47 protein-coding genes and 4 pseudogenes (1 of these 51 cut by a window edge) are annotated in these 51,670 nt (G+C 42.0%); 18 read left to right on the top strand and 33 right to left on the bottom strand.

The window, feature by feature from the left end:
- Positions 1-209 precede the first annotated feature (209 nt).
- The 3 genes from BTA30_RS13075 to BTA30_RS13065 all read right to left on the bottom strand — a co-directional run bounded on the left by BTA30_RS13075 (position 210) and on the right by BTA30_RS13065 (position 2,150).
- Positions 210-326: a phosphatase gene (locus tag BTA30_RS13075; protein ID WP_076761745.1), complete on the bottom strand. Its 117-nt coding sequence runs from the start codon at positions 324-326 to the stop codon at positions 210-212.
- Positions 323-1,426 (bottom strand): response regulator aspartate phosphatase, encoded by a 1,104-nt coding sequence (locus tag BTA30_RS13070; protein ID WP_076761758.1) that lies wholly within the window; start codon positions 1,424-1,426, stop codon positions 323-325. The genes BTA30_RS13075 and BTA30_RS13070 overlap by 4 nt, the downstream gene beginning before the upstream one ends.
- A gap of 223 nt (positions 1,427-1,649) precedes the next feature.
- Positions 1,650-2,150, bottom strand: a complete 501-nt coding sequence (locus BTA30_RS13065) for a DUF2690 domain-containing protein (protein ID WP_076761757.1) — start codon at positions 2,148-2,150, stop codon at positions 1,650-1,652.
- Between the two features lie 583 nt (positions 2,151-2,733).
- Between BTA30_RS13065 and BTA30_RS23875 the strand changes: the two are divergent.
- A pseudogene (locus tag BTA30_RS23875) lies at positions 2,734-3,009 on the top strand (DNA cytosine methyltransferase); the annotation flags it as partial.
- A 347-nt stretch (positions 3,010-3,356) separates the two neighbouring features.
- Here BTA30_RS23875 and BTA30_RS13050 read toward each other — a convergent pair.
- The 11 genes and pseudogenes from BTA30_RS13050 to allB form a co-directional block, all read right to left on the bottom strand.
- Positions 3,357-4,609 (bottom strand): annotated as a pseudogene (locus BTA30_RS13050) (MFS transporter).
- A gap of 232 nt (positions 4,610-4,841) precedes the next feature.
- A complete protein-coding gene (arcC, locus tag BTA30_RS13045) occupies positions 4,842-5,774 on the bottom strand; it encodes a carbamate kinase (RefSeq protein ID WP_076761743.1) in 933 nt (310 codons plus the stop codon).
- A gap of 5 nt (positions 5,775-5,779) precedes the next feature.
- Positions 5,780-6,550 (bottom strand): oxamate carbamoyltransferase subunit AllH family protein, encoded by a 771-nt coding sequence (locus BTA30_RS13040; protein WP_076761742.1) that lies wholly within the window; start codon positions 6,548-6,550, stop codon positions 5,780-5,782.
- On the bottom strand, positions 6,547-7,812 hold the full coding sequence (locus tag BTA30_RS13035; RefSeq protein WP_076761741.1) for a YlbE family protein: 1,266 nt from the start codon (positions 7,810-7,812) through the stop codon (positions 6,547-6,549). The genes BTA30_RS13040 and BTA30_RS13035 overlap by 4 nt, the downstream gene beginning before the upstream one ends.
- The gene (locus BTA30_RS13030; RefSeq protein WP_076761740.1) at positions 7,812-9,569 is read right to left on the bottom strand and encodes an acyl-CoA synthetase FdrA; all 1,758 of its coding nucleotides are present in this window, start codon (positions 9,567-9,569) and stop codon (positions 7,812-7,814) included. Before BTA30_RS13030 ends, BTA30_RS13035 begins: the two co-directional genes overlap by 1 nt.
- 17 nt (positions 9,570-9,586) lie before the next feature.
- Complete coding sequence (gene allD / locus BTA30_RS13025; RefSeq protein ID WP_076761739.1) at positions 9,587-10,636, bottom strand: ureidoglycolate dehydrogenase; 1,050 nt, start codon at positions 10,634-10,636, stop codon at positions 9,587-9,589.
- A 25-nt stretch (positions 10,637-10,661) separates the two neighbouring features.
- Entirely contained in the window at positions 10,662-11,690 is a 1,029-nt protein-coding gene (gene allD, locus BTA30_RS13020; RefSeq protein WP_076761738.1) for an ureidoglycolate dehydrogenase, read from the bottom strand.
- A gap of 15 nt (positions 11,691-11,705) precedes the next feature.
- Positions 11,706-12,494 carry a (S)-ureidoglycine aminohydrolase gene (allE, locus tag BTA30_RS13015; protein WP_076761737.1) on the bottom strand — a complete coding sequence of 263 codons (789 nt, stop codon included), beginning with the start codon at positions 12,492-12,494 and terminating at the stop codon, positions 11,706-11,708.
- 17 nt (positions 12,495-12,511) lie between these two features.
- Complete coding sequence (gene allC, locus BTA30_RS13010) at positions 12,512-13,741, bottom strand: allantoate deiminase (protein WP_076761736.1); 1,230 nt, start codon at positions 13,739-13,741, stop codon at positions 12,512-12,514.
- A gap of 440 nt (positions 13,742-14,181) precedes the next feature.
- A pseudogene (locus BTA30_RS13005) lies at positions 14,182-14,394 on the bottom strand (L-lactate permease); the annotation flags it as partial.
- A gap of 312 nt (positions 14,395-14,706) precedes the next feature.
- A complete protein-coding gene (gene allB, locus BTA30_RS13000; protein WP_076761734.1) occupies positions 14,707-16,071 on the bottom strand; it encodes an allantoinase AllB in 1,365 nt (454 codons plus the stop codon).
- A 636-nt stretch (positions 16,072-16,707) separates the two neighbouring features.
- Here allB and BTA30_RS12990 point away from each other — a divergent pair.
- Positions 16,708-18,321, top strand: a complete 1,614-nt coding sequence (locus tag BTA30_RS12990; RefSeq protein WP_076761732.1) for a PucR family transcriptional regulator — start codon at positions 16,708-16,710, stop codon at positions 18,319-18,321.
- Positions 18,322-18,361: 40 nt separating this feature from the next.
- Here BTA30_RS12990 and BTA30_RS12985 read toward each other — a convergent pair whose 3' ends face one another.
- The 3 genes from BTA30_RS12985 to BTA30_RS12975 all read right to left on the bottom strand — a co-directional run bounded on the left by BTA30_RS12985 (position 18,362) and on the right by BTA30_RS12975 (position 21,460).
- The gene (locus BTA30_RS12985; RefSeq protein ID WP_076761731.1) at positions 18,362-19,603 is read right to left on the bottom strand and encodes an MFS transporter; all 1,242 of its coding nucleotides are present in this window, start codon (positions 19,601-19,603) and stop codon (positions 18,362-18,364) included.
- Between the two features lie 400 nt (positions 19,604-20,003).
- On the bottom strand, positions 20,004-20,387 hold the full coding sequence (locus tag BTA30_RS12980; RefSeq protein WP_076761730.1) for a cupin domain-containing protein: 384 nt from the start codon (positions 20,385-20,387) through the stop codon (positions 20,004-20,006).
- Positions 20,388-20,500: 113 nt separating this feature from the next.
- Positions 20,501-21,460 (bottom strand): 2-hydroxyacid dehydrogenase, encoded by a 960-nt coding sequence (locus BTA30_RS12975; RefSeq protein ID WP_076761729.1) that lies wholly within the window; start codon positions 21,458-21,460, stop codon positions 20,501-20,503.
- Positions 21,461-22,032: 572 nt separating this feature from the next.
- Between BTA30_RS12975 and BTA30_RS12970 the strand changes: the two genes are divergently transcribed.
- Positions 22,033-23,811 (top strand): S8 family peptidase, encoded by a 1,779-nt coding sequence (locus BTA30_RS12970; RefSeq protein ID WP_076761728.1) that lies wholly within the window; start codon positions 22,033-22,035, stop codon positions 23,809-23,811.
- A 468-nt stretch (positions 23,812-24,279) separates the two neighbouring features.
- Here BTA30_RS12970 and lepB read toward each other — a convergent pair whose 3' ends face one another.
- Both lepB and BTA30_RS12960 read right to left on the bottom strand, forming a co-directional pair.
- Positions 24,280-24,795, bottom strand: coding sequence for a signal peptidase I (gene lepB, locus BTA30_RS12965; RefSeq protein ID WP_076761727.1), 516 nt, complete (start codon positions 24,793-24,795; stop codon positions 24,280-24,282).
- Between the two features lie 12 nt (positions 24,796-24,807).
- Entirely contained in the window at positions 24,808-25,419 is a 612-nt protein-coding gene (locus BTA30_RS12960) for a TVP38/TMEM64 family protein (protein ID WP_076761726.1), read from the bottom strand.
- Between the two features lie 208 nt (positions 25,420-25,627).
- Between BTA30_RS12960 and BTA30_RS12955 the strand changes: the two genes are divergently transcribed.
- Positions 25,628-25,987 carry a YhjD family protein gene (locus BTA30_RS12955; protein WP_076761725.1) on the top strand — a complete coding sequence of 120 codons (360 nt, stop codon included), beginning with the start codon at positions 25,628-25,630 and terminating at the stop codon, positions 25,985-25,987.
- Here BTA30_RS12955 and BTA30_RS12950 read toward each other — a convergent pair whose 3' ends face one another.
- Positions 25,988-26,566, bottom strand: coding sequence for a competence protein ComK (locus BTA30_RS12950; RefSeq protein ID WP_076761724.1), 579 nt, complete (start codon positions 26,564-26,566; stop codon positions 25,988-25,990).
- Between the two features lie 276 nt (positions 26,567-26,842).
- Between BTA30_RS12950 and BTA30_RS12945 the strand changes: the two genes are divergently transcribed.
- Positions 26,843-27,076, top strand: coding sequence for an IDEAL domain-containing protein (locus BTA30_RS12945; RefSeq protein ID WP_076761723.1), 234 nt, complete (start codon positions 26,843-26,845; stop codon positions 27,074-27,076).
- Between the two features lie 69 nt (positions 27,077-27,145).
- On the opposite strand, the gene BTA30_RS12940 is transcribed toward BTA30_RS12945, so the two are convergent.
- The gene (locus BTA30_RS12940; RefSeq protein ID WP_076761722.1) at positions 27,146-28,003 is read right to left on the bottom strand and encodes an SDR family oxidoreductase; all 858 of its coding nucleotides are present in this window, start codon (positions 28,001-28,003) and stop codon (positions 27,146-27,148) included.
- Between the two features lie 132 nt (positions 28,004-28,135).
- Here BTA30_RS12940 and BTA30_RS12935 point away from each other — a divergent pair, with 132 nt between their 5' ends.
- The 7 genes and pseudogenes from BTA30_RS12935 (at position 28,136) to BTA30_RS12910 (ending at position 34,979) form a co-directional block, all read left to right on the top strand.
- The gene (locus BTA30_RS12935; protein ID WP_076761756.1) at positions 28,136-29,665 is read left to right on the top strand and encodes an FAD-dependent oxidoreductase; all 1,530 of its coding nucleotides are present in this window, start codon (positions 28,136-28,138) and stop codon (positions 29,663-29,665) included.
- A 103-nt stretch (positions 29,666-29,768) separates the two neighbouring features.
- Positions 29,769-30,302 (top strand): annotated as a pseudogene (locus BTA30_RS24430) (protoglobin family protein); the annotation flags it as partial.
- A gap of 216 nt (positions 30,303-30,518) precedes the next feature.
- Entirely contained in the window at positions 30,519-31,061 is a 543-nt protein-coding gene (locus BTA30_RS24425; protein ID WP_412677790.1) for a methyl-accepting chemotaxis protein, read from the top strand.
- Between the two features lie 148 nt (positions 31,062-31,209).
- Positions 31,210-31,755: a biotin transporter BioY gene (locus tag BTA30_RS12925; RefSeq protein WP_076761720.1), complete on the top strand. Its 546-nt coding sequence runs from the start codon at positions 31,210-31,212 to the stop codon at positions 31,753-31,755.
- Positions 31,756-31,772: 17 nt separating this feature from the next.
- Positions 31,773-33,209 (top strand): AMP-binding protein, encoded by a 1,437-nt coding sequence (locus tag BTA30_RS12920; protein WP_076761719.1) that lies wholly within the window; start codon positions 31,773-31,775, stop codon positions 33,207-33,209.
- Positions 33,206-34,297, top strand: a complete 1,092-nt coding sequence (locus BTA30_RS12915) for an acetyl-CoA C-acyltransferase (RefSeq protein ID WP_076761718.1) — start codon at positions 33,206-33,208, stop codon at positions 34,295-34,297. Before BTA30_RS12920 ends, BTA30_RS12915 begins: the two co-directional genes overlap by 4 nt.
- A 109-nt stretch (positions 34,298-34,406) precedes the next feature.
- On the top strand, positions 34,407-34,979 hold the full coding sequence (locus BTA30_RS12910) for a histidine phosphatase family protein (protein WP_076761717.1): 573 nt from the start codon (positions 34,407-34,409) through the stop codon (positions 34,977-34,979).
- Positions 34,980-35,011: 32 nt separating this feature from the next.
- Here the strand turns inward: BTA30_RS12910 and BTA30_RS12905 are convergent, their stop codons facing one another.
- The 3 genes from BTA30_RS12905 to BTA30_RS12895 form a co-directional block, all read right to left on the bottom strand.
- On the bottom strand, positions 35,012-36,037 hold the full coding sequence (locus BTA30_RS12905) for a FecCD family ABC transporter permease (RefSeq protein WP_076761716.1): 1,026 nt from the start codon (positions 36,035-36,037) through the stop codon (positions 35,012-35,014).
- Entirely contained in the window at positions 36,034-37,032 is a 999-nt protein-coding gene (locus BTA30_RS12900) for a FecCD family ABC transporter permease (protein WP_076761715.1), read from the bottom strand. Before BTA30_RS12900 ends, BTA30_RS12905 begins: the two co-directional genes overlap by 4 nt.
- 104 nt (positions 37,033-37,136) lie before the next feature.
- On the bottom strand, positions 37,137-38,114 hold the full coding sequence (locus BTA30_RS12895) for an ABC transporter substrate-binding protein (protein ID WP_076761714.1): 978 nt from the start codon (positions 38,112-38,114) through the stop codon (positions 37,137-37,139).
- A 458-nt stretch (positions 38,115-38,572) separates the two neighbouring features.
- Here BTA30_RS12895 and BTA30_RS12890 point away from each other — a divergent pair, with 458 nt between their 5' ends.
- Complete coding sequence (locus BTA30_RS12890) at positions 38,573-39,712, top strand: S8 family peptidase (protein ID WP_076761713.1); 1,140 nt, start codon at positions 38,573-38,575, stop codon at positions 39,710-39,712.
- 58 nt (positions 39,713-39,770) lie between these two features.
- Here the strand turns inward: BTA30_RS12890 and BTA30_RS12885 are convergent, their stop codons facing one another.
- From BTA30_RS12885 to BTA30_RS12870, 4 genes are all read right to left on the bottom strand, one after another.
- A complete protein-coding gene (locus tag BTA30_RS12885; protein WP_076761712.1) occupies positions 39,771-41,027 on the bottom strand; it encodes a M48 family metallopeptidase in 1,257 nt (418 codons plus the stop codon).
- Between the two features lie 72 nt (positions 41,028-41,099).
- A complete protein-coding gene (locus tag BTA30_RS12880; RefSeq protein WP_076761711.1) occupies positions 41,100-41,411 on the bottom strand; it encodes an AzlD domain-containing protein in 312 nt (103 codons plus the stop codon).
- Positions 41,404-42,120, bottom strand: a complete 717-nt coding sequence (locus tag BTA30_RS12875) for an AzlC family ABC transporter permease (protein ID WP_076761710.1) — start codon at positions 42,118-42,120, stop codon at positions 41,404-41,406. Before BTA30_RS12875 ends, BTA30_RS12880 begins: the two co-directional genes overlap by 8 nt.
- Positions 42,121-42,131: 11 nt before the next feature.
- On the bottom strand, positions 42,132-42,683 hold the full coding sequence (locus tag BTA30_RS12870) for a helix-turn-helix domain-containing protein (protein WP_076761709.1): 552 nt from the start codon (positions 42,681-42,683) through the stop codon (positions 42,132-42,134).
- A gap of 127 nt (positions 42,684-42,810) precedes the next feature.
- On the opposite strand from BTA30_RS12870, the gene BTA30_RS12865 reads away from it, so the two are divergent.
- On the top strand, positions 42,811-43,206 hold the full coding sequence (locus BTA30_RS12865; protein WP_076761708.1) for a YhfM domain-containing protein: 396 nt from the start codon (positions 42,811-42,813) through the stop codon (positions 43,204-43,206).
- A gap of 19 nt (positions 43,207-43,225) precedes the next feature.
- On the opposite strand, the gene BTA30_RS12860 is transcribed toward BTA30_RS12865, so the two are convergent.
- The 3 genes from BTA30_RS12860 to BTA30_RS12850 all read right to left on the bottom strand — a co-directional run bounded on the left by BTA30_RS12860 (position 43,226) and on the right by BTA30_RS12850 (position 46,699).
- On the bottom strand, positions 43,226-44,767 hold the full coding sequence (locus BTA30_RS12860) for a fatty acid--CoA ligase family protein (RefSeq protein ID WP_076761707.1): 1,542 nt from the start codon (positions 44,765-44,767) through the stop codon (positions 43,226-43,228).
- A gap of 192 nt (positions 44,768-44,959) precedes the next feature.
- Positions 44,960-45,949: a lipoate--protein ligase gene (lplA, locus tag BTA30_RS12855; RefSeq protein ID WP_076761706.1), complete on the bottom strand. Its 990-nt coding sequence runs from the start codon at positions 45,947-45,949 to the stop codon at positions 44,960-44,962.
- Between the two features lie 15 nt (positions 45,950-45,964).
- Positions 45,965-46,699, bottom strand: a complete 735-nt coding sequence (locus tag BTA30_RS12850) for an MBL fold metallo-hydrolase (RefSeq protein WP_076761705.1) — start codon at positions 46,697-46,699, stop codon at positions 45,965-45,967.
- A 157-nt stretch (positions 46,700-46,856) separates the two neighbouring features.
- Between BTA30_RS12850 and yhfH the strand changes: the two genes are divergently transcribed.
- From yhfH to BTA30_RS23410, 3 genes are all read left to right on the top strand, one after another.
- The gene (gene yhfH, locus BTA30_RS12845) at positions 46,857-46,991 is read left to right on the top strand and encodes a protein YhfH (protein WP_076761704.1); all 135 of its coding nucleotides are present in this window, start codon (positions 46,857-46,859) and stop codon (positions 46,989-46,991) included.
- A gap of 312 nt (positions 46,992-47,303) precedes the next feature.
- Positions 47,304-48,590 (top strand): glutamate/proton symporter GltT, encoded by a 1,287-nt coding sequence (gene gltT, locus BTA30_RS12840; RefSeq protein ID WP_076761703.1) that lies wholly within the window; start codon positions 47,304-47,306, stop codon positions 48,588-48,590.
- Positions 48,591-48,741: 151 nt separating this feature from the next.
- Positions 48,742-48,918, top strand: coding sequence for a hypothetical protein (locus tag BTA30_RS23410; protein WP_164470245.1), 177 nt, complete (start codon positions 48,742-48,744; stop codon positions 48,916-48,918).
- 110 nt (positions 48,919-49,028) lie between these two features.
- Here the strand turns inward: BTA30_RS23410 and BTA30_RS12835 are convergent, their stop codons facing one another.
- On the bottom strand, positions 49,029-50,069 hold the full coding sequence (locus tag BTA30_RS12835) for a M42 family metallopeptidase (protein ID WP_076761702.1): 1,041 nt from the start codon (positions 50,067-50,069) through the stop codon (positions 49,029-49,031).
- A gap of 105 nt (positions 50,070-50,174) precedes the next feature.
- On the opposite strand from BTA30_RS12835, the gene BTA30_RS12830 reads away from it, so the two are divergent.
- On the top strand, positions 50,175-51,170 hold the full coding sequence (locus BTA30_RS12830) for a ketoacyl-ACP synthase III (RefSeq protein ID WP_076761701.1): 996 nt from the start codon (positions 50,175-50,177) through the stop codon (positions 51,168-51,170).
- A 465-nt stretch (positions 51,171-51,635) separates the two neighbouring features.
- Here the strand turns inward: BTA30_RS12830 and BTA30_RS24135 are convergent, their stop codons facing one another.
- Positions 51,636-51,670, bottom strand: partial view of a hypothetical protein gene (locus BTA30_RS24135; protein ID WP_275667125.1) — the 3' end only. Its footprint extends 100 nt past the window's final position; only the last 35 of its 135 coding nucleotides appear in the window; its start codon lies off the right edge, out of view; the stop codon is at positions 51,636-51,638.

Below are 51,670 nucleotides of genomic sequence, written 5' to 3'. Positions count from 1 at the left end.
AAGTTTTAGGATGTTGTCATTCTTTGCAGTCTAGAAAAGCCAAGCATCGGACTTTCACAGGACATGATGACGACGGTGTTCGGGCAGGATTAACCGCCGTTCCTTCCTTGTACATGAGCACCGGCTCAGCAGGCCTGACAACGAATCCGAGGGTTGTCGATACGCTAAAAATCCGCCTTGCTTCCAGCAAGACGGATTCAAACCATTTTTTATCCGACCATCTTTTCAGCAACATGCATTTCAGTAGAGACAGAGTGGTTTTCAGCCATCAGCCATCCTGAACATACAACGGCAGCAATCGCAGTGACAATTAAAAGTTTTTTCATGACATTCCCTCCACTTTTTTCATCTTTTCTTCTGCTTTAATCGCTTCCAAGAAGAAATAGGCAGCCTCTTTATAAAGAGATTTTCCCCTGTAAACATTGGCCGTTAAGAGTGAAAGCTCCCGCACGCTGTCATACTGCTTTGTTTTAAATAAGATCTCCAGATTATCTTTGCAATCGCTGAATGCCTTTTCACCACCCTCTTCATACGTTGCATATAAAATATTGATTTTCGCCTCAAATATATCATTCTCCATGCCTTTTGATCTTTCCTTCCCCTCTTTGTAAAGAGCGGCAGCCCGGTCATGCTCCCCTATTTTAAACAGCTCTTTGATCATTAAAAAAACAGCGTTGAAATAATAGTCTGAAGCGGCATATGCCTGATCGGCCAAAACGGTTTCCAAAAAACAAATGCTCTCTTCCGGTTTGTCCATCGCCGAATAAAGAAGGCCGAAATTATGCAGGAGCTGCATTTCTTTGAAATGATCGCCGGCATCTCTCGCTGTACCGATGGCCTGGGTCAAATATTCTTCCGCTTCTTTATATTTCCCGATCTCAGTGTAATTGCCCGCCATCGTGATATATGTAGAGACAAGATTGATATTATGTTCTGCATAGCTTTTAAATATTTCCATCGCTTGGCGCGTATGATTTAACGAAACAAGATTTTGCCCCAAGTAATAATATAATTTCCCGACTTTATCATGGAATTGCGCAGCTTCAATCTCGTCATGGACATTGGCGAGTTTTTTTTCGGCAATTTTATAAAAGCTGACCGCTTGTTCATAATTCTTTTTATAAACTTCGTACGCTCCTGAAAACAGGTAGTAATAATAAGATGTCATATCTGATGCAGCGCTGCCGCCGTTCGTTAACTCCTCTTGCTGTTCTATCTTTTTTCCCCGCGTATCATACAGCATGATTTTATGCCGCAGCTCCAGCAAAGAATAGTAGATTAATACCTCTTGATCTTCCTCCATCTCTGCCAGCATCGGTTTGACTTGTTCAAATAGTCGGATCGACTGTTCTGCATCATTTCTTCTGATGGCGCGGTACCATGAGTTAAGGGTGTTGGCGACTTCTTCCGCGGCGATTTTGTTCATATGGAGCTCCTTTCTTCCAATATTCAATTTTTTTATTTTTTCTTTGTACATATCATACTATATTTTTCCCTTTGTATAAATTAATAGTAATAGTTCATTTTTCTCACTTTACCGGATTTATCGCTTATTTTTTACATATTCAGGCCAAATGGCTCTTCAAGAGATGAGATAACGGGTCTGATGAATCAACCAAAAAGCACCCTTGGCGAAGGGTGCTTCAATATTAATAGGAACTTGTATAAGCATAGGTTAAGGCGCCGGTTGATGGATTATAGTATTTCCCCATTGCATAGGATGACCGCGGATCAAGATCATAGACCATCGGCGTATAGCAGGATGTTTGGCCGGGGAGCACTTTTCCGTTTCCTCCGGATGAGCTGCAATTCAGCTCTTTTCCATCAGTGTTCCTCTTCACGTACGCATTTGCCTCCCAGCCTGAAGGCACGGCTTTGTCCAGCGTAATTTTAGCCCATGCTGTTTTGCAGACGCTGCTGAATTTTAATTCCACGATTCCGAATTGTTTATTATTTGCATCTATCAGTCTGGCTGCCGCCTTTGTTGTGCCGCTTGAAGCGCAATTATTGTAGTAAGGGCTTTTGCCGTCGTACGAATGATCTTCAGCATGAGCCGACAATCCATTCGTCATGAAACATAAAAGAGTAATCAAACACATACTTGAAACCATAGCCAGACTTTTTTTCACAGAGTCCCATCTCCTCTTCATGTCATATGCGCAGCAAACCGCCAGCGCATAATTGATCATATTGCCGTTTTTCAAATTTATACCCTTTTATTTTTAAGACCTGCATTTCGCATCAGTAATTTTGAATAGGTTGAAAAGCCCTTTAATATCAATGGTTTAGCGGTTTGTAAAGCAGAGAATATTTTATTCTATTTCAATGAATTTTATCCGTCTCGTACCTAAATTCGCACCCAAAAATACAAGTGAATCAGAACAGTGGAAAAATGTTTGAAGAAAAACATCATATAGGATTAAAAATCGGAAGTCTCTTTGATTGTATAGGGGTATTTCCTTTAGCGGCTTCACATTATGGAATTGCACATATATGGGCAGTGAGGTAGAGAAAGTACCTATCTCCATTACCAAGCGGCACTTCCCACATATGCTTCATCTCGGAGATATTGCAAAAATAGATGGCTATAAAATGCCGCCTGTTCATGTCATTACATTTGGTTCCCCTTCGAATACCTTTTAAAGAAACAAGGAGGGAAATACCCGTCATCCATCCCTTTCGAGAAAGAAGTATGCGAAGTGCAGCCAAGGAGAAAGACAAAACAAGGTCCTTGGAAGCTTCGGACGGACAGGTGACCCTTTTCCAACTTTGCTCGCAGGAACAGTAGATTATTTTTCATTCTGGTATGAAGGAGAAGAAAAAGAAGGGTTTATCCGTCAGCTTATCCCATTGGAATATGAACGTTTGATGGGATTGCCTGAAGGCTGGACAGCTTATGGCAATAAGGAAAAAGCAATTACTGACCATGCCAGATATAAATCACTTGGAAATTCGATTGCCGTACCATGTGCCGAATATATTATGGCCAGTATTGCAGAAACACTATGAAAACAAGCAGAAAGGATGAAATGGAAATGAGCCAATTTTATTTCCGTTCCCCTTCTTTTTGACTTTATGACTCATGAGTAAAAAAAAGAGGTAATAAGAGTCCACTTACTTATTATCCTCTTTATTAACGTGTTCGATTTAAAACCTTGGAAACTGCTTTTTAAAAGATTTTACTATCTTTGTGGTTTTACTTAATGTATACTTTCTACTTTACGATACAAATGAAGAACCATTATTTTTATTATTATCATTTGATTTCAAGGAAAACGATAATGATTTATCAGTAAATTGGTCTCTTCATACTTAATCTGACTGAGCATTTCCTAGAAGTCATAAGCTTTTACTAACTAATGATGTTTAGCTGCTTTACCAACAGATGGAAAATTACTTTCATCTATTAAATATGTTGCAATCAATGCGATTACTAACAGAGCTGCTGCAAAATAAAATCCTATATTCATACTTCCTGTAGTGTCTGTTAGCCAGCCAGTAATATACGGAGCTAAAATGGAACCTAACATTCCAACAAAGTTGTAGAATCCAAATGCTGTACCTAATGATTGCTTTGGTGCATTATTTGCTACAACAGCAATTAAAACCGGGTTAACGCTAATTTTCCCTACAATTCCATACACAATTAGTGTCATATACAGAATTGGTAAGCTATCAAAGTAAACAATTGCAGCTGTTGATAAAATACCAAACGGTAACATCATGAGCAATACTGGTTTACGCCGGCCTAACTTATCTGACAGCCAGCTAAAAAATAATGAACCTGGAATCGCTGCCCATGGAACAAGTGATGCAACAAAGGCAATATTTCCTCCGGTTAAACGGCGTGCTGTTTCTAAATAGTATGGTAACCAAGTATAATCATAAAGAATCCGTAAATAGAGCAGAAAATAATAATATATGCCAAAATTAAGTTTCTATTAAATAAAGATGAAAACTTAAACGGTTCAGCGGTACTTTTAACCTCTTTATCAGTTTTTGGCTTGTCTTTAATTACAATTGCCATTGCGATGCCGATAAGTACAACCGGTACTGCGATAACAAAAAATGGGACTCTCCATCCGAATCCCCATTCTCCCACAACATAACTGGAGATATAATAGCCAATTGAAGTACCAAAAGCCATCCCTGCATTAATCACAGCACTGCCTAATGTTAAATGGTTCTTCGGGATAATTTCGGATGATATTCCATATTGCGGCCCATAATATACCCCCTGAGCCATACCAACCATAAGCCATGCAGAGATAAATAGAAAGAATGTAGGCATCATCCCTGTAACTGCTGCGAGCGATCCAAATAGAATAACACCAGGAACCAACACTCGTTTTTTTCCAATTTTATCTCCTAATATTCCAGCAGGAACGTTCATACCCGCATAACCGATGAAAAATATACTCATAATTAAGCCAAGTTGTGCCTTGCTTAATGAAAACGCTGATTCAATATCCCCCATAATCGGGTTTAATATTGTTCGCGTTGCATAAAGAGCTACCCAACCGAAGAAAAATACTATGACAACTTTTACCCAATAGGGAACCAGCGGTTGCTTTCCTTTACCTTCAACTGATCCCGCCTCTTTTGTCATCAAACTTCCTCCTTCAACTTTTAAATGATCCATTATTTTCTACTCATCATTTGAATTTCGATTTAGACTTCATAGGTTGTTTCTTTTCGAAATCTACCTGCTCTGCATAAAGAATCCCATTATAAAGATTGTTCAGAAATTTTCAATGGAAATGACACATCAAATGTGGTCATATCTGAAAAAAGGAGGAATTTTGGCTTTTTATCCTCCTTATGAACATACACGGATTGTCTTATTTTGTTATGCGTGTACCCGCTTTTCCATCTAGTGCAGCTACCGCTTGATCCAATGAACAAATAATTGCCTCTTTACCTAACTTTGCAAATTCTATAGCCGCTTGCATCTTTGGCAGCATACTCCCAGCAGGAAATTGCCCCTCTGCCACATATTGTTCTGCTTCTTCTACTGTAATTCGGCTTAGTTTTTGCTCATTTTCTTTGCCAAAATTGATAAATACATTTGGTACGTCTGTCAACATCATGAAAACATCAGCATTTACCTGTTGTGCAAGCTTTAATCCTGAACGATCTTTGTCTATTACTGCTTCAAGACCGTGTAATAGACCGCTGTCGTCACGATATACAGGTATACCGCCGCCGCCAGAGGAGATAACAATAGTTTCATCAATTAAACGTCGAATCTCTTCTATCCCATGGATCACTTTCGGTTCTGGGGAAGGCACAACTCGTCTATAGCCACGCCCTGCATCTTCTGACATAGTAAACCCTTTTTCTTCTAATTGCTTCGCTTCTTCCTCTGAATAAAATACTCCTATTGGTTTCGTTGGTTTTTCAAATGCTTTATCATACTTGTCCACTTCAACCATTGTTAGAAATGTAGCTACATTCGCAGTAATGCCCCGTTCTTTAATATGGTTTTTCAAAGCTTTTTCCAGCATATAACCAATGAATCCCTGTGATTCTGCGTTACAAGCATAGATTGGCAGCGGTTCAACGACATTTTTAGCAGCTTCGTTTTGAGCAATAATATTCCCCACTTGTGGACCATTGCCATGTGTAATCACAATTTTATGTCCTGCTTCTTTAATTTCAATCATATGACGTGTTGCAGAGATTACATTTTTGAATTGATTAGCATAAGTTGCTTCTTGTTTTGGCTGTAAAATTGCATTACCTCCTAGTGCCATTACTACACTTTTCCCCACTTCTTTCACTCCTTTGTTAAAGCCATATAAATTCCATATAAAGTATCCATCCCAGAAGAAGAACCTACTTTTATAAGGCTTTTCATACTTTTTAAAGATGAATCATGTTGTAATCTTGTAATTTTCGAACTAAATAAACCCTCTATAGCACAAGTTAAAAAGCGCGTGCTAACAATGGTTGTTAAGGGTTTTCTGATTAGATTTCCCAATGTTCCAAGGTGTTTTTGTGCGATAAAAGAGTCGATGAAATGTCCATATAATATACCGACCAATATATCGTCACCCGTTGGTGTTAAACCTTGGCCCCGTCCGATAAAGTAACGAAACTCCTCTTCCAAATTTTCAGTTGGATCGTGTAATTTATTTATCAAGTCCGACACATGAGCTGATTCAAAATCAGTAGATTCATACGATTTAAATGAAATTTGTTTCACGTTTTCTTTTAATTTATTTATATTTGCATGTTTAAAATCCGTATATAACGGAAGTATTTTCGCATTAAAATTGAGTTCAAAACGGTTGTGGGAAAGATGGTTATTGCGAACGTGAAATGTATCTCCCACCTCAAGACCGGCTTTTAATGTTTGCTTCGTTTGTGAGTCAAGCAAGATTCCAAATGGAAAGGTCCCATTTTCATTTGTGCCGATAAATATCAATTCATCATTCCGATCAACAATATTCAAACCTTTTTCAAAAATGCTGTGCACAGTAAACGTTTTTCCCTCAATTAATAGCTGAAGTGCGATTGAACCAATCGCACTTGCCTGTAAAATCATCCTTGAAAACCTAGTTTTTCAGCATATGCTGTGATTGCTTTCTCAAAACATTCGATTGGAGGATGAACTGTACCAGCACCAATTTGCCCATATCCAGCAATTTTATGTGCAATACCTGTGTTGATTACCGGCGTGATACCTGTTTCAACAACTTTACGGGCATCAATACCTAAACACGCACCTTTGAAGTCCCACGTCGGAATAACAAAGTTCGGATTTTCTCCAACACAGATTTCAGCCATTTGATTGCTTGTTTCAAGCGCATCATTAAATCCACCTGTTCCGACAAAACGTGTTACTGCAGGGGCAGCAATCATTGCTACGCCGCCAACACCGATTGTTTCTGTAATCGCTGAATCACCGATATCTGTGTTTGCATCTTCCGCTGAGTAGCCAGTAAAATATAACCCTTGTGGTGTATTAACAGGTGCTGTAAACCACTCATCTCCCATACCTGCAATACGGATGCCAAAGTTTTCACCATTTCGGCACATTGCAGTAACCACCGTACCATGTTTGATTGTACGCGCTGCATCCATCATTGCTTTTCCAGTCGCCATGGCAATGTTTAAGAAAAATTGGTCTGTATCAGCTAAAAATTGGATAACTTCTGTACTTTGTTCGTTTTCAACATCATCTAATGCCGAAATTACTGGAGCAACTTCTTTTAAAAACGCCAATGATGCTGCAATATTGCGCTGGTGAAATTCATCCCCCATTGCAATAGCTTTAGCAATCAATACATTAACGTTTAACCCTCCATCAATTTTTCTTAATGCCTTACTTAACACCGGACCCAACACATCTTTCATCCAGTGCAGGCGATTGATTACCTGCTCATTATAAGCACCGAAGCGTAATACTGCACCGATGCCTTCGTTCATTTGACAGTACGCCTCGTTGCCGCTCTCTTTGTTAATAACAACAAGAACTGGCATATTAGGTGATGTAATGCCTCCCATTGGACCAACCGCATTCACATGATGACATGGAATAAATGTAATCTTCTTGTTTTCAAGCAGTTCACGCGCTCCCTCTTCATCTTCTGCCCATCCTTCAAAAAGAATCGCTCCAACACAAGAACCTTGCATAGGATCTGTCATATTTTCATATTTAATTGGAGGCCCAGCATGTAATAACACATAATCTTCTAATTCAGGAATCACAGACTTGGCAGGTACAACATCAGTTAAGAATGGTGCAGCTGCTATTATCTTCTGGATAACAGCTTCGTTCGCTTCATTTATTGTTTTGTACCCCATTAGATTGTCTCTCCTTCATAGTAGTTTAGAAATTGAAGTACTTTCATTAACTTTTCATCGCCGCCAGCAATTGGACGCCAGTTAAATTGAACACACTCTGATCCGCTGTTCTGAACAGCTGCTGTAAAACTTTTTAGCCCAATATTGATGACACTTGGTTTCGTATTGATTAAGGACACAATTTTTTCGTCTACTGTCAAGTCTTCTTGGGTATGTTCAAATTTTTGTATATCAAGGACTGGCTGTTCCACTTTTCCTCCTACCAGTTTAATCGCTGTACGAACCATTTGGTCGTTTGTCTCACAAATCATTGCACCATTTTGTTTTAAGGTGTCAATTTGCTTTTCGTAATCTTGAGGATCTTGCGCTGTACCTACGACTGTTGCAAGTACTGCAAGTTCACGACCACCCTGATGTGCATTGGCTAAAATACGTTTAATGGCTGGTGCTAATTCATTTGCCATATCATCATGACTGCCATAGCCAATAACGTTATCAATCATGATTACTGCTGTTTCAGGATCGTTTCCAGATGTTTCAAGCACTTCGATACGTTTTTCAGGATCAATCATCGGGTGCGGCTTCCCTTGGGTATAAATATCATCGCCTAAGTCAATAATTTCATGATGTTTTGTTTTTAGGATATAGGCATCTTTCTTCTCTTCAGGTACTTCCTCTTTGAATGCCTCTTTCACTAACACAGCTGCTTCAGATGCCAAGGTACCACCTGAGTAATAACCTTTAATACCAACTTGTGAATCTTTTAACGACACGTTTACATTTTCAGCCACTGTCGGTTCAAAATTCGGTTTGTCACCATTGGATAATTGAACAGATACAACCGCTGCTTCTTCAAGTGTATACGCATGATAAATATTTTCTTCCTGATAAGTTGGTTTATCTCCTAAAAATAACGTAACAACCGGTTTTTCAATATTTCTTAATACATTTAATACTTTTTGCTGCACTTCCTCTGCAGGCGGTTTAGAAATTACTGTAATCACTTTTACTTTCGGATCTTGATTCAATGCTTTGATACTATCTAAAACCGTGGTAGCACCAACCTCTGTTGATAAATCCCGACCGCCTGTACCAATTGCGTTTGTTACACCTTTACCATAACGGTCAATGATGCTTGTCACTTCCTGAATCCCTGTACCTGATGCACCCACAACGCCAATATCTCCTTCATTCACGATATTTGTAAATGCAAGTGGCACGCCATGAATAATTCCGGTACCGCAGTCTGGTCCCATTACTAATAATCCTTTTTCATGCGCCTTTTGTTTCAACTTAACCTCATCTTCTTTAGATACATTGTCACTGAATACAAATACATGTAACCCTTCATTCAATGCATTTTCCGCTTCCATTGCTGCATACTGACCAGGAATAGAAATCAATGCCAGGTTCGGGTTGTTCGCAAGCTCCATTGCACGCTTCCAGTTATGTGCTTCCTGGTCTTTAGATGTATTTTGTGAAGCAGAATCACCTTTTAAAGCTGCTTCTACTTCTTCTTTCACTTCCGATACTTTTTCTTCCTGATTTGTATCTATAACGATGACAATATCATTTGGGTTTGCTTTTTCCAATTCATCTGTGCCCAAACCCGAAGATTTAAAAATGTCTTTGTTAGCTGGTGTTCCCATCATGATCGATACTTTGTTTACACCATCTATTGCAGATAACTTGTTTGATAAAAGCATTAACACGATAGAATCTTGATAGGTGTTTTCTTTTATAATTGTGTATAACATAATGATCCTCCATTTTGTTATTCTGCAAATCTATTCTTTCCATGATAACGATTAAAATGAACATCGCCTGAAACGAGGTAGTTATAAATATCGTCTACAATTTCAATTCCTTCTTTATCATATTTTGCACTTCTTAATTTACCGCGCTCACCCGGATAATAAATTTCTCCATAGCCTTCTGCTGCCGGGTGTGCTTTTAATTCATCGAGCATCGTCGAAATCTGTTGTTTAAAAGCAGTTAAATCTGTGAAGTATGCAGGGTTAATAACAATATGAATTTGCCCTAAATCGCGACCTTTTGTCAGGTCTTGATACATGGAAGATACATGTACGCCATGAGGTACTCCAAGAAGGCTGCCTGATAAAATATCCACCATCATCATCAATCCATAACCTTTTGGACCAGCAATTGGCACAAGTGCATGGACATCTCTTGCATTCGTTGTTGGTGCACCGGCTGCATCTACTGCCCATGTTTCCGGGATCGATTCATTTTTACTTCTTGCATCCAATACTTTTCCCCATGCCTGAACAGTTGTCGCCATATCAAATGTGATAATGCGTTCATCAGCCGATGGTGCACTAAAAGCAATTGGATTGGTGCCAAAGTATGGTTCTGTTCCTCCAAACGGTACGACCATTGGATCTGATTGGCACATGCTTAAAGCAACCATGTCTTGTTCTGCTGCCATTTCAACAAAGTAACCCAATGCACCGCTATGCGAGATATTCTTCATTCCTACAACAGCAACACCTGAATTTTTTGCCATTTCGATTGCTTTTTCCATCGCTTGTTTTGCTGCTTGGTGACCTGGACCATTATCTCCGCTAAAGACAGCGGATGCAGGTCCTGTTTGTTCAAATGTGTAGTTTGGGTTTGCTGTAATACCGCCTTTTGCGATTCGTTCGGCATAGTATTCCACACGTACTGCACCATGGGAATGGATCCCTCTATGATCGGCGAATGTCAATACATCTGAAACATCGTGTGCGGCTCCTTCATTTAATCCAGCTTTGATTAGCTTCTGTTTGATTAAATGAAACAGCTCTTGCTTAGATACACGCATCTGATTCCCCCCTCCCATTACATAATTAGTAAATTTTGTCTGACTCTAAATAATCTAAAATTTCCTTTGTAACTGGGATACCTGTTTTTTTATACTGTTTCATCACATCTATTTGAATTTCACCGGGATAATACACTTTGTCAAATCCTTCAGCAGGTGGGTTGTCATGTAATTCTTCAACCATTTGAGATATTTTTTCCAAGAATTGCTCCTTCCCACCAAAGTATTCAGGATTGATTACGAGATGAAGCTGTCCTAAGCGACGGTACTCTGATAAATCTTTATACATGGAAGTGACATGCCTGCCAAATGGCAAGCCGAGTAAACTCCCCGATAAAATATCAACCATCATCATTAACCCGTATCCTTTAGGCCCAGCCATTGGTAATAATGCATTTACCTTAAACGGGTCTGTTGTTGGTGCTCCATTTTTATCCACTGCCCATGAGTCTGGGATAGATTTGTTTTTACTTCTTGCATCTAAGATTTTCCCCCAGGCTTGTACCGTTGTTGCCATATCAAAAAGTATTGGACTACCATCTTTTCTAGGCGCACTAAAAGCAATTGGGTTGGTACCAAAGTACGGTTCGGTACCACCAAATGGCACGACCATGGGATCAGATTGACATACTGTTAATGCCACCATACCTTCTAATGCTGCTTGACGTGCATAATAACCAATAGCACCACTGTGTCCCATTTCTTTTACACCGACAACACCGATACCTGATGTTTTTGCTAATTCGATTGCCTTTTTCATTGCTTGATAACTCACATAATGCCCTAACGCATTATCTCCGTGATAAATCCCTGATGCTGGACCCGTTTTTTCGAAACTTAAGTTTGGTTTCAGGTTATATCCACCTTTTAATGTACGTTCGGAATAGTATTGCATTCTCACAGCACCATGTGAGTGAACACCTCGTTCGTCTGCAAAAATGAGTAAGTCAGCTGTTTTATCCGCTTGTTCTTCAGGTAAGCCTGCTTTCACTAATTTATCTTTCATTAGCTGCCGGAGACGATTACTTTCTACATACACTAATGGTTCACTCATTAAAATTGCCCCTCTTTATAGATTAATATCTCTATTCGCATCCTTTGAATAAATATACGAGAATGGTTCACCCAAACCAATTGCATAGGTTGCTTGGGGCGTATAAGCTCCCATAAAAATATAGTCACCTTTATCAACTGGCATCCACTCGTTGTCTAAGTTGTAAACACCCCGTCCACTTAATATATAAGCACCATGTTCTTGAACGTGCGTTTCAATGTAACCGTGCGAAGCACCTGGCTCAAATGAAAGAATATGAATGTTCATGTCATATGCGATTTCTTTTGGCAGCAAATCTTGAATTAATACTTCTTTCATACCTTCATAGGCTTCTTGTTTGATGTTATTCACATTACCTGTAACAATTTCTGGTGTATGTCCTTTAAGCGGCTGATAACGCTTTTTGTATAAAAACAAACGGCTATCCTCACCATTATTATTATTATCAAACGTCAATTGTAAGTGTGGAGGTACATATAAGAAGCCGCCTTTTGTTAATTCGTATTTTTTACCATCCGCAAAAGCGTTGATTTTACCATATTCAACGTACACAAATGATTGGATACCATCACCAGCAAAACCAGTTTTGTTTCCGCCCTGGTTTTTAACTGTTACCAAATAATCTACAAACCTTGCACCTAAACGCGGAGATCCTAAAATGGTGACATCACAATCTTCAAAGCCAGGTACAACATTATTAACCAAGCCATCAGGTGTGATTACCGCATAATTATCTTTTTTTATTACTGAACGTGTTTCTAATAAACCTTCTCTGTATCCTTGATTATGATTTAAGTAACTCATGAGTATCTGGCTCCTTTTCATTCTTTATAAGCTAGTTCATACAATACATCTTTCAATACTTCAATCCCCTTCACAAGGTCTTCTATCTTCGTTTCTTCATTGGTATTGTGGCTAATTCCGCCAATAGAAGGTACAAACAACATTGCTGTAGGAACAAAATCCGCAAAAATTTGTGCATCATGACCTGCACCGGATGGCATCAATTTATAGCTGTCCCCCACATTATTCTTAGCTGCTTGTTCAACTATTTGAATGATTTCTTTATCCATCAATGACGGTGCTTCATCCATCCATAAATTAATGTCATAAGTCATGCTGTTTGCTTCTGCTACCGCTTTAATTTTATCTTCAATTTCTCTCGCAAAATCATTTAATAGTTGTTGATCAATATGACGACAGTCTATCGAAAAAGTAATTTCTCCAGGGACGACATTTACGGTGTTTGGAACAGGAGTGACATGTCCAAACGTTAATACAAGAGGCTCCCCAATTTCTCTAGCTCGTTTCGTTAAGTCTGTTACAATTTCACTATATGCAACAACTGTATCTCTTCGTAATGACATCGGTGTTGTGCCAGCGTGATTTGCTTCACCTTTCAAGTTAATTGTGTAACGTTTTTGACCAACAATCCCAGTCACAACACCAATCGCTTTATTTTCCGCCTCTAATACTTTCCCTTGTTCAATATGTACTTCAACAAATGCTTTAATATCGTCACGAACATCATCTGTTTTACGGTAATCAAAACCGGATGCATGCATAGCATCTTCGAATTTAATTCCTTCAGCATCTTCTATTGTGCCAACATCCGTTTTTTTGGCTAAGTTAAAGAAGTTTTTACTTCCCCAAAATGTATATGGGAAGCGACTTCCTTCTTCTTCTGCGAGTGATAATACTTCTATTGTTCGTAATGGTTGACCATATTTTTCTTTTAAATATTTCACAGCAACCAGTGCAGATAAGATACCGAATTGTCCATCTAGATGACCACCTTCAACAACTGTGTCGATATGTGATCCTGTTAAAATAGTTTCTTCAGAATATTTACTTCCAACAAGACGACCAGATAAGTTCCCAACATCATCAAAGCTTACTTCTAAACCTTCTTCCTTAAATGTTGCTTCCAGTTCGCGAACTGCAGCAATCCATTCAGGAGAGTATAACAGACGCGTAATACCCCCTTGTTCTAAACCGCCAAAACTTGTGAATTTCTTATCCAACGTTTCAAAGGTTGATTGAATATCCATTCTTTTTCTCCTCCTTTCCCTTATTTACTTTCATCATAGAACCCTGTTTACAACCATTCATTGACATAACCAACAATAATGGAAGAGCATTTTATGCACTTTCAACAAATACACCTTTTAATCAAAATATGGTATCTAGATAATGGACTAATGCCAGAGGAAAAAAAGAAACTGTTGGCTTTCGATTGCATAAAAACTTGAAAAAATACGCTTTATAACAAATTAAATTTACATCGAGTTTCTCCTAAAAAAAATCGCAGAGCGCCCGCTTAAAAATATATAGATTGGAGCGAAGCAAAATCTCCTGTTTTTTGACGACTGACTATCTCTCTTACCCAACAAATAAATAAGGTGCAAATTTTATACTTCCTTATTCAAGAAAAAAACTACCCTATAAATCAATAAAAAACATTGATTTATAGGGTAGTTTATCTGTTTCATTACATCATAAATGATATGCCAAGAGTCAGGATACATACGAGCAGCAGCAATTCTAGGGTGTACCTTAATGTATATTGAAAAATTTTTGACTCATTTCCAATTTGATTAACAGCAGCTGCTGCAATAGCGATACATTGTGGTGAAGTCAGCTTTGCCATGCTCCCTCCAGCTGTATTAGCCGCCATAAGCAATGCTGCTGACATACTGATTTGCAAGTGTAACACATTCTCAGGACGCCTTCATACAAACATTTTCACAGGAAGTGGCGCGCATGTATTCCATATTTTCTGCAGGAAAACAACTTCATTTACTTTTTATTCATTTGTTTTCATCCCAGATATTACTCCCCAACCAACATGTGAATTAATTCGCTTTTATTTTTGAAATATTTTACAATTATTGTCAAATAAAAAATTCTCTTTAGCTCTCACGAAATGGCAGATGAATAAATAATCTTCAGAGGAACAATCTGCCTTCACATCTTCCTTTGCCTCAAATTCCTGACGGGACAGCTGTCCCGTCACTTAAGGAATAAATCTTCCTACTTTTTCATTTGAAATCCCGTTTTCTTTATCATAGATTTCGACACCACGAACGATTGTTTTCACTACCTGCGCACCAATTTTGCGACCAATATATGGACTAATTTTGTGTCGATATGCTAAGTCCTCAGCTTTTAATTCATAAGGTGCATCTTTCTTAATAAATACGAAATCCGCATCTTTCCCTACTGCAATACTGCCTTTTGATGCTAGATTAAAACGTTTCGCAGGGTTTGTAGCAATTATGGCTGCAAATTTGGATAATGACATATTACGTTTTTGCACACCCTCATCAAATAATACGTCGACAATATTTTGTACACCTGCGATACCTCCCCAAGCTTCAAATGCATTATCCGTAGCTTTTAAGTCTGGGGTACATGGTGAATGGTCTGATGTTACGAATGAAATATCTCCGTTTAATACCCGATTCCACATGCCTTCTAAGCGTGATTGCTCACGGATTGGCGGAGAGCATTTTACAACTGGTCCGATATTATCTAGTTCTTCTTTATAGAAATATAAATAGTGTGTACATGTTTCGCATGTAATATCGACCCCTTCCTGTTGCGCTTTGACAATTTCATCTACGCCCTCTTCACAAGCTACATGAACGATGTGTACACGACATCCCGTTTCTTTCGCAAATAGAATTATTTTTCTAATCGGTTCTACTTCAGTAAATACGGGGCGAGAATCTACATAAGCGCGTAATGAAGTTTCACCATTTTTAGATGCTATTTCCCCTAACTTATCCGTAATTGCAGCATTTTCAGCGTGTATAGATAATATTTTGCCTGTCTTCGCAATTTGTTTCATACCTTCGTAGAGGGAATAGTCATCCACGTTCATGAAATCTCCTTCTATAGAACGGTCACCACATGTTGCTACAAAACATTTATATGCAACAACACCATTGTTATCTAACTCTTGAATACCCCCATCTAAGTTAAATGGTACTAAACCGCCGTAACTCGCAACGTCTACAGATAATTTTCCTTTTCCAGCTTTAAATTTTTCTTGAATAGATTTCTCATCTACCGTTGCTGGCACTTGATTTAACGGCATTTCAATAATCGTCGTTACACCGCCTTTTGCAGAGGCACGTGTTCCTGTGTCATAGCCTTCCCATTCATCACGATAGCCGCCGCCCGGCTCTGTGATATGCACATGTGCATCAATCATACCTGGAGATACAATAGATCCTTTTGCATCGATAATTTTTGCACTTGTACCCAAATCCTTACCGATTGCTGCGATTTTGCCATCTTTAATCCCTACTTCGACTTCTTGTTCACCATTTTCTAGAATGACTAATCCATTTTTGATAATTGAATCAAAATTCATCAAAATCATCCTCCTCTTTTAATGGTTGGATAAAATGGTAGCCCCACCCCACTATCATGAAAACGGGAAAATCTTATTCATTAGGATCAATAAAGCTTGTGAACCAGCAAATGTTTGAAATCAAAACCAGGAAATCCAAGCCACAACACCACAGAATACACCTGGAGTCAGCACCTATATCACCATAGGCATGTCTTAAATGCATAAAAATGGGACGCCATATTTTGAACCTGTGTATCCGTTTACAACAAGTCATAAGGCTATCTAAGAAGGAACTTATAACAAGGGATACTATTACTTGAAACGGTGATAATCCCAGTTGTAAAAAATCTAACAGCTATATAATTCGGAATATGATGCACTGTTCCCATCCACAACGTAAAAAAATTAAATGAGGATGAATTTCTTTGTTCAAGTGATCTTCGACATGATATCTTTGTTATAACCACGCTTTTCAAAAAACGAAGAATCATGTTGAAGCATAATGATTCTCCTTTAATATTTTTAACTAAAGGATTATACGTATAATAACCTTCAAAAACAGTGTATTATCAGAGTGTGAAGTTATCCTTGTAACATCTGACATATTTCATTTTTATTTTATCTTTTTCTAACAAAGATAAGGAGGTAGCCTTGATGACAACATTAAAAGAAATATTATCTGTACTGCAATTTTCAGATTTAACTTTGCTGAATGAGCAGGGCGATTTGGAACGAGTGGTAGAAATGGTTGATATTACAGAAACGCCTGATATTAAAAATTTTACAACACCATACTCACTTATCGTAACAACAGGAATGAATTATCAGTATGATCAATCTGGACTAATCAGTCTTATTAGTGAGTTAAATGATATACAAGTTGCTGGTCTAGGTATCAAGCTATCCCGATTTTTAAAAAAATTAGATGATGAGGTTATTGCATTTGCAAACAAATTAAAATTCCCAATTATTGAAATTCCAGAAAGTTGGAATTTGGGATCCATTACTCATCATATATCGTCATTTATCTTGGATGAAGAAACAGAAAAATTACACTTCGCATTAGATATCCAACAAGAGTTAAATGCTATGCTTATGCAAGGGTTAAGCCTGAACATGATGATTGAACGTTTAAGTAGACTTATAAAGGTTCCTGTAATGCTGCTAAATTCTTTTCATCAAGTTGAGTCATCGAGTCATCACTTTCATCAACACTCAGAACATGTTCAAAAGAACCTTAATTATTTCAGAAGATATTTAAATTCAGAGCAAATCGAACCAAATCATAATGGTGTTTTCCAGGAAGAATATGCTATATTTAAGGTTCCTGCATTTAAATATTTTCCGTATTACCTTATGATTTCAAATGTTAATTTGCTCAACTATCCGATTAGTTTATTAACAATAGAACAAGCAGTCAACACACTTAGTCTCGCAATTTATAAAAATAGTAAAATCAAAGAAGCAGAGCAGCAGGACGTGAACCATTTTTTCACATCACTTATGTCCGAACATCCTGATAACCTTGTTTCACTAACACAACACACCGACCTTTTAAAAAAATATCACATTCAACCTTCCAAATTCTATCAAGTGATTATTTGTGGGATTGACAAAGAAAAGAATGTTGAAAATAGCGTCTACTTAAATGAGCGATATCAGATGACTTTTGAGTGGCTAACGCATAAGTTTACTGCGATTGACCCTTCCATTAGTATATATATGTCTCAGGGTGAACGCAGATTTACGATACTTTTACAAAGAAGACATCATTATTATTCGGAATACTGCAGATATATCCAAAAAGAGTATCAGCTATTTTTTAATAGCTCCCTTTCATTTGGCATTGGTAATGAGGTCTCCGAGCTTTCACAATTACCACTGTCTTTTTTCGAAGCGAATGAGGCTTATGATAATAAATATGAACAAGGCGAAATGGAATTTATAGAGCCCTACAAATCCAAAAGCGTAGAAGAATTATTACAACTCATTCCAACGAATAAATTAAAGCCATTTATCATTTATACACTCGGTCCTTTAGCCTATCCCCAAACAATGAAGGAAAAAGAACTAAGATTTACATTAAATGTCTATATGGCAAACCAATGTGATCTTACAAAGACCTCAGAAGATATTTTTATTCATCGTAATACTGTGAAATATCGTATTAAAAAATGCGAAGAAATATTAGGTCAATCTGTAGAATCTCCTGATACATCACTGAGCATTCGATTGGCATTATTTGCTTCAGAGAAAATATCGTTGTAAATAAAAAGGAGAACCACTGGAAGTTCTCTTTTTTATTTATTTAGTTAGCTACTGTTTTATTCTGTCTTAACATAACCACAAGGAAAAATAGCAACGCTGCTGCTGCAAGAAGGATGGTTGCAATATAGAATGCTAATACTTGCGAGCCAGTTACATCACCAATATAACCAGTAAGTGTTGGTGCAATAACAGATGAACTCATTCCAAAGAAGTTAAATAGAGTTAATGCTCTAGCAACTCTATCTCCTGATACGGAATCAGATACATAGGTTATTAAAACTGGATCAATCGCAAGTTTACCTAATAAGCCATATAAAATTAACGCAATATACAGTACTGCAGGATTTGGTGCAAATACTGTCAAACTAATTGTTACTGCTGCAGCAATTAATAGAAATAAAATTAAACGCAGACGCAAATGTGCATTTTTGTCTATGTATTTAGTAAATATCAAAGCACCTGGCACTGCAGTGACCGCAACTAGTGCAGCTACATATCCTACTGAACCTTGAGCAAATCCTTTTTCTGCTACAAGGAAGGATGGCAACCAAGTTACTATCATATAATAGCCATAGCATGTTGCAAAATATACAAAATATACAACTAATTGTCTTGGAGAAAATAAGCTTTCATTTTGAATATCTGTGCTTTGTACGGCGGCTTTCTTCTCTTCAGCCACTTCCTTATCTGATGTTTTATCTTGTTTAATAAACAACACAAACACAAATGTTACAGCTACGATAACGATAGCTGTTATAAAAAGCATATAATTCCATTGAATTTCAAAACCGCCTACTAAAACCGATGATCCGATTAGTCCAATTACCATCCCTAATGCTGAACCGCTATTTATAATCGCATTGGAAAAGCTTTTTTTATCTTTTGGCGTATGTTTAGCTGATAAGGAAAAGGCTGCACCGTAATATGAACCAGTCGAAATACCAGCCAATAACGATCCAATGTATACTTGCATGATAGTTGAACTTGTGCCAATTACAAATGCAGCTAGCGCAAAAACGATAAATGCAGGAATTAACACCTTTTTTTGTCCAAATTTATCGACAAGTGCTCCAGACGGAATTTGCATACCCGTATATGCAAAGAAATAAATAGAAGCAACCAACCCCATTTGTGTGTCACTAATATTTCCTAATGATTCTTGAATCTGTGGATATATTGGCGTAAGTATTGTACGATAAATCCAAATAGCTACCCACCCTAAACACAATGCAATAATGATCTTTTTGTAATAATTGGGGTCATGTTTAATTGTTTTTTCCACGGTATGACACGCTCCCTTTTTATTATTTAATTATATTTTTTATTTAATTAAATTGTAGGTTATAAGCCAGTCAATAACATTGTTCACTTTCGACAAAAACAAAAGTAACATTATACATTTTAGACAAAAGGCGTCTGCTTAAAAATATCGATGGAATGATTCATCGATAGAAGCTAATCTTATTTTTCCCCAGCTCTCTCATTTCCATAAAGGTAATAATAGTAACGCCTTTTCCCCTCTCTCATTATTACTTCCATGAGCAAACACTATTTTGTAAAAAAATCTTCAGACAAACAAGAAATAAGCCCTAATAACTCTAGAGTTATCGGGCCTATTCTATCTATAACAAGGTTTGCGCGTGTCCTTACAGACTAAGAACCTAACGTCTGATGTATTTAGGTTAATCATGCTTATGCGGAATGAAACCAATGGGTGTCGGACCCGCTATTCCAATCATAACGAAATTTTTATCGGAATTATTTGTCATTCCATGCTTTTCCCCTGCACGTGCAACAACGACATCACCAGCTTGAATCGGAACCGTTTCGCCACATTCAGGATAAAAATCTGCTGTTCCTTCGATGACAATCCATATATCGTCAGCATTCTCATGCGAATGGATTGGCAAAGTTTGTCCCGGGCGCATACACCATACAGCTCCTACAGTATTAGGTGTTTCATAGAAAATATGTTTTGTTGCTTCTTCTTCTCTAAACTCCTGAATGTCTGGCCAATGGAAAATACGATTTTTTAAATCTTCTCTTGTTACTTCTTTCAGTGTCATTGTATTTTCTCCTCGCTTCATTTTCCAAAATGCCGCATCGCTATTGTTCAATTATTCACATATTATTTTACAAGCAAAACACTTATCTGATCTGTAAGAAAAGCTCCTCTATATTATCTTTGAATAATATTCTGAGGTCTACCTTCCAGGAATGCAATGGTATTATTGAATGCAATTTCAGCACGCAATTCCATTGCCTCATCCGTAAAGAAACCTACATGTGGTGTTAAAATAACATTTTTGGCATGTAATAGTTTATAGTCTCTTGGAATAGGAGGCTCCATATCAAACACGTCAATACCAGCTCCAGCAATTCTTCCCTCATTTAACGCATCAGCCAATGCGTCATTATCAATAATTGGACCTCGTGCACAGTTGATTAAAATGGCTGATTCTTTCATTAGCTCTAATTTTTCTTTGGAAATCAAACCTTGTGTACTTGGTAGTAATGGTACATGTAATGACACAATATCGGATTGTATTAATAATTCATCTAATTCCATGTACTCGATGCCCAAATCTGTAGCTTCTGGATTTTTTCGAGATTGGTCTGAAGCTACCAATTTTGCACCAAATGCTTTAAACAAGTGAGCAGTCATCATACCAATTTTACCTGTACCAATCAAACCAACTGTTTTTCCCTTAATTTCACTACCTTGGAATGCCCCAGGATAATTATCAGCACGAATTTCTTTATCCCCACGAGCGATGCGGCGATATAAATCTAATACTAAACCAATTGTTAATTCTGCAACTGCTTGGTTCGCATATCCAGCTGCATTACATATCATAATATCCTGGTTCTTAGCCTGAGCAAACCCTATATGATCGACACCTGTAAAAGCAACATTGATTAATTTTAAGTTATCATTTTGATCAATTGCTTCTGAAGGATAAGGATTATTCGCAATCATAATAACATCTGCACCTTCACTACGTTTTGCCAATTCTGCCGAATCCGTTGTTTTCTCATTGTAGTAAACAAATTCATGGCCTTGCTGTTTGATGGGTTCTGCTAATTTCTCAATGAGCGAATCTGAAACATTTAATGGTTCTAATAATTTAACTAACATTTAATCCATTCCTCCCCGTGATTTTTTAATCATTTACCACCTGTAGCTTTTATGTTAGTTTGTGAAACTCTTCACAAATTTATTTTTACAATAGCCCATTTCATATATTCTGTCAATCCATTCAAAAAATTAAAATAAATTTAATGAACAATAGCTTATGAAGGTGGGGCTTCAATAGAAGAAATCTCACGTGCCTTAACGCATTCTGATACAAAAACAACGCTGGCCTATGTAAATACACCAAATGTAGTTGATTTATCCGCTTATCAGAAATTTGAACATCGCTTAAAAGCTGTTCAAAATGAATAATTAAATGACAGGTAAAAAAGATGATTCTTTTTTAAAACAAATATTTTTACAGAAATTAGGATCACCCATTTTCGTACCCAATTTATTAAAAAAGCACTTCCTAAATAAATGGGAAGGGCACAAACGTTGGTATAACAGTGTTCTTAACGTTTTGAGAACTGAGGTGCACGACGAGCGCCCTTAAGACCGGCTTTATTTCTCTTTGAAAAACAAAAAATTCTCCGATATATATAGCAAACGCCGCGCAAAAAGGAGGAAAGCCGATGAAAAAATTTGGACTGGCCGCCGTTTCCGCCATGTCATTTTTTAGTTTTTCCACCGTTTCACCTCTACAAGCAGAGAGCAATGAGCAAGAAAAAGAGGTTATTGTCGTCTATAAAAATCAAAGCGGAAAAAAAGCGGTCATGGAACAAGCGGAATCCGTTGAACACATTTATCAGCAGCTTCACGCAGCCGCCGTCACCGCGGATGAAAAAAAGGTGCGCAATTTAGAACATGACCCTGATGTGCTGTATGTCGAAAACAATGCTGCGGTCAAGGCTGCCGGAATTGCCCCATTAAAAGCAGTTTCAAGCGGAACAGAGCAAAGCACTGGCTCAGTTACACAGTGGAATGTAAAGTTGATTCAAGCCGCTCTTGCCTGGAATAAAGGTTTGACCGGAAAACGTGTAAAAATCGCGGTCATAGACAGCGGAATTGCGCCGCATGAGGAACTGTCGATTGCCGGTGGAGCCTCAATGGTGAGCTATACCTCGTCATACCACGATGACAACGGCCATGGAACACATGTTGCCGGAATTATCGGTGCAAAGCATAACGGCTATGGGATCGACGGAATTGCGCCCGATTCGCAGTTGTATGCGGTGAAAGTGCTTGACCAGAACGGCTCAGGCGATCTGAAAAGCATTTTAAAAGGAATCGATTGGTCGATCCGGCACGGGATCGACATCATCAATATGAGCCTTGTCGTATCCGGCGACAGCCAAATACTGCACGATGCTGCAGATAAAGCGTACAAAAAAGGGCTAATTCTCGTAGCTGCAAGCGGAAATGACGGAAACGGAAAGCCCGTTCATTATCCGGCCGCCTACAGCAGCGTGATTGCCGTTTCAGCAACAAATGAAAAAAATCGGCTCGCTTCGTTTTCCAACACAGGCGGCGCCATCGAGTTCGCCGCTCCAGGCACTTCAATCATCAGCACATCTTTGCACCGCGGATATGCGATCGGCAGCGGGACTTCCCAGGCTGTTCCGCACGTAACCGGCATGTTCGCTTTATTAAAACAGCTGGATCCCGCCAGTACAAATGCCGAGCTGCGCAGAAAAATGCAGTTTTATGCCCGCGATTTGGGCGCGTCCGGGCGCGATTCGCTGTTCGGCTACGGTCTGGTCCGCTTTAAAGATACAGCGGCGCAAGCGGCATTTGAAAAAGCGCAAAAAGCCGTCGGGAAGGCTGAAAAAAGCAAGAAAAAAGCCGACATTGATGCGGCGCAAAAAGCAATCGATCCGCTCCCTGCAGACACCGATAAAACCGCTTTGAAAAAAAGGCTCGCCCGTGTGAAAGAACAGCTCAAAAAAACGGCCGAAAGCAAAGTAAAGCTCGCTGAAAAACAGAAAAAGAAAGCCAATGCGGACGCCGCCCAAAAAGCGGTCAATGAGCTCTACAAAGGTTCTTTTAAAACAAAACTGCAAAAACGGATCCATTCAGTCCGCTCAAGCCTTCTCAAAAGCGCACAGCAGGCCGTCTCAAAAGCTGAAAAAACAGCGAGTGACGCAAATATCGGCAAAGCGCAAAAAGCAATCAATGAACTCCTTGCAGGGAAAGATCAAATGAAACTGCAAAAAAGACTGAACACCGTAAAAAAGAAAGCTGCCCTGGCTTATCAACAAAAGGTGGAGACAGCAAAAGCAAAAGTGAAAACAGCCGAAAAAAGAAAAACGAAAAAGACGAAATCGGCCGCGCAATCGGCGGTGGACAAGCTGAAAGCATCGGCCGCAAAAAAGAAGCTGCAAAAAAGGCTGAATGCCATTAAATTGAAGTAAGACAAACGAAAGCAAGCCTTGAAGTTATGTTGTTTAAAAGTTTTATTCATATTTTCGGCTTCTCTATTTGCCTGATTTGGGCGGGGTGGGTTTGCCATGCTGAATGATGTATCAACGTTTTATACAATAAGGCTCTATTTCACCTTTTTATCTAAAAATAGCAATTCCATTTTGATTAATTTTTCAATGTGGAGTTTATTCCTTTGAGGGAGCTTTTAAATCAATCTTTATTCGAAGAGCTATGCCTGATCGAAATATCATCGCCACTATTTGATTTATGGCCTTTTTCTTTTTTGCATCAACCAGCCGCTTTTTCTGCCTACAGCCATTTGCTTTCAATTTTATTTCCAGCTTCCTGCCTTTTGTTCAGTCGTCTTATTGGGGTGTTTGCCCCAAGGCAGTCCCTTGGAAATGATGGACGGTTGTAAAAAAGGGGTGGACATTTCCTCCCCTTTTTGAGCCGCCTGCTCACTTCTTATCGATTCTTTCCGTCACAATTCCGACAATGTCCTGATCCGACACAAAGCCGAAATGGCGGCTGTCAAAGCTGTGGATTCTGTTATCTCCAAGGACAAAATAGTGATTTTCGGGAACTTTCTCCTCCCCCGTCACTTCTTTCAATGTAAAATCCCCGGTCAGATCTCCCCCTGCTGTCACGGATTTTAAATCATCCAAATAAGGCTCTTTGACTTTTTTTTCATCAATATAAAGCTGATCATCTTCATATCTGAGGGTTTCACCCGGAAGCCCGATGACCCGTTTAATGAATATATCCTTTTCAGGCCCTTTAAACAGCACGATATCAAATCTGCCGATCGTCTTAAAATGATGGGCGAACCGATTGATCAAAAGCTCATTGCCCTCCTGAAAGGTTGGATTCATGCTGACTCCTTCCACTTTATATTCAATAAAAACGGCGTTTTTCACCTGAATTCCAATGATGATTAAAAGTACTCCGGCTATGACCCAAAAACGCTTTTTCACTTCTATGTCCCCCTAGTCATTCTCTCTCTGGCTGAATTTCACGTTCAGACGGTGTTCAACCCGTTTTCCGGCGTACCATAAAATCAAAATGACGATAGTGACCCCGGCTGTTCTTAAAGGCTGTGTGAAGAGCGCCATCAGGTCATGTCCGATAAAGCTTACTATAAAAATCATGACGAACTTTCCGCAAAGCACCGCAAGTGTAAAAGGCAGCAGGCTGATTCTTGAAAGGCCTGCCACAACATTCACTGCCGCAGAAGGTGTGAATGGAAAACAAAGCAGCAGAAACAAAGGACCAAAGCCTCGTTTTTCGACCCAGATCATCAGCTTTTTCACAGATTGATGCCTCCGTATAAACCCCAGAGCTTTTTGCTGGCCAAAATGGCGGATAAAAAGGAAGACGGCTATCGAGCCCGCAGATGCTCCGATCCAAGTGAAAATGAATCCCTGCCACAAACCGAACGAATTCACATTGGCGATCACAAACACGATCAGCGGCAAAAACGGGAGCAGTGCTTCAATGAACGGCAGCAGTATGGCTGCAAAAGGACCAAAAGCCCGATAGCTCTGAAAAAAGTCTGTTAAATTCTCTTCTGTAAAATAACTGAATAATTGCTCCAACATAATTCTCCTCAGGCGGTTGTCTACTTCTATTCTACACGTTCAAGCAAAAACTTTAAATCATCCGTCTCCGGATGTTTCTGTATTAGTCTGAATCAACTTGATCTTTTTAGTCATTTTTTCCCGGTTCTTGATAAAAGAGCGGCCTATCGTGTAAAATACAAATAGAACAAATGTTCCTTACCACTGAAAAGAAAAGAGGAGAAAAGCCATGACAAGAATTCCCTCAGATGTCAGGGACACGATTGAAAAGGCTATTTACCTTCCGATGACCATCAGCATTTTAAATAAAGATCTCGGCAACATCCAGCAAGGTCCGTTTAAGCTGAAAGACCCTTATCTCCGCCTGATTGAGCAGGCGTTGAAGCTTGCCCAGCGCGATTTATACAACATAAAAAACGATTTACGGAGACGAAAAGTCAAAGTTCATGAAGTGTCCCGGGACGAAGCGTTTACGATGTATTCCTTTATATATGAAGGATACGAAGAAGAGCACAATTACTTTAATCCCCGCATCCGCAACCAGGTCGCCGCCCTTTTAGAGCACTATTTATTCGCGGCGAAAGCCTGATCAGTAGCGTTTTTTCAGCTCTCTGAGGATGAATTCATATATCAGCTGGTTCCGGTCTTCTTTCGGATACAGCATAAATTCCTGTTTCTTTTGCATGGCGCTGCCTTCGATCCGATCAAGAAATTTGGTTCTCAGCCACGCCGTGCGGTAAACCTGATTTTCGAAAGATGTGATGGATACAGGCAGCTCTAATGTTTCCCCATTTACAAAAGTGACGAATGTATTGTCATATTTTGCCGCGCAAAATTCGTGAACATGTGCATGGGAAAGCCACCCGCACTGAGGCCTCGTTGAGGAGAATGTGGGAAAAAGAAAAATATTGGTTGAATGATCGACCATAATCGGCGGTTTATGGGAAACTTTAATCACTTCATATGTGCCCGCTTTTCTTCCGGCATAGCTTGAACCGAAATAGCGGCAGCTTCTTTCTATGATTTGAAAAGGCCTCATATTGACCCGGAATGTCCTTTCGGTTTCAAAAATTTTTGAAGCGGGCTTTTCACCCTCTCCCAGAGGCAGAACGGCCATTGTCGAACTGTTTACTTCATAAGAATCCTTTGTCATATCCTCTGTACTCATCTTCATGATCCTCCTAGCCATTTAGTAAATTTATACTATTAATCTAACATTATCCTTTACAAAACGACAGGATTTTTTCCAATTAATTTGAAAATATGTTTTTAAAATTCCATTTTTATTTTTTATCCGGGCAAACTTGCGTTTTTTTGTCCAAATATACAAACTTTTACTCTCATAAACAAGCTTCTTTGAATAATTGTCTAAAAATTATAAATACTTATTGATTTTTTGGTGCGTAATCCATATACTATAAAAAAGGCATCAGGGGGAATCTTTATGAAAGAGAAAAAGTCGTACGCTGAGCTCATGAAGTCCCGCAACACCCAAAAGGTAAAAGAACTTGATGTAACCATCATGGATATCTACATTCAAATGGTCCTTGATGAATCGTTGTTTAAACGGCGTTTGAACATGCTGAGTGACAAGATCAATGAAGCATTAGACAAAGGAGATAAACAATCTTTCCTTGAGCTATCAACAGAATATACTGCGATGAAATTGCACGCATAACGGCCAATCCCGACAGGATTGGCTTTTTTATGTGCGGTAAAAGGTCAAGTGCATAGAGCCCTGGCCTTTTTAACCATTAATGATCGTCCCGCCATTGACATGAAGCACTTGGCCGGTCATGTAAGATGAATCTTCACTGGCCAGAAACAGGTAGCTCGGCGCTACTTCAACCGGCTGCCCCGGACGCCCCATCGGCGTCGTTGAACCGAATACCTCGACTTCTCTCTCCGTAAATGTCGAAGGGATAAGAGGCGTCCAAATCGGCCCAGGAGCCACTCCGTTGACGCGGATGCCCTGATCAACGAGCGACAATGCAAGCGAACGCGTAAATGATGTAATCGCTCCTTTTGTCGACGAATAATCGATCAGCCTTTCATTCCCGGCATATGCGGTAATGGACGTCGTATTGATAATCGAGCTGCCTTTTTTCAGATGAGGCAGGACGGCTTTTGTTAAATAAAACATTGCAAAAATGTTGGTTTGAAACGTCCTGATCAGCTGGTGGCTCGTGATCTTTTCGATTCCTTTTTGCGGATGCTGTTCAGCCGCATTATTGACCAAAATATCGATGCTCGGAAATGCTTCCTTCGTCCGGCTGACCACCTCATTGCAAAAAGCCTCGTCTCCGATATCTCCGGCAATCAGCAAGCACCGGACTCCTTCTCTTTCCACATATCCTTTTGTCTCCTCTGCATCACGGTGCTCATTTAAATAAACGATGACCACGTTTGCGCCTTCCTTTGCAAACAAAACGGCCACCGCCCGGCCGATTCCGCTGTCTCCTCCCGTAATAATCGCCGTTTTCCCCGCCAGCTTTTTCTCCAATTTCGGCCTGTCGAAAACAGGGCGGGGATCCATCAAATATTCCAGACCGGGCTGCTGGGTCTGGTGCTGTGGAGGCAGTACTTTTTTCTGTTGCTTGCTCAAAACAATTCCTCCTTCACGATTAAACCTTATTATTTTATGAAACATAACGTTTTTTATGACGAGCCTTTTCCAGTGTATGAATATTTCACAAATGGAAAATTTAAGAACAAAACCAACTTTGGAGGGAACTTTGTGGCAAACAATGAACAAAAACTGCCGAATTCACCTGAATCGTTTTGGAGAGACAGTACGAATCTTCCTTCATTTCCGGAACTAAAGGAAGACGTGAAGACAGATGTCGCGATTATCGGGGGCGGTATGACCGGATTGACGACAGCTTATATGCTGACACAAAAAGGATACAGCGTCCTCTTGATCGATGCGGACAGCATCCTGAACGGAACGACAGGACATACGACGGCCAAAATAACCGCCCAGCACGACCTTATTTATGATGAGCTGATCAATCACATCGGAATGCCAAATGCAAGGATTTATTATGAAGCAAATCTCCAGGCGCTTTCGTTCATCAAAAACCTTGTACTCGAACAAAATATCCCCTGCGATTTTGAAGAACAGGACGCGTGCATCTATACGACGGAAGAAAAATCGGTCCAAAAGATCAAAAAAGAATATGAGGCTTATCAAAAACTCGGAATCGACAGGGAATTCATCAAAGACCTTCCTGTCGCCATCGATATTAAAGCCGGGCTTGTGATGAAAAACCAGGCTCAGTTTCATCCGCTTCATTACTTAAAGCACCTTGCAGAGACTGTCCAAAAAGCCGGAGGCCAAATCTTTGAAAACACAGCCGCCAAGGAGATCGAAGAAGGAGACCGTCCAAAAGTGCTGACAAGAAGCGGGTATAAGATCTTCAGCGATTATGTCGTATGCTGTACGCATTTTCCGTTTCATGACAAAAAGGGCTTTTACTTTGCAAGGCTTGAGCCGAGCCGCTCATACGTACTCGCCGTCAAACCGAAAACACCCTACCCCGGCGGCATGTATTTAAGCATTGACCAGCCTTCCCGCTCCCTTCGCTCGGTGATGATAGACGGAGAAAACATGGTTCTTGTCGGCGGAGAAAGCCATAAAACCGGACAGGGAAAAGATACAATGGAGCATTATCAAGCGCTTGAATCATTTGCAGAAGGCGTGCTCGGCATCGAAGAGATCCCCTATCGCTGGTCAACACAGGATTTAATCAGCCTTGATAAAATCCCTTATATCGGGCCGATTTATCCGAAAGAGAAGCGGATCCTTGTCGCGACCGGATTTAAAAAATGGGGCATGACATCAAGCACGCTCGCCGCTCAAATCATGACGGATCATATTACAAACGAAAATAATCCGTATCAAGAAGTCTTTAAACCTTCTCGCTTTCATCCAGATCCAAGCATCAAAAAAGCGATTTCCTACAATACGGATGTCGCAAAACACTTTGCTGAGGGAAAGCTCGAACAGCCGATACGGAAGCCGGATGAACTTGTCAAGGGAGAAGGAGCGGTTGTCACGGTCAGCGGCAAACGGGCCGGCGCATACCGTGATGAAAACGGAAAGCTGCATATGGTCGATACGACCTGCACCCACATGGGCTGTGAAGTCGAGTGGAATGACGGAGAACGGACATGGGACTGCCCCTGCCATGGTTCAAGATTTTCCATTGACGGCGAGGTCATTGAAGGACCTGCGGTCATGCCGTTAAAAAATCCTGAAAGCTGAGGTGTGAACTTAAATAATAAGAAAAACAACCGATAAAAAGATAAATGCTGGAAATTTTAAAAAACCGGCAATTTTTTATTAGCGTTTACAGGGGGATACGATCGTGTTATTCAAAAAGGATAGAAAATCAGAACGGTCATTTTTTGCTGGGGAAAACGATAAACAAATCAATAGAATCAGGCTTGAACACCATTCAGAATTTAAAAAACAGCTTGCCATGGTTGATTTAACAGATGATGATCTTTGGGTGCTGAGCAAGCTGAAGCCTTTGGTCACTGAACATATCGAGTCCATCGTCAGCCAATTTTATCAAAATCTTGAACATGAAAGCTCGCTGATGGATATTATCCATGATCACAGTTCAGTCGACCGTTTAAAAAAGACATTGACCATTCATATACAGGAAATGTTTTCCGGTGTCATCGACGAAGCATTTTTAGAAAAAAGAGTCCGGATCGCCCATGTTCATCTTCGTATCGGACTGCTTCCAAAGTGGTATTTGGGCGCCTTTCAAGATCTTCTTTTATCACTGCTAAAGATTTTCGAATACGCCTTAAGCGATAAAGAATATAAACGATCTGTCAAGGCAGTGACGAAAATCCTCAACATTGAACAGCAGATCGTTCTGGAAGCTTTTGAAGACGAGCATGCAAGAATCCGTACGCACGAAGAAGAAAGAAAAAATGAGCTTCATAGGCAAATCAAAGATACCTCCGGCTCTTTAGCCGCTTTATTTGCCGAAACGACGGGTGCGGTGCAGGAATTGGTGGATAAATCTTCAGAAATCGCCGAAACGTCAAGAGCGGGAACAAAGACGGCTGGCTCAGTCGAAGAAAAATCGATCGGCGGCAAAATGGAGCTTGAGGAGCAGGAACAACAGCTCAATCAAATGGGAAGCAGCATGACCGAGATTGAACACGAAATCAAAAAACTCGAAAACATCGCACAGCAAATCGAAAAGATTTTTGGAATTGTAACAGGCATTGCCGAACAGACAAATTTGCTTTCGCTCAATGCTTCGATCGAATCGGCAAGAGCCGGGGAGCACGGCAAAGGATTTGCGGTCGTCGCCAATGAGGTCAGAAAGCTTTCCGACGACACGAAAAAAACCGTCTCAGCCGTATCAGAGCTGGTCAATAACACAAACGCACAAATCAGCATTGTCACTAGACATATTACAGATGTGAACCAGCTTGTGAAAGAAAGCAAGGACAAAATGTCAGATATCAACCACTTATTCGATGATATTGTCAGCAATATGAAAACAAGCAAACATCAAAGCGGCAGAATCGAAGGTGATCTGCAATCCTTTTTAAGCGGCCTCGAAGAAGTAAATGGAGCCGTATTGCAAGTCGCATCTTCAGTCGATTCCCTTGTTGAACTGACAAAAAAATAAGCTGCAACAAACATGCACAGGTCACGGGATGATCTGTGCATGTTTTTCGGACTCTTTTTGTAAACGTAATTTAAAAATTAGTTGACATTACAAAAGACTCAATGATACTTTGATTCTATTAATATATTTGAAAGGATCGTAGTCTATTATGCATGTAAAAGATATGACATTCATTTCTCTAAGTACAGCAATCATCGCAGTCCTCGGGTTTTTTCCGCCGATCGTTCTACCCTTTACACCCGTGCCGATTACATTGCAGACATTGGGCGTTATGCTTGCAGGAGGAATAAACAAACCAAAAAACGCGGGGCTCAGCCTGATCGTCTTTTTGCTGCTTGTCGCCAGCGGCATGCCTCTTCTTTCAGGAGGAAGGGGCGGGATCGGCGTTTTCACAAGTCCAAGTGCGGGCTTTTTGCTCGCCTACCCTGCCGCGGCGTTTTGCATCGCTCTTGCCGTCGGCAGACTTTCCATTTTACGTTTCCGGAATATTTTTTTCATTCATCTTTTATTTGGCATTTTATTCATATACGCGATCGGGATTCCTGTTCAGGCTTTTTTGATGCAAATTGATTTTATAACGGCGCTGAGGTATAGCTTGGTCTATGTTCCCGGGGATTTGCTAAAGTCCGCAGCCGCAGCTTATCTCGTGCTAAAATTAAGAAAAGCATTACAAATCCGCGATGCTGGAAATTAGTATGGAGGAATCGCAAAGTGCCAATTACCGAAACCTATCATTACCACGCTCAACATCATCCTGAAAAAACCGCCATCCAATTCGAGGCAGAATCGATCAATTACAGGAGCTGGCATCAGCTCGTCTGCCGGACGGCAAGCTGGCTAAACGGCAGACAACAGGACAATAAGAGAATCGCATGTCTGCTTTCGAACGGCCTTCCTTTTTTGCAGCTGTTCGCCGGTGCGGCAATGGCCGGGTGGACGGCTGTTCCATTTGATCCGCGATGGAGCCTGTCTGAATGCAGGGAAAGGCTTTCCGTTTGTAAACCCGGATTGATCATTTCAGAACGGCCGTTTCCTGATGGTGAAGATGCACTGCTTTTGGACGAATGTCTGGAGGACATTAAAACTGCACCATATGCTTCGGAACCTGACATCCATGATGAAGAGCCGTTTTACATCGGCTTTACTTCCGGTTCTACAGGAACGCCCAAAGCATTCATCAGATCGCACCGTTCCTGGATTGAGAGCTTCCGCATCAGCAGCAGGGACTTTCAATTATCGGGAGCGGACAGGGCTGTCATTCCAGGCTCCCTTTTCTTTTCACATTTTTTATACGGAGCGATGAACACATTATATCTCGGCGGAACAGTAGATCTCATGAAAAAATTTTCGCCGCTCAAGCTTGAAAAAACAATCGCCCGCTCGCCTGTCACAACGATATATACAGTGCCGACAATGACCGAAGCCGTGAGATCAGAGAAGAGGCGGATCGATAAACGGCTCAAAGTCATTTCTTCCGGCGCCAATTGGAGCAGGGAGGCAAAAAATGCATTCCAAAAGGCATATCCGCAGCTCTCTTTATATGACTTCTACGGTACATCGGAATTAAGCTTTGTCTCCGTTTCCACCCCCCGTGATTTTGAAATGAAGCCCGATTCTGTCGGACGCCCCTTTCAAAACGTGGACGTCGCCATCCGCTCAAGCTCAGGGGGAGCCGTCAAAGCCGGTGAGATCGGCAAAATTTACGTAAAAAGCCCGATGGTGTTTTCAGGATATTTGCAGAAACAAGCCCCGCTTCCCCCTCTTGATGAAAACGGATGGATCACGGTTGATGACATGGGCTGGATGGATGATGAAGGCTACCTATATGTAACCGGAAGAGAAAACAGCATGATCGTCTACGGAGGCATCAATATTTTCCCTGAAGAGATCGAAGGTGTTCTCAGCTCACACCCGGAGGTAGAAGAAGCAGCGGTCATCGGCATCGCTGATGATTATTGGGGAGAAAAAGCGGCCGCCGTCTATAAGGGCAAAGCCACGGTTAAAGAGCTTAAATCGTTCTGCAAACGGCGGCTGGCTCCTTACAAAGTACCGAGAGCATGGTATTGCTTCGAACAAATCCCGCATACTGCCGGCGGAAAAATCGCCCGCCACCTCCTGAAAAAACAGCTGAAGGAGCTGATGAAATGAGAGCTGTTATCACAGCCGCCAAACGAACGGTCATCGGCAGACAAAACGGATTTTTGAAAACAGCAGAGCCGCACGAATTGGCCGCAGCTCTCATTAAATACCTTGAGAAACCGCTGAACGGAAACTTGAACGAGGTCATTCTCGGGAACGTCGTAGGGCCGGGGGGCAATATCGCCCGTTTATCAGCCCTATCTGCCGGTCTTCCTGCTTCGGTTTCAGGAATGACGATTGACCGTCAATGCAGCGCAGGCCTTGAAGCCATCCGCACAGCCTGCTATTTCGTGCAGGCCGGCGCAGGAAGCTGTTATATCGCCGGAGGAACGGAAAGCGCGAGCCTCTCCCCTTTCCCGCAAAGAGCGCGGTTTTCTCCTGATGAATGGGGCGACCCGGAGATGGGGGCTGCAGCAGAGCTGACGGCGGAAGCCTATCACATCACCCGCAACATGCAGGATGACTATGCACTGTTAAGCTATGAAAGAAGCTTACGTGCATTTGAAGATGGTTGTTATGAAGATGAAATACTGCCATTTCAAGGTTTAGCGGTTGATGAAAGCATGACCCGCAAGCGGCGGATGGATAAAATCGTGTCAAGGGCTCAGCCCGCTTTCAAGAAACATGGCACCGTGACAGCAGCCAACAGCTGCGGGATTCACGACGGTGCAAGCGCCGTCGTCGTCATGGACGAACAAAAAGCGAAGTCTCTCGGCTTAAAACCTGTTCTGCGATTTGTTGACAGCGAAGTCAGCGGGGTTAATCCAAACTTCCCGCAAATTTCACCTGTACCCGCCATTGAAAAGCTGTTAAAGAAAAGAGGCCTTTCCGTTCAGGATATCGATCTGTTTGAAATCAATGAAGCATTCGCCGTAAAAATCGCGGCCTGTGCCCAAGAACTTGGGATTCCCTATCATAAACTGAATGTCAGGGGCGGAGCTCTCACGCTCGGACACCCTTACGGCGCTTCAGGAGCCATTTTGGTGACCCGTTTATTTTTTGAGGCCGTACGACGAGACGATCTGAAGTATGTCATTGCCGCGATCGGCAGCGGAGGCGGGATCGGAACAGCCGTATTATTTGAAACCGCCGTTTGAATTTTTGATCATGTCAGTCATTATTCGTGAGTTCTCGTTTTTAAATTTAGTATAATGGCCTTATCACCAAAAAACGTGCACTCGTTGTTCGAAAGGAGATTTTTTCAAAATGACTGCGATTTGCTTAATCCGGCACGGAGAAACCGACTGGAATGCTTTAGGAAAACTCCAGGGAAGAACAGATATCCCTTTAAATGAAACCGGAAAAAGACAGGCGAAAGAAACCGGAGAATTTTTAAAAGATGCAGATTGGGACGTTATCATTACAAGCCCTTTAAAAAGAGCCAGGGAAACGGCGGAGATCATCAATCAATATTTGGGGCTGGAAATCGTCGAAATGGAGGATTTCATCGAACGCAATTACGGAGACGCGGAAGGAATGCCATTTGCAGAAAGAATGAAGCTGTATCCCGATAAAAACTATCCGAATCAAGAATCAAAAGGAGCGTTGGCTGAACGTCTAATGACGGGTATTCAAAAGGTCAGTGACAAGTACCCCGATCAAAAGGTGCTCGTCGTTGCACACGGAGCCGCCATTCACACCCTGCTGTCAAAGATTTCAAACGGAAACATCAATCTTGAAAACACGAAACTCGTCAATGCCTGCCTAAGCAACATCAGCTTTCAAGAAAACAAATGGCTTGTAAATGACTATAACCGGTCAGACCATTTGTCTGACTAACATAACAAACCGGACGGTTCAAATCCGTCCGGTTATTTCGTTCTGCCCTGTTTTGCCTCACGCCGCAGCAAATAGATAAAATAAGGTCCTCCGATAACGGCGGCAATCAGCCCCGCCGGAATTTCAAGCGGAGGCATCAACCCTCTTCCGATGGCATCCGCCAAGAGCAGGATGATGCCTCCGATCAAGCCTGAGACAGGGATCAGGAGGCGTGAGTCGAAACCTGCCAGCTTTCTCGCGATATGCGGCGCCATCAGCCCGATAAAACCGATTGTACCCACAGCGGTAACGGCCGCCGCTGTCAGCGTAACAGCTGCCGCAAGCAGCAAAAACCTGGTCTTTTCCAGGCTGATGCCAAGACTGACGGCAATACTGTCACCCGACTTGATGATGTCAAGCGACTTTGCCGCAAGCCAAACGGGCGGAATGAGCAGACAGCACCAAATGAAAAGGGACAGCACATCATCCCAGCTTCTTCCCCATAAACTTCCATTCAGCCAAATTAGAGCGCTGTTCACATTCGGACTGGCTCTTGAAATCAACAGCTGGATGCCCGAATGACAGAAAGCATTGACGGCGATTCCGACTAACGCGAGCCGCACTGCGGATATTCCATTTCGATAAGCCAATGAATAAACGAGAACAGCCGCCAGAATGCTGCCTGAAAAAGCAGCGCCTGTCAACAGGAGCGGACTTTGCTGTGAAAACAGCACGGTGACGATCACCGCCCCGAGCCCTGCTCCCCCTGTAATGCCGAGCGTGTCCGGCGCGGCAAGCGGATTTCTCATCAGAGACTGGGCAATAACCCCCGCAATTGCCAAAGCGGCTCCGGCCAGCACGGCCAAGATGATCCTCGGCATCCTAAATTCCATCACCATAAACCGCACCCCGGGATCTCCTTGTCCTGTCAAAGATTTAATCACGTCTAAAAGCGGGATTTTCTCATCGCCGATCGCTAAATTGACTAAAACAAGCAGCAGCAGAAAAGCGGGCAGCACGAGCAGGACGGCCGCTGTTTTTCCAACATGTTGTTTTGTTTGGTCTGTAAGTTTGTTCAAGACGCGGCCCCCTCTTTTCGTCTTCTCGCCAAGTAAATAAAAAAGGGTGTTCCGAGCACTGCTGTGACAACGCCGACCGGTGTTTGATAAGGAAAATAAACAAATCGTGATGCGATATCGGCCAGAAGGAGCAGAACCGCGCCTAGCATCGCCGAATACGGAATCACCGTTCGGTAGTCCGCCCCCATGATATAACGAATCATATGAGGAACCATCAAACCGATAAAACCAATCGGACCGGCGGCCGCCACAGATGCCCCCGCAAGCGCGACGACAGTGATGGCTATGAATATCCGGCTGATCCAGACTTTTTGTCCCAAGCTTTGAGAAATATCATCACCAAGGCTGAGGACGGAAGCCGCTTTTCCTAAAGCAAAAGCAGTCACTAAACCGGCGGCGCTGACCGGAATCAAAAAATCCAGCTTGTCCCATGAACTCCCGGCTAAAGAGCCGGAAAGCCAAAACAGGATCGTCTCCGTCGACTCTTCATTAAAAATCAGCAGCATTTGTGTCACTGACGCAAGGATCGCTTGGATAACGACACCGATTAATGCAAAACTGATATCGCGATGATGCTCGCTTAAAACCGATGCGATCATATAAACAATCAGGGCGGCGGCCGATCCTCCGGCAAAAGCGGCGCCCATCGTCAGCTGGAGACTGACAGCAGCCGGAAACATCACCAACAGGAACACGACAGCCGCCGAAGCGCCTGCATTAATGCCAAAAACACTCGGGGATGCAAGCGGGTTTCTCGTCACCGCCTGCATAAGCGCCCCCGCCGCTCCGAGATTGGCCCCGATCAAAGCGGCTTCCAAAGCGCGCGGTATTCTAATAGACTGAATGATAGAATGCAATTTTGACCCATCATATGAAAAAACGGCCGCCCATATATCAGAAAACGCGATATTGGATGAACCGATAGATATCGACAGCATCAAACTCACAATGAAAAGAACCAAAAAAACGCCCCTGATCAAGAGCTTTTTTTTCATAAAAGCGGATCACCTCCTGAGAAAAAACAAGCGCATGCTTTCCGAAAAAAGCATGCGTTGGTCTGCCTGAAGAAAACACCGGCAGTGATGGAACATCTGTCTTTTTATGATTTCTTTTCGGCAGCCGGCAGAATATCTTGATCGATTTCGTCAATTACGGCATTTGCCCCGTTCACGCTGCGGCGGAGCGACCACGCAAATCGATCAACCTCATATACTTTATGATTCTTCACAGCGTTGAGCTTCTGCCAAAGCGGATCTTTTTCAATCTCCCTTTTACCATATTTATCCAATTTATCTTTTTCTCCTGTCATCAATATAATGACATCCGGATCTTTTTCAAGGAGCTGTTCGATCGTCATTTTAATATTGACGGACTCACCGTTTGCAGCTTCACTTTTTTGGCTGTCCCCCACACCGTATGTGTAGCCGATTTTCGTTAACAGCTGAGACGTGAAAAAGTTCTCGTCACGGACGGTGATCTCTTCATTTGTATTTCCGATTAGGAGAATGCTTTGCTTTTGATCAGAAAACTTGTCTTGCAGAGATTTCAGTTTTTCGTTATGCTCAGCCAGTTTTTTCTCCATTTCGCTTTCTTTGCCGACCGCTTTTGCAATCGTTGCGGAAGCGTCAAGCGTATCCTGATAATCGGCATTTAAATTTTGCAAAGCAATCGTCGGCGCGATTTTTGACAGTTTATCATACACACCGCTGTGTCTGCTTGAATCGGCGATAATTAAATCGGGTTTTAAAGCGGCGATCTTTTCAAGGCTTGGCTGGGCGCGGGTGCCGACCGAAGTATAGCCTTTTATTTCTTCTCTCACTTTTTCATTAATAAACTTAGGCTTCCCATCATCCGCGACACCGACAGGTTTAATGCCTGTGTCCACCAGCGCGTCAATAAAACCAAGTTCAAGAACGACAACCTTTTTCGGGTTTTTTGGCACTTTCGTTTCGCCAAGGTCATGTTTTACCGTCACAGTATCCTGATTTTCGGCACTCTCTTTTTGTCCGGAGCACGCCGACAAAACAAACATAAGCAGGATCAAAGATAGAATCGTAGTAAAGTATCTGAGCTTCATATGTATCTCCTTTTTTCTTAATAGACGATAACATTATAGCAACAGAGCGGGATCATGACAATGATAATCATTATCATTTTTATAAAAATAGAGATTTTCATCTCCTTTAACACTGCACTTTTCGGCAGCCTCTGCCATGTACACATTTTAAAAATATTATTTTATAAAATGAATAAATAGTATTTTCATAAAATAAAGGAATGAAATAAACTCTTGTCCCCTTTGAGCAACGGGACATCTTTCATACGAACAAAACAGCGAAAACACCTACTTTTGGTGTTGTTTATTTTTCTAAAATCGTTATTTATAACTAGAAAATCGCAAGGGCTTCTTCAAAAAAATAGGTCTTCCAAATAATTCATTTTTTCTCTATAATGAATTAACAGAATACTTTGAATAGAGTATATTATCCTTCTATTTTAATTATTCTGAATAAAATAAGAGGAGAGTGAGTAACGATGAGAAAAAAGAGTTTATGGCTTAGTGTGCTGACGGCCCTTCTGCTTGTTTTCACAATGGCTTTCAGCGATTCGGCTTCTGCTGCCCAGTCTGCGAAAAATGTAGAAAAGGATTATATTGTCGGATTTAAATCCTCAATGAAAACAGCTTCCGTCAAAAAGGACGTCATCAAAGAGAGCGGCGGAAAGGTCGAAAAGCAGTTTAAAATCATCAACGCAGCAAAAGTGAAGCTCGATAAAGAAGCGCTGAAAGAAGTAAAAAATGATCCGAGCGTCGCGTATGTAGAAGAGGATCACGTCGCACATGCACTGGCACAAACTGTCCCTTACGGCATCTCGCTCATCAAAGCTGACAAAGTACAAGCCCAAGGCTATAAAGGAGCTAATGTAAAAGTCGGTGTCATCGATACCGGGATCCAATCCTCTCATTCAGACTTAAATGTCGTCGGCGGAGCAAGCTTTGTATCCGGTGATTCCAACCCTTATAACGACGGGAACGGACACGGTACACATGTGGCAGGTACGGTAGCTGCGCTTGATAATACAACTGGTGTTTTAGGTGTTGCGCCAAATGTTTCCCTCTACGCCATCAAAGTGCTAAATTCGAGCGGCAGCGGAACATACAGCGCCATCGTTAGCGGAATCGAGTGGGCTACGGCAAATGGAATGGATGTCATCAACATGAGCCTCGGCGGATCATCCGGCTCGACTGCACTGAAACAGGCGGTGGATAGAGCATATTCAAGCGGGGTTGTCGTTGTGGCAGCAGCGGGGAACAGCGGATCATCAGGGAGCGCTAATACAATCGGCTATCCGGCCAAATACGACTCTGTCATTGCTGTCGGTGCGGTAGATTCTAACAGCAACAGAGCTTCATTCTCAAGTGTGGGAGCAGAGCTTGAGGTCATGGCTCCGGGTTCAGCAGTGTACAGCACGTACCCTGCCAACACTTATGCAACACTGAACGGAACTTCAATGGCTTCTCCTCATGTTGCAGGAGCAGCAGCTTTGGTCTTGTCAAAATACCCAACGCTTTCAGCTTCACAAGTTCGCAACCGCCTCTCCAGCACGGCGACTTATTTGGGAAGCTCCTTCTACTATGGCAATGGGCTGATCAATACCGAAGCTGCCGCTCAGTAACATATTTTAACAAAAACTGTATAGAAAAAGCTAGTGTCTAATGACATTGGCTTTTTCTTTATTCATTTGATGCTTTTTCAACATTTTGAATGCGTTCCATAATCGTCGGGTGTCCGTATTTAAAAATTTTGACGAGGAATGGCGGATTCGCCTCGCTCAGCCCCGCTTTCGACAGCTCCTGAAAGGTAGAAACAGCAGCCTCTTTGTTTTCCGTCAATTCGATGGCATACTGGTCAGCCGCTTTTTCCTGATGTCTTGATACTGCGTTTGTAAAAGGAGAAACAGCAAAGGAAATCACACCGAGGACGACCAGTAAAAGCGGAAGTGCGGCCAGATCAGATTTGCCTGCAATATGAAGCCTACTTCCATAGCGGCTGATCATCCATTTATATATTGTGCCGATCACATACAAACCGGCGAGAGACAAAAGCAAATACCCGCCGAGCCCTATGTAGACATGCTTCATCACATAGTGGCCCATTTCATGCGCCATAATAAACAAAATTTCAGACCCATCAAGCTTGTTCAGCGTCGTATCCCACAAAACGATCCTCTTATTGGCACCGATCCCTGTCACATAAGCATTTAATGCGTTCGTTTTTTCAGACATGTTCACTTCATAGACATGATTTGCCGGTATATCCGCCTGATCGGCCAGCTTCAGAATGTGCTGCTCCAAATCTTTATTTTTCAGCGGGTAAAAATCATTATACAAAGGGTCGATGACAACTGGCTGGAGAAAAAACAAAAAGAGCGTAAACGGAACGGTCAAGCACCATGCATAGAACCACCACCGTTTTTCATGCCTTTTGATCAGCCAGTAAAACACCATGACTACCCCTGCCGTTAGTGGAAAACTGATCCAAAAGTCAATCACCTGATCTTTGATCCAGCTCGCAGTCGTCTGGGTTGAAATCCCGTACTCTAACGAGAATTGGTAGCTGATCCAGTCAAGCGGCAATGAAGCAGCCGTCACAATCAAAAATAAGCTGAAAACATAAACCGCAATCTGAATGAACCTTCGCTTTGAAGTCTGCTCCGCCCAATGCTTCATCTTCTTGGATAAACCTGCAATCAAAAGAATAAAAAACAAAAACCATTCAAACGGAATCCGGACAAAAAACAGAAAATCTTTGATTTTCGAATATTCTTCAGTCAGCATGAGTTCCCGTTGATTCATAAATGTCGCCGGGTCTGCGCTTGTCCCTTTCAGCCCCTCAGGAACGGAGGAATCGCCGGTCAGAAAGAGATACCAATAGAAAAAAAGACCATACAGAACATAAAGCAGACCGGCGCCTACAATCCACTTCCGCATGACGAATCACTTCCTCTCACAAAAGCCGTTTCTTCTATTGTAAGCTTTTTATCGCAAAGTTAGAACCAAGCCTTACAATGAGAACAAGAGACCCGCTCCCGCAAGCGTCAAGATCGTTCCTGTTACAACAATGATGACGCTCGCCCCTAAATAGGAAAATAAAAACGCAATAAGAGCGCCGGCAAGTCCGTAGAGCATGCCGCTTTGAATGAAAAAAACCCCCGGAAAAATCAAAGCTCCCAGAACAGCGTAAGGCACGTTTTTTAAAACACGCTCTAAAAAGCCGGGAAGTTTGAGGCTTTCAAAAGCGACTAAAGGGATCATCCGCGGCACATATGTAACAGCAGCCATTCCGAGAATCATCCAGATAATGGGACTAAACATATTTTCTTTTCCCCTCTGTTCTAAAATGATAAAGCCATTCAATCAGGACAGCTGAAAAAAGCGTAGCGCAAACGATCGACCAGCCAGCTGACAGCATGCCGTTCAACTGGAAAATAGTATTGAATAAAGCTGCCGCCCCCGCCAAAAAAAGAACTTTCATCTGTTTTTTCATAGTCGGGACAAGAAGTCCGATAAACATTGCGTAAAGGGCAATGCTCATGCTTTCCTGCAAGACGGCGGGCATCGCGGCTCCTGCAGCATGACCGGCAGCACTCCAAAAAACCCAGCTCACATATCCGATCGAACCAAGGCCCATCATATATCGCGTTGTCAATTTTTCTTTTCTTAAAGCAGCGACTGTAAATGACTCGTCCGTCACCGCAAAAAAAGCATAAATCGCTTTTTTCCAGGATGAATCCTTTTCAACCAACTGATTCAAAGAGGCAGAAAATAAAAAATGCCTGATATTGACGATAAAAGTCGTCATGATAATTTCAATGATTCCCGTTTGAACGGCGAGCATGCTCAAAGACATGTACTGTGACGCCCCGCCAAAAACAAGCGCACTCATTAAAAACGTTTCAAAAAGCGACAAGCCCGTTGTTTTTGCCAAAAGCCCGAACGTCAGAGCAACCGGAATGTAGCCGACTGCAAGCGAAGTCCCTGAACGAAGTCCATCAATAAATGTAAGTGAACGCTGGTTTTCCATTTTGACACCTCTTACGGATAATAAATTAATGTATAGCAAGATGCGGCTTGTTCCGTATCGTTTTCATACGCGTGAACAGTATTTGCGGTGAAATGCATGGCATCACCCTCATGTAATTCACAGCTGTAGTCTCCCGCAGCCACCTTCATCGTTCCTTTGCTGACGAGCACGTATTCTTCAATTCCGCCGTGATGGGGTTCAGACTCATGCATACAGCCCGGCAGCAGTTCAATATAAAAAATTTCAAACTTTTTTTTCTGATCGTATGGGAAATGCGGGAAAGCCGCATATTTATCTTCCCCCGCCATAACAGGCGTTTTCTCGAGCCTTCGGACGATTGTCGGTTCCCCGGCGGGCTTTTCAGCCAATGAAGTAAACGATACCTGCAGGCCGTTGGCGATTTTCCACAGCGTGGTAATCGTCGGGCTTGAAGCGCCTTTTTCGATTTGCGCGAGCATTCCTTTGCTGACGCCGGTTATCGATGATAGTTGATCAAGACTGTAATTGCGGACTTTTCGAAGCCTTTTGATATTTTCGGCCACTTGCTTTTCAATGGAATTCATCCTTTAGCCCCCTCGCAATAAATTGAACATTTGTATAATTTATTGAACATTATAGCATATTTTTTCAGGATGAAAAGACCTCTAAACGGAGAAACTTGCCTAGAGGTGATCATTCTGAAAAAAAATAATGGGCATCGTGCTTTTTTTCGGTATTTTATCACTCAGCGTTTTTTATATATTCAACCTGATGGCAAAGCCTTTTGATTCAAGAAATGCCGAAGAAATCATATTTATGCCGGCAGAGAAAAGCGGGAAGGCGATCAGGATCAAAGAGAGGCAGAGCATAGACGGCATTTTGGATACGTTCAACAAAGGAAAAAGAATGAAGAAAAATAAAGCTCATGAACGATCTCAGCCAGACTATCACGGAGATATCAAAATGAGCGATACACACCATGTCCCTTTCACCGTCTGGCTTGAGAAAGATCAAGCCGTGATCTTACAAAACGATGATGATACTTATTTCCATCTCAATCAACGGGACAAAGCCGATCTCATTAAAAAAATGCAAAAAGGGACGTAACCCCGTCCCTTTTCTTTGTTTAAGATTGCTTCGAAAGCATGTCCTTTAAAGCGCGCCTTAAAATTTTCCCGGTCGAATTTTTCGGAATTTCCTCCAAAAAAACAATTGCTGAAGGCCGCTTGTATTTGGCAAGGTGCTTTTTGCAGTGGGAAGAAACGTCATCTTCTGTAAGCGTCTTTGTCTTCGGAACGACATAGCACTGAACCGCTTCTCCTTTAGTGGGATCGGGAACCCCGATAACCACCGCCTCGGCCACTTCCGGATGCCGATAAAGAACCTCCTCGATTTCTCTCGGGTACACATTGTAGCCACCGACAATGATCATATCTTTTTTTCTGTCGACAATATAGAAATAACCGTCTTCATCCCGTCTTGCCAGGTCGCCCGTATAGAGCCATCCGTCTTTCAATGTATGGGCCGTTTCTTCAGGCATCTTATAGTAGCCCTTCATCACATTCGGACCCTTGACAATCAATTCGCCGACTTGGCCTGGAGGAAGCTCTTCCCCAAGTTCATCTACGACTTTGTTTTTCACATTGAGAATGTTGGTGCCGATCGATCCCGGCTTGCGGCCTGTGCTGAACGGATTAAAACATGACACAGGGGATGCTTCAGACAATCCGTAGCCTTCTAATACGAGAACATCGAACTTGTCTTCAAAGCTCTTCAATAAGGCGACAGGCATTGCGGCACCTCCTGAGATGCAAATCCGGATGGAATCAAACCCGGTTGCATCAGCCTCATCATACTGGTACAAATAGTTATACATCGTTGGAACACCGGAGAAGATTGTCGCTTTGTACTTTTTAACGAGCTTAAAAACGGCGGCCGGACTGAACTTCGGCACGATAAGGATGGCGGCGCCGTTCATCAGCGGAGCGTTCATGCAGACCGTCAAGCAGAACACGTGGAACATCGGCAGAGCGGCAACGACAAGATCGGCTTCATTCATCGTTAAATACTGCGCCGTATCATTTGCATTTGAAAAAAGATTTTGATGTGTCAGCATCGCTCCCTTCGGTTTTCCAGTCGTTCCCGATGTGTAGAGAATCGCGGCCGTATCTTCTTCTTTGAGCTCAGGAAAAGACTGAACAGAAGATCTCATCATCTTTGAAAACGATTTCAATTTCATGTTGATCTCTATGTTTTCTGATTCTTTAAGCGGTTCTCCTGTCTCACAAAGCACAACATGCTCGACTTTTGGAAGAGATTCATGCATTTTTTCATACAAAGGAAGGAGCTGGCCGGCTGCCACAATGACTTTTGCATCTCCATTGGTCAGCATATAGCCGATCTCTGTCGGTGTATAAGTCGGATTAATTGGAATAACTACAGCCCCGGCTTTCAATGCTCCATAAAAAGAAATCAGAAAATGCGGTGTATTGCCGAGAAGCAATGCGACATGATCCCCTTTTTCAACCCCTAATTCATGCAATCCCCCGGCAAAACGATCAATTTTTTGCTGCAATCCCCCGTAAGATTCTGTCTGTTCCCCAAAAATATAAGCGGTTCGGTCAGGCTTTGATTTAGCTGTTTCACCTAATTTTGAAACTAAATTCATTCTCCCACCCCTTAAAAATGAATGAATAACCATTCATTTTGTGATAATCAAAATCTATCCCCATTATATTAAATGAACAGAAAACACTCAAGAGCTCGAGGGAAATATCTTCCATCCCTCTTCATTTAAAACCGGGAGTAAATGAAGAAAAGAGCTGCCCCCAGCTCTAAAAACCGATGGGCATGCTCTTCTTTAGTATACGAGATCCAAAAATTCTTCTTTTTGAATGTTGCCGAAATAATGCTGAATATCAACACCTTGAAGGGCTTCTTCGATTGCATTTCTCTCATATTGAACACCTGCCAGCTTCTCTTCGATGTCCCCGATATCGCCGACTCCGAAAAAGTCGCCGTATACTTTACATTCATGAATCACGCCTTTATGTACTTCGAGACGAATGTCGATTGATCCGGCTGTAAAACGTTTTGAATGCTGGAGGTTGAATTTTGGCGATTTTCCGTAGTTCCAATCCCAGTTTTGATAACGTTCTTTTGAGATTTGATGAATGATTTTCCAATCCTCATCAGTCAGCTTGTACTCCGGAATTTCATCCTCTGTCTCGAAAATGTAGCGAAGGAGGAGATTCCGGAATTCCTCGGTCGTCATCTTCTGATCAAGAAACTCGCTGATGTTGGCAACACGGCTTCTAATCGATTTAATACCCTTTGACTCGATTTTATCCTTCTTCACCTTCAATGCGGATACGACGTGTTCAATTTCGGAATCAAATAAAAGCGTCCCATGACTGAACATTCTGCCTCTCGTTGAAAACTGGGCATTCCCCGAAATTTTACGTCCGTTCGCCATCAAATCGTTTCGGCCGCTCAGCTCTGCGTCCACACCAAGCCGCTTTAAAGCCTCGACAACAGGCTCTGTAAACTTCTTAAAGTTATGAAAACTGTTGCCGTCATCCTTTGTAATGAAGCTGAAATTCAAGTTTCCGAGATCATGATAAACAGCTCCTCCGCCCGAAAGCCTGCGGACGACGATAATCCCATTTTCATCTACATACTTTGTATTGATTTCTTCGATTGTATTTTGATTTTTGCCGATGATGATCGACGGCTGATTGATATAAAACAGCAGATATGTTTGTTCTGGGTCAAGATGCTTTAAGCAGTACTCCTCAATTGCCAAGTTGATCCTCGGATCTGTGATATGTTGATTATCGATAAACAGCATGTTTCTTTCCTCCTTCTAGTCTCCCCACACAAAACCGGTTTGCGCCAGATCAACAGCGCCGTTATAAACCGTTTTTGCCTCTTCTATTAGTTTCTGATGCTCCCCAAAATGCGGGAGGTGTGTCAGCAGAAGATGCCCTGCTCCGGCTTCCGCCGCGATCCGGCCCGCTTCAAGGCTGTTCATATGCCCTGCCTTTGCACCGTCCTGGCCCGCATAAAAATTGCACTCGCTGATCACTAGATCCGCCCCTTCGCTAAAAGGGATAAACGCTTCCTGAAAGCTAGAATCAGCAGTATAAACGACAGAGTGTGCACCGTCTGTGATCCGCATAGCAAAGCAGTCAACAGGATGCGCCGTTTTCAAAAATGTGAATGTAAACGGGCCGATTGTTAAGGGCTGCCCAGGATCGTACGGGTATCCGGCAGTATGCGTTTTATATGTAAGCCTTGAAAACTGATCTTCATCAAAAGGATGTCCATATATCGTAAGCGCATTCACGCCTTTTCCAAGGAATGAACCGACCAGTTTGGCAAATTGCAAAGGGCCGATGTCTGCAATATGGTCGTGATGATAGTGGGATAAAATAACGGCATCAAGCTTCTCAATAGGCAAAAACTGCTGAAGTTTGGATAGAACCGCACTGCCGCAATCGATTAAAACAGAGTAATCCCCTGATTGTACGAGATAACCGGAAGTCGCTTCATTCGCAGCCGGAAACCCTCCATAGCAGCCTATTACAGTGATCTTCATATCATTCACACCCCATGTTTATGGCTTTAGTCCCCCTATTCAATATACCCATTTTTCTTAAAAATTGCATGTTTTATGTTTTGTCATAAAACAGACATTGATTTTCTGCATACTGTTATAATACAATGTTATCAACAAATGAATTGGGGGAATTGAAATGCTGGCTAAGATCACCGAGTTTTTCAGAAATTTACCTTCCAAAAAATGTACAGAGTGCGGCAATGAAATTGATGAACAGCATGAATGCTATGGAAATACATGTTCTAAGTGTCTCAATTTGAAAGATCTATAAACCTGGCAAAATACACTCCGGAGGACATTCGATCCCCGGGGTGTTTTTTTGTCACAAAGTTAGTCATAAAGAGAGAGATTTGTGTCAAAATTCATTATTTTAATAACATTTTACTATGTTTATTAGGAAAAATAGACTCCGCTTTGCAGACCAGCTTGGCTTTAAAACCGGTATAATGATCTCATATCTGAATTTTCAATATATTCAGATGTTATTTTTTTATGGACGAGCTGCTTTTTCTTTCGCTATACTTAATTTACGATCTCGCATTTAATATTCTAGTATAATTAAATATTCGTTGGGAGGGCCTCTATGAAAAGATTCAAAATCGGATTGGCCACACAAATTTTTCTCGGACTGATTTTAGGTGTTGCAGCTGGAGCGATTTGGTTCGGAAATCCTGCTGTTGAAACATACCTTCAGCCTGTGGGCGACTTATTCTTGAGACTCATCAAGATGATTGTCATCCCAATTGTCGTATCAAGCTTAATCGTTGGGGTTGCCGGAGCTGGAAGCGGCAAAAAAGTCGGCAGACTCGGCTTCCGGACGATTCTCTATTTTGAGATCATCACCACTTTTGCGATTGTTCTCGGCCTGCTCTTGGGAAACATTTTGCAGCCTGGACACGGCGTTAATTTTTCGGGTACCGAAAAGACGGATATTAGCCAATATGTCCAAACCGAAAAAGAAGCCAGCACAAAATCGGTCGCAGATACTTTCTTACATATTGTGCCGACAAACTTTTTCCAATCTCTTGCCGAAGGAGACCTGCTGGCGATTATTTGCTTCACCGTCCTCTTTGCCCTCGGGGTTTCAGCAATAGGAGAAAAGGGAAAGCCTGTGCTTTCGTTTTTTGAAGCAACTTCTCAGGCCATGTTTCATGTCGTCAACATTGTCATGAAATTTGCGCCGTTCGGGGTGTTTGCTTTAATTGGTGTAACGGTTTCAAAATTTGGTTTTTCTTCATTGCTGTCGCTGGGAAAGCTTGTTTTATTGGTCTATTTTGCACTGGCTTTTTTCTTGATTGTCGTCTTTGGCATTGTCGGCAAATTGGCCGGCATCAGCATATTTAAATTTTTGGCATACCTAAAGGACGAGCTTCTCCTTGCGTTCAGTACATCAAGCTCAGAAACCGTTCTGCCCCGCGTGATGGAAAAGATGGAGAAAATCGGCTGTCCAAAAGGGATCGTCTCGTTTGTCATACCGATCGGCTATACCTTTAATCTTGACGGCTCTGTACTATATCAGGCGATTGCCGCTTTGTTTTTGGCGCAGGTTTATGGCATCGATCTGTCCATTGCCCAGCAGCTTACCTTAATTCTCGTACTGATGGTCACATCAAAAGGAATGGCTGCGGTGCCAGGCACATCGTTTGTCGTGCTTCTGGCGACGCTCGGAACAATTGGCGTCCCGCCTGAAGGACTGGCTTTTATCGCCGGCGTCGACCGGATCATGGACATGGCGCGTACGGTCGTCAACTTAACCGGAAACGCCCTTGCAGCTGTCGTGATGTCCAAATGGGAAGGTGAATATGACGCATTTAAAGGACACGCTGAACTGAACAAAACTGAGCCTGCTGACATGAAAATGTCCAGCTGACTGTACACTGAAAAACGTATGTTTCCGGGCGGAAAACATACGTTTTTTTCAAAAATATACGATTTAATCAAGAAAGCTGTCCAAACAGCTTCCTTCCAGTTACATACGATGTACTGTAGTTAAATTAAGAAAGAAACAGGAGGGAAGCATAATGTATTATTACGATGACCATTGCAAAAAGGACTATGACTATGACTACGACTACTTCAAGAAAGACTGCGATTGCAAGAAACACTACTACTATTATTATTACTACTATTATCCTTGCTTCAAGAAAGATTTTCACTTTGACCACTGCAAAAAGAAAAAACATTATGACTACTGGTAAGTAAAACAGTCATCCCAAGGGATGATTCCTAAAGGATGATTCCTAAAGGCTGCCTTCCACACCTTTTTCTCCCAAGCGATCACGAGATCCTTGGGAGTTTTTTAACGAATTCAAATCATCTCAGACTGGACGTAGTGGTACAAGAGTTTTGCCGTATGCTCCAATGATGCCTTATGCGTCCTTTCAAATGCGTGGGAAGCATCGATTCCGGGGCCGATTAAACCATGGACGATATCATGGCCTGCTTTGATTGCTGCGGAAGCGTCTGATCCGTAGTACGGATAAATATCAAGCTTATACGCGATCCCGTGCTTCTCACAAATCTCAGCCAGACGCTTTCTGAGACCGTAATGATATGGGCCGCTTGCATCCTTCACACAAATGGATACCGTATACTCATCCGTCGATTGCCCATCTCCAATCGCTCCCATGTCAACAGCCATATATTCCACTGTTTCGGACGGAATATTTGAATTGCCTCCATAACCGATTTCTTCATTATTTGAAATTAAAAAATGGGTGGTGTAAGGCAGTGTAATCTGCTCTGTTTTGACTGTTCTGATCAGCTGCAGCAAAAGAGCCACGCTCGCTTTATCATCAAGATGGCGCGACTTGATAAATCCGCTCGGCGTAATCTCAACCCGCGGATCAAATGAAATAAAATCCCCGACATTGATGCCAAGCGCCCTGGTGTCTTTTTCATCCCGGACAGGCTCATCAATGCGAACTTCCATGTTTTTCTGGCTGCGCTCGGCTTTCCCTGCGTCTTTATAAACGTGCACAGACGTTTGATGCATTAAAATCGTACCTGTATATGTTTTTCCAGCTGACGTTTCAATTCTGCAATATTCGCCTTCGATTGAGTTGTAATGAAACCCTCCGATTAAATCAATTTTCAGTCTCCCGTCTGATTTAATCTCTTTTACCATCGCACCAAGTGTATCGACGTGCGCCGTCAGCATCCGGTGGCGCGAGTTGTCGCGGCCGGGAATAGTTGCGATCAGCCCGCCTTTATGATTGAGCCTCGTTTCAATTCCCTCTTCCTTTAGAAGCCCGCTGATATAGTCTATGATCTCATATGTATGTCCGGTTGGGCTTGGGATCGAGACCAGCTCTTTGATTAATTTCATCGTTTCCTGAACAGATGACATCTTCATTCCTCCCATCTTTATATGTATCCAGTATACATGAAAAAAACAAACTAGTACCAGATACTAATACTTGGTGATATAATATAAAAAAAGGAGAGTGAGTTCATGAAAACTTTATCAAAAGCGCGAATATCCGCGATCGGCACCTATGTCCCGGAAAAGCGGCTGACCAACGAAGACTTGGAAAAAATCGTTGATACCTCTGATGAATGGATCACACAGCGGACGGGAATGAAAGAAAGACGCCTGGCGTGTGAACAGGAATTTACCTCAGATCTTTGCATTAAAGCTGTCGAAAATTTGAAGCATAGATATAAAGGCACACTTGATGATATCGACATGATCATCGTCTCTACGACAACGGCCGACTATGCTTTCCCGAGCACAGCCTGCCAGATTCAGGAGCATTTCGGATGGGCTGATGTCGGGGCGGTGGATGTCAATGCAACATGCGCCGGATTAACATACGGTCTGCATATGGCCAACGGGCTGATCACTTCGGGATTGCACCGAAAAATCCTCGTGATCAGCGGTGAAACATTATCAAAAGTAACGGACTATACAGACCGAACATCTTGCATATTGTTCGGAGACGGAGCAGGCGCGTTGCTTGTTGAACGGGATGAAACAGCCCCGGGCTTTATCACGTTCGTCCAAGGCACTAAAGGAGACGGTGCCAGACACTTGTACAGAACAGGCTTAAGAAGCGATTTAAAGGGTGAACAGCTAGCAGGCGGAGGAAAAATGGTCCAGAACGGGCGCGAGGTTTACAAATGGGCGGTCCGCACGATTCCCGACGGAATCAAAACACTGCTTAAACAAGCGGACTTGAATCTCGAAGACATCGATTGGTTCGTTCCGCACAGCGCAAATCTGAGGATGATCGAGTCGATCTGCGAAAAAGCCGGAATTCCAACCGAAAAAGTACTGACTAGTGTTGAATGGTTTGGCAATACATCATCGGCTTCGATTGTCCTGGCCCTTGATGAAGCCGTCAAAAACGACAAGCTGAAAAAAGGGGATACCTTGCTCCTATACGGCTTTGGCGGAGGTTTTACATATACCGGACTTATCGTGAAATGGGGGGTGCCGGCTTCCTAAAACAAAGAAGGAGGATTGGTTGTTATGAACCAATCCTCCTTCACAAATTGTCGCCATCATATACCGCTAGAAGCCCCCTGTTCGCTTGCAGAGCCTTCAGCCGGCAGCGGACAGCTTCATCTTGAAGCTCCTTCGCTTCGGCTATTTCGCCTTTTTAGCGCTTCTTTCATGCACTGTTTGCTGATGTCCCCTGCCTTCTTCAGCTCATGTCGTTCTACTTGGAGCAGTAGTCCTTCATCATATTGTTTTGCATCAGGCTGCTTTAATTGCCGCGCTGCCAGGTTGTCTGAAATAAATCTGAATATGCGGGGCTGTTTATATGTTCTGGCTATTTCGTTTCATGCTCTTTCAGCTTCAGCTGTCCTGCCGTTTATCAACAAAATGTTAAACATGCAGTCCGGGCGGTCCTGATGTTTTTTAAAACGCGAGTCTTTTGCATTTTTCGTCCAATACAAGGCTGAAAGTTCAGCATACCCGCAGACAGCCTGTCAGAAACACAA

The sequence above is a fragment of the Bacillus swezeyi genome (assembly GCF_001969815.1).
Classification (GTDB): Bacteria; Bacillota; Bacilli; order Bacillales; family Bacillaceae; genus Bacillus; species Bacillus swezeyi.
The sequence above is the reverse complement of the archived record's forward strand: the minus strand, read 5'-3'. Positions and strand labels throughout refer to the sequence as shown.

Excerpts from the sequence above, each read along its gene's own strand:
- BTA30_RS12945 (WP_076761723.1), top strand. The coding sequence starts at position 26,843 with ATGAAAGAGAAAAAGTCGTACGCTGAGCTCATGAAGTCCCGCAACACC.
- BTA30_RS13035 (WP_076761741.1), bottom strand. The coding sequence starts at position 7,812 with ATGGGGTACAAAACAATAAATGAAGCGAACGAAGCTGTTATCCAGAAG.
- BTA30_RS24425 (WP_412677790.1), top strand. The coding sequence starts at position 30,519 with ATGGAGCTTGAGGAGCAGGAACAACAGCTCAATCAAATGGGAAGCAGC.
- BTA30_RS12910 (WP_076761717.1), top strand. The coding sequence starts at position 34,407 with ATGACTGCGATTTGCTTAATCCGGCACGGAGAAACCGACTGGAATGCT.
- BTA30_RS12950 (WP_076761724.1), bottom strand. The coding sequence starts at position 26,566 with ATGAGTACAGAGGATATGACAAAGGATTCTTATGAAGTAAACAGTTCG.
- BTA30_RS12835 (WP_076761702.1), bottom strand. The coding sequence starts at position 50,069 with ATGTCATCTGTTCAGGAAACGATGAAATTAATCAAAGAGCTGGTCTCG.
- BTA30_RS12850 (WP_076761705.1), bottom strand. The coding sequence starts at position 46,699 with ATGAAGATCACTGTAATAGGCTGCTATGGAGGGTTTCCGGCTGCGAAT.
- BTA30_RS12980 (WP_076761730.1), bottom strand. The coding sequence starts at position 20,387 with ATGACACTGAAAGAAGTAACAAGAGAAGATTTAAAAAATCGTATTTTC.
- BTA30_RS13070 (WP_076761758.1), bottom strand. The coding sequence starts at position 1,426 with ATGAACAAAATCGCCGCGGAAGAAGTCGCCAACACCCTTAACTCATGG.
- BTA30_RS12865 (WP_076761708.1), top strand. The coding sequence starts at position 42,811 with ATGGGCATCGTGCTTTTTTTCGGTATTTTATCACTCAGCGTTTTTTAT.
- allD (WP_076761739.1), bottom strand. The coding sequence starts at position 10,636 with ATGCGTGTATCTAAGCAAGAGCTGTTTCATTTAATCAAACAGAAGCTA.
- BTA30_RS12860 (WP_076761707.1), bottom strand. The coding sequence starts at position 44,767 with ATGAATTTAGTTTCAAAATTAGGTGAAACAGCTAAATCAAAGCCTGAC.
- allC (WP_076761736.1), bottom strand. The coding sequence starts at position 13,741 with ATGGATATTCAATCAACCTTTGAAACGTTGGATAAGAAATTCACAAGT.
- BTA30_RS12925 (WP_076761720.1), top strand. The coding sequence starts at position 31,210 with ATGCATGTAAAAGATATGACATTCATTTCTCTAAGTACAGCAATCATC.
- BTA30_RS13075 (WP_076761745.1), bottom strand. The coding sequence starts at position 326 with ATGAAAAAACTTTTAATTGTCACTGCGATTGCTGCCGTTGTATGTTCA.
- BTA30_RS12895 (WP_076761714.1), bottom strand. The coding sequence starts at position 38,114 with ATGAAGCTCAGATACTTTACTACGATTCTATCTTTGATCCTGCTTATG.
- BTA30_RS23410 (WP_164470245.1), top strand. The coding sequence starts at position 48,742 with ATGTATTATTACGATGACCATTGCAAAAAGGACTATGACTATGACTAC.
- yhfH (WP_076761704.1), top strand. The coding sequence starts at position 46,857 with ATGCTGGCTAAGATCACCGAGTTTTTCAGAAATTTACCTTCCAAAAAA.
- BTA30_RS12960 (WP_076761726.1), bottom strand. The coding sequence starts at position 25,419 with ATGTTGGAGCAATTATTCAGTTATTTTACAGAAGAGAATTTAACAGAC.
- lplA (WP_076761706.1), bottom strand. The coding sequence starts at position 45,949 with ATGCTGTTTATCGATAATCAACATATCACAGATCCGAGGATCAACTTG.
- BTA30_RS12900 (WP_076761715.1), bottom strand. The coding sequence starts at position 37,032 with ATGAAAAAAAAGCTCTTGATCAGGGGCGTTTTTTTGGTTCTTTTCATT.
- BTA30_RS12975 (WP_076761729.1), bottom strand. The coding sequence starts at position 21,460 with ATGTTAGTTAAATTATTAGAACCATTAAATGTTTCAGATTCGCTCATT.
- BTA30_RS13065 (WP_076761757.1), bottom strand. The coding sequence starts at position 2,150 with ATGAAGAGGAGATGGGACTCTGTGAAAAAAAGTCTGGCTATGGTTTCA.
- gltT (WP_076761703.1), top strand. The coding sequence starts at position 47,304 with ATGAAAAGATTCAAAATCGGATTGGCCACACAAATTTTTCTCGGACTG.
- allB (WP_076761734.1), bottom strand. The coding sequence starts at position 16,071 with ATGAATTTTGATTCAATTATCAAAAATGGATTAGTCATTCTAGAAAAT.
- BTA30_RS12915 (WP_076761718.1), top strand. The coding sequence starts at position 33,206 with ATGAGAGCTGTTATCACAGCCGCCAAACGAACGGTCATCGGCAGACAA.
- BTA30_RS12830 (WP_076761701.1), top strand. The coding sequence starts at position 50,175 with ATGAAAACTTTATCAAAAGCGCGAATATCCGCGATCGGCACCTATGTC.
- BTA30_RS12875 (WP_076761710.1), bottom strand. The coding sequence starts at position 42,120 with ATGGAAAACCAGCGTTCACTTACATTTATTGATGGACTTCGTTCAGGG.
- BTA30_RS12970 (WP_076761728.1), top strand. The coding sequence starts at position 22,033 with ATGAAAAAATTTGGACTGGCCGCCGTTTCCGCCATGTCATTTTTTAGT.
- allE (WP_076761737.1), bottom strand. The coding sequence starts at position 12,494 with ATGAGTTACTTAAATCATAATCAAGGATACAGAGAAGGTTTATTAGAA.
- BTA30_RS12890 (WP_076761713.1), top strand. The coding sequence starts at position 38,573 with ATGAGAAAAAAGAGTTTATGGCTTAGTGTGCTGACGGCCCTTCTGCTT.
- BTA30_RS12955 (WP_076761725.1), top strand. The coding sequence starts at position 25,628 with ATGACAAGAATTCCCTCAGATGTCAGGGACACGATTGAAAAGGCTATT.
- allD (WP_076761738.1), bottom strand. The coding sequence starts at position 11,690 with ATGAGTGAACCATTAGTGTATGTAGAAAGTAATCGTCTCCGGCAGCTA.
- BTA30_RS13040 (WP_076761742.1), bottom strand. The coding sequence starts at position 6,550 with ATGATTTTACAGGCAAGTGCGATTGGTTCAATCGCACTTCAGCTATTA.
- BTA30_RS12880 (WP_076761711.1), bottom strand. The coding sequence starts at position 41,411 with ATGTTTAGTCCCATTATCTGGATGATTCTCGGAATGGCTGCTGTTACA.
- BTA30_RS12870 (WP_076761709.1), bottom strand. The coding sequence starts at position 42,683 with ATGAATTCCATTGAAAAGCAAGTGGCCGAAAATATCAAAAGGCTTCGA.
- BTA30_RS12990 (WP_076761732.1), top strand. The coding sequence starts at position 16,708 with ATGACAACATTAAAAGAAATATTATCTGTACTGCAATTTTCAGATTTA.
- BTA30_RS13030 (WP_076761740.1), bottom strand. The coding sequence starts at position 9,569 with ATGTTATACACAATTATAAAAGAAAACACCTATCAAGATTCTATCGTG.
- BTA30_RS12885 (WP_076761712.1), bottom strand. The coding sequence starts at position 41,027 with ATGCGGAAGTGGATTGTAGGCGCCGGTCTGCTTTATGTTCTGTATGGT.